Annotated in this window: 58 protein-coding genes and 2 pseudogenes (2 of these 60 running past the window's edge); 29 read left to right on the top strand and 31 right to left on the bottom strand. The window is 38.2% G+C overall.

Annotated features, from left to right (window positions below):
• On the top strand, positions 1 to 1,154 hold the 3' portion of the coding sequence (locus tag AC1TO5_RS15835; protein WP_482063802.1) for a protein adenylyltransferase SelO. 322 nt of this gene lie to the left of the window's left edge; only the last 1,154 of its 1,476 coding nucleotides appear in the window; its start codon lies beyond the left edge, outside the window; the stop codon is at positions 1,152 to 1,154.
• 81 nt (positions 1,155 to 1,235) lie between these two features.
• Positions 1,236 to 1,577 (top strand): zinc ribbon domain-containing protein YjdM, encoded by a 342-nt coding sequence (locus AC1TO5_RS15830; protein ID WP_482063801.1) that lies wholly within the window; start codon positions 1,236 to 1,238, stop codon positions 1,575 to 1,577.
• Between the two features lie 133 nt (positions 1,578 to 1,710).
• Here the strand turns inward: AC1TO5_RS15830 and AC1TO5_RS15825 are convergent, their stop codons facing one another.
• The 7 genes and pseudogenes from AC1TO5_RS15825 to nrdD all read right to left on the bottom strand — a co-directional run.
• Complete coding sequence (locus AC1TO5_RS15825) at positions 1,711 to 2,022, bottom strand: hypothetical protein (protein ID WP_482063800.1); 312 nt, start codon at positions 2,020 to 2,022, stop codon at positions 1,711 to 1,713.
• 1 nt (position 2,023) lies between these two features.
• Positions 2,024 to 3,445, bottom strand: coding sequence for a radical SAM protein (locus tag AC1TO5_RS15820; protein WP_482063799.1), 1,422 nt, complete (start codon positions 3,443 to 3,445; stop codon positions 2,024 to 2,026).
• On the bottom strand, positions 3,429 to 4,244 hold the full coding sequence (locus AC1TO5_RS15815) for a prolipoprotein diacylglyceryl transferase (protein WP_482063798.1): 816 nt from the start codon (positions 4,242 to 4,244) through the stop codon (positions 3,429 to 3,431). Before AC1TO5_RS15815 ends, AC1TO5_RS15820 begins: the two co-directional genes overlap by 17 nt.
• Before the next feature lie 175 nt (positions 4,245 to 4,419).
• A complete protein-coding gene (locus tag AC1TO5_RS15810) occupies positions 4,420 to 5,328 on the bottom strand; it encodes a DUF4097 family beta strand repeat-containing protein (RefSeq protein ID WP_482063797.1) in 909 nt (302 codons plus the stop codon).
• A 1-nt stretch (position 5,329) separates the two neighbouring features.
• Positions 5,330 to 5,881: an HAAS signaling domain-containing protein gene (locus AC1TO5_RS15805; protein ID WP_482063796.1), complete on the bottom strand. Its 552-nt coding sequence runs from the start codon at positions 5,879 to 5,881 to the stop codon at positions 5,330 to 5,332.
• A complete protein-coding gene (locus AC1TO5_RS15800) occupies positions 5,874 to 6,203 on the bottom strand; it encodes a PadR family transcriptional regulator (RefSeq protein WP_482063795.1) in 330 nt (109 codons plus the stop codon). The genes AC1TO5_RS15805 and AC1TO5_RS15800 overlap by 8 nt, the downstream gene beginning before the upstream one ends.
• Positions 6,204 to 6,478: 275 nt before the next feature.
• Positions 6,479 to 7,753, bottom strand: a pseudogene (gene nrdD, locus AC1TO5_RS15795) (anaerobic ribonucleoside-triphosphate reductase); the annotation flags it as partial.
• Positions 7,754 to 8,062: 309 nt separating this feature from the next.
• Here nrdD and AC1TO5_RS15790 point away from each other — a divergent pair.
• The gene (locus AC1TO5_RS15790; protein ID WP_482063794.1) at positions 8,063 to 8,335 is read left to right on the top strand and encodes a hypothetical protein; all 273 of its coding nucleotides are present in this window, start codon (positions 8,063 to 8,065) and stop codon (positions 8,333 to 8,335) included.
• Positions 8,336 to 8,513: 178 nt separating this feature from the next.
• Here AC1TO5_RS15790 and AC1TO5_RS15785 read toward each other — a convergent pair whose 3' ends face one another.
• Entirely contained in the window at positions 8,514 to 8,897 is a 384-nt protein-coding gene (locus AC1TO5_RS15785) for an S-Ena type endospore appendage (RefSeq protein ID WP_482063793.1), read from the bottom strand.
• A 219-nt stretch (positions 8,898 to 9,116) separates the two neighbouring features.
• On the opposite strand from AC1TO5_RS15785, the gene AC1TO5_RS15780 reads away from it, so the two are divergent.
• From AC1TO5_RS15780 to AC1TO5_RS15760, 5 genes are all read left to right on the top strand, one after another.
• Positions 9,117 to 9,455 carry a winged helix-turn-helix transcriptional regulator gene (locus tag AC1TO5_RS15780; protein WP_482063792.1) on the top strand — a complete coding sequence of 113 codons (339 nt, stop codon included), beginning with the start codon at positions 9,117 to 9,119 and terminating at the stop codon, positions 9,453 to 9,455.
• Positions 9,456 to 9,579: 124 nt separating this feature from the next.
• A complete protein-coding gene (gene hxlA, locus AC1TO5_RS15775) occupies positions 9,580 to 10,212 on the top strand; it encodes a 3-hexulose-6-phosphate synthase (protein WP_482063791.1) in 633 nt (210 codons plus the stop codon).
• Positions 10,213 to 10,220: 8 nt separating this feature from the next.
• Complete coding sequence (gene hxlB, locus AC1TO5_RS15770; RefSeq protein ID WP_482063790.1) at positions 10,221 to 10,775, top strand: 6-phospho-3-hexuloisomerase; 555 nt, start codon at positions 10,221 to 10,223, stop codon at positions 10,773 to 10,775.
• Between the two features lie 255 nt (positions 10,776 to 11,030).
• Complete coding sequence (locus tag AC1TO5_RS15765; RefSeq protein WP_482063789.1) at positions 11,031 to 11,594, top strand: LemA family protein; 564 nt, start codon at positions 11,031 to 11,033, stop codon at positions 11,592 to 11,594.
• A 6-nt stretch (positions 11,595 to 11,600) separates the two neighbouring features.
• The gene (locus tag AC1TO5_RS15760) at positions 11,601 to 12,641 is read left to right on the top strand and encodes a DUF3137 domain-containing protein (protein WP_482063788.1); all 1,041 of its coding nucleotides are present in this window, start codon (positions 11,601 to 11,603) and stop codon (positions 12,639 to 12,641) included.
• Positions 12,642 to 12,793: 152 nt separating this feature from the next.
• Here AC1TO5_RS15760 and AC1TO5_RS15755 read toward each other — a convergent pair whose 3' ends face one another.
• The 4 genes from AC1TO5_RS15755 to AC1TO5_RS15740 form a co-directional block, all read right to left on the bottom strand.
• Positions 12,794 to 13,468, bottom strand: a complete 675-nt coding sequence (locus AC1TO5_RS15755; RefSeq protein ID WP_482063787.1) for an ABC transporter ATP-binding protein — start codon at positions 13,466 to 13,468, stop codon at positions 12,794 to 12,796.
• Position 13,469: 1 nt separating this feature from the next.
• A complete protein-coding gene (locus AC1TO5_RS15750; RefSeq protein ID WP_482063786.1) occupies positions 13,470 to 14,501 on the bottom strand; it encodes an FtsX-like permease family protein in 1,032 nt (343 codons plus the stop codon).
• Positions 14,467 to 14,736: a hypothetical protein gene (locus tag AC1TO5_RS15745; RefSeq protein ID WP_482063785.1), complete on the bottom strand. Its 270-nt coding sequence runs from the start codon at positions 14,734 to 14,736 to the stop codon at positions 14,467 to 14,469. Before AC1TO5_RS15745 ends, AC1TO5_RS15750 begins: the two co-directional genes overlap by 35 nt.
• A gap of 316 nt (positions 14,737 to 15,052) precedes the next feature.
• Positions 15,053 to 16,036, bottom strand: coding sequence for an aldo/keto reductase (locus tag AC1TO5_RS15740; protein WP_482063784.1), 984 nt, complete (start codon positions 16,034 to 16,036; stop codon positions 15,053 to 15,055).
• Between the two features lie 407 nt (positions 16,037 to 16,443).
• Here AC1TO5_RS15740 and AC1TO5_RS15735 point away from each other — a divergent pair, with 407 nt between their 5' ends.
• Both AC1TO5_RS15735 and AC1TO5_RS15730 read left to right on the top strand, forming a co-directional pair.
• Positions 16,444 to 16,923, top strand: a complete 480-nt coding sequence (locus tag AC1TO5_RS15735; protein WP_482063783.1) for a DUF6530 family protein — start codon at positions 16,444 to 16,446, stop codon at positions 16,921 to 16,923.
• Positions 16,924 to 17,007: 84 nt separating this feature from the next.
• Positions 17,008 to 17,628 (top strand): DUF3298 and DUF4163 domain-containing protein, encoded by a 621-nt coding sequence (locus tag AC1TO5_RS15730; protein ID WP_482063782.1) that lies wholly within the window; start codon positions 17,008 to 17,010, stop codon positions 17,626 to 17,628.
• A 147-nt stretch (positions 17,629 to 17,775) separates the two neighbouring features.
• On the opposite strand, the gene rsiV is transcribed toward AC1TO5_RS15730, so the two are convergent.
• Both rsiV and AC1TO5_RS15720 read right to left on the bottom strand, forming a co-directional pair.
• Positions 17,776 to 18,663, bottom strand: a complete 888-nt coding sequence (gene rsiV, locus AC1TO5_RS15725) for an anti-sigma-V factor RsiV (RefSeq protein ID WP_482063781.1) — start codon at positions 18,661 to 18,663, stop codon at positions 17,776 to 17,778.
• On the bottom strand, positions 18,656 to 19,162 hold the full coding sequence (locus AC1TO5_RS15720) for an RNA polymerase sigma factor (protein ID WP_482063780.1): 507 nt from the start codon (positions 19,160 to 19,162) through the stop codon (positions 18,656 to 18,658). The genes rsiV and AC1TO5_RS15720 overlap by 8 nt, the downstream gene beginning before the upstream one ends.
• Positions 19,163 to 19,483: 321 nt before the next feature.
• Here AC1TO5_RS15720 and AC1TO5_RS15715 point away from each other — a divergent pair, with 321 nt between their 5' ends.
• Entirely contained in the window at positions 19,484 to 20,536 is a 1,053-nt protein-coding gene (locus AC1TO5_RS15715; protein WP_482063779.1) for an NAD(P)-dependent alcohol dehydrogenase, read from the top strand.
• Between the two features lie 590 nt (positions 20,537 to 21,126).
• Here the strand turns inward: AC1TO5_RS15715 and AC1TO5_RS15710 are convergent.
• The gene (locus AC1TO5_RS15710) at positions 21,127 to 22,425 is read right to left on the bottom strand and encodes a DUF3238 domain-containing protein (protein ID WP_482063778.1); all 1,299 of its coding nucleotides are present in this window, start codon (positions 22,423 to 22,425) and stop codon (positions 21,127 to 21,129) included.
• Positions 22,426 to 23,251: 826 nt separating this feature from the next.
• On the opposite strand from AC1TO5_RS15710, the gene AC1TO5_RS15705 reads away from it, so the two are divergent.
• The 4 genes from AC1TO5_RS15705 to AC1TO5_RS15690 all read left to right on the top strand — a co-directional run bounded on the left by AC1TO5_RS15705 (position 23,252) and on the right by AC1TO5_RS15690 (position 28,260).
• Positions 23,252 to 23,821: a TetR/AcrR family transcriptional regulator gene (locus AC1TO5_RS15705; RefSeq protein ID WP_482063777.1), complete on the top strand. Its 570-nt coding sequence runs from the start codon at positions 23,252 to 23,254 to the stop codon at positions 23,819 to 23,821.
• A gap of 271 nt (positions 23,822 to 24,092) precedes the next feature.
• Complete coding sequence (locus AC1TO5_RS15700; RefSeq protein WP_482063776.1) at positions 24,093 to 27,203, top strand: MMPL family transporter; 3,111 nt, start codon at positions 24,093 to 24,095, stop codon at positions 27,201 to 27,203.
• Between the two features lies 1 nt (position 27,204).
• Positions 27,205 to 27,639, top strand: coding sequence for a hypothetical protein (locus AC1TO5_RS15695; protein ID WP_482063775.1), 435 nt, complete (start codon positions 27,205 to 27,207; stop codon positions 27,637 to 27,639).
• A 33-nt stretch (positions 27,640 to 27,672) separates the two neighbouring features.
• Complete coding sequence (locus AC1TO5_RS15690; RefSeq protein ID WP_482063774.1) at positions 27,673 to 28,260, top strand: hypothetical protein; 588 nt, start codon at positions 27,673 to 27,675, stop codon at positions 28,258 to 28,260.
• A gap of 111 nt (positions 28,261 to 28,371) precedes the next feature.
• Here AC1TO5_RS15690 and AC1TO5_RS15685 read toward each other — a convergent pair.
• Positions 28,372 to 28,580: pseudogene (locus tag AC1TO5_RS15685) on the bottom strand (hypothetical protein).
• A 498-nt stretch (positions 28,581 to 29,078) separates the two neighbouring features.
• The gene (locus AC1TO5_RS15680; protein WP_482063773.1) at positions 29,079 to 29,933 is read right to left on the bottom strand and encodes an arginase family protein; all 855 of its coding nucleotides are present in this window, start codon (positions 29,931 to 29,933) and stop codon (positions 29,079 to 29,081) included.
• Positions 29,934 to 30,039: 106 nt separating this feature from the next.
• Between AC1TO5_RS15680 and AC1TO5_RS15675 the strand changes: the two genes are divergently transcribed.
• Positions 30,040 to 30,378, top strand: coding sequence for a winged helix-turn-helix transcriptional regulator (locus AC1TO5_RS15675; protein WP_482063772.1), 339 nt, complete (start codon positions 30,040 to 30,042; stop codon positions 30,376 to 30,378).
• Between the two features lie 119 nt (positions 30,379 to 30,497).
• On the opposite strand, the gene AC1TO5_RS15670 is transcribed toward AC1TO5_RS15675, so the two are convergent.
• Positions 30,498 to 31,148 carry a nitroreductase family protein gene (locus AC1TO5_RS15670; RefSeq protein WP_482063771.1) on the bottom strand — a complete coding sequence of 217 codons (651 nt, stop codon included), beginning with the start codon at positions 31,146 to 31,148 and terminating at the stop codon, positions 30,498 to 30,500.
• A 118-nt stretch (positions 31,149 to 31,266) separates the two neighbouring features.
• Here AC1TO5_RS15670 and AC1TO5_RS15665 point away from each other — a divergent pair, with 118 nt between their 5' ends.
• Entirely contained in the window at positions 31,267 to 31,635 is a 369-nt protein-coding gene (locus AC1TO5_RS15665) for a helix-turn-helix domain-containing protein (protein ID WP_482063770.1), read from the top strand.
• A gap of 219 nt (positions 31,636 to 31,854) precedes the next feature.
• On the top strand, positions 31,855 to 32,160 hold the full coding sequence (locus AC1TO5_RS15660) for a DUF3889 domain-containing protein (RefSeq protein WP_482063769.1): 306 nt from the start codon (positions 31,855 to 31,857) through the stop codon (positions 32,158 to 32,160).
• A gap of 38 nt (positions 32,161 to 32,198) precedes the next feature.
• Here AC1TO5_RS15660 and AC1TO5_RS15655 read toward each other — a convergent pair whose 3' ends face one another.
• Together AC1TO5_RS15655 and AC1TO5_RS15650 are read right to left on the bottom strand one after the other, a co-directional pair.
• Positions 32,199 to 32,429, bottom strand: coding sequence for a hypothetical protein (locus AC1TO5_RS15655; protein WP_482063768.1), 231 nt, complete (start codon positions 32,427 to 32,429; stop codon positions 32,199 to 32,201).
• A 62-nt stretch (positions 32,430 to 32,491) separates the two neighbouring features.
• Complete coding sequence (locus AC1TO5_RS15650; protein ID WP_482063767.1) at positions 32,492 to 32,761, bottom strand: hypothetical protein; 270 nt, start codon at positions 32,759 to 32,761, stop codon at positions 32,492 to 32,494.
• Between the two features lie 249 nt (positions 32,762 to 33,010).
• Between AC1TO5_RS15650 and AC1TO5_RS15645 the strand changes: the two genes are divergently transcribed.
• Positions 33,011 to 33,652, top strand: a complete 642-nt coding sequence (locus tag AC1TO5_RS15645) for a DUF4004 family protein (RefSeq protein WP_482063766.1) — start codon at positions 33,011 to 33,013, stop codon at positions 33,650 to 33,652.
• A 3-nt stretch (positions 33,653 to 33,655) separates the two neighbouring features.
• On the top strand, positions 33,656 to 34,402 hold the full coding sequence (locus AC1TO5_RS15640; RefSeq protein ID WP_482063765.1) for a polymer-forming cytoskeletal protein: 747 nt from the start codon (positions 33,656 to 33,658) through the stop codon (positions 34,400 to 34,402).
• 116 nt (positions 34,403 to 34,518) lie between these two features.
• On the opposite strand, the gene AC1TO5_RS15635 is transcribed toward AC1TO5_RS15640, so the two are convergent.
• The 4 genes from AC1TO5_RS15635 to AC1TO5_RS15620 all read right to left on the bottom strand — a co-directional run bounded on the left by AC1TO5_RS15635 (position 34,519) and on the right by AC1TO5_RS15620 (position 38,664).
• The gene (locus AC1TO5_RS15635) at positions 34,519 to 35,715 is read right to left on the bottom strand and encodes a polysaccharide deacetylase family protein (protein ID WP_482063764.1); all 1,197 of its coding nucleotides are present in this window, start codon (positions 35,713 to 35,715) and stop codon (positions 34,519 to 34,521) included.
• A 91-nt stretch (positions 35,716 to 35,806) separates the two neighbouring features.
• Positions 35,807 to 36,556: a hypothetical protein gene (locus AC1TO5_RS15630; protein ID WP_482063763.1), complete on the bottom strand. Its 750-nt coding sequence runs from the start codon at positions 36,554 to 36,556 to the stop codon at positions 35,807 to 35,809.
• A gap of 323 nt (positions 36,557 to 36,879) precedes the next feature.
• Positions 36,880 to 37,797 (bottom strand): aldo/keto reductase, encoded by a 918-nt coding sequence (locus tag AC1TO5_RS15625; RefSeq protein ID WP_482063762.1) that lies wholly within the window; start codon positions 37,795 to 37,797, stop codon positions 36,880 to 36,882.
• Between the two features lie 240 nt (positions 37,798 to 38,037).
• Positions 38,038 to 38,664, bottom strand: a complete 627-nt coding sequence (locus AC1TO5_RS15620) for a TetR/AcrR family transcriptional regulator (protein ID WP_482063761.1) — start codon at positions 38,662 to 38,664, stop codon at positions 38,038 to 38,040.
• Positions 38,665 to 38,818: 154 nt separating this feature from the next.
• Here AC1TO5_RS15620 and AC1TO5_RS15615 point away from each other — a divergent pair, with 154 nt between their 5' ends.
• On the top strand, positions 38,819 to 39,994 hold the full coding sequence (locus AC1TO5_RS15615; RefSeq protein WP_482063760.1) for a YhgE/Pip domain-containing protein: 1,176 nt from the start codon (positions 38,819 to 38,821) through the stop codon (positions 39,992 to 39,994).
• A gap of 348 nt (positions 39,995 to 40,342) precedes the next feature.
• The gene (locus AC1TO5_RS15610; protein WP_482063759.1) at positions 40,343 to 41,962 is read left to right on the top strand and encodes a glycoside hydrolase family 9 protein; all 1,620 of its coding nucleotides are present in this window, start codon (positions 40,343 to 40,345) and stop codon (positions 41,960 to 41,962) included.
• A 97-nt stretch (positions 41,963 to 42,059) separates the two neighbouring features.
• On the opposite strand, the gene AC1TO5_RS15605 is transcribed toward AC1TO5_RS15610, so the two are convergent.
• The gene (locus AC1TO5_RS15605; protein WP_482063758.1) at positions 42,060 to 43,019 is read right to left on the bottom strand and encodes an SDR family NAD(P)-dependent oxidoreductase; all 960 of its coding nucleotides are present in this window, start codon (positions 43,017 to 43,019) and stop codon (positions 42,060 to 42,062) included.
• Between the two features lie 125 nt (positions 43,020 to 43,144).
• Between AC1TO5_RS15605 and AC1TO5_RS15600 the strand changes: the two genes are divergently transcribed.
• Positions 43,145 to 43,396: a hypothetical protein gene (locus AC1TO5_RS15600; protein WP_482063757.1), complete on the top strand. Its 252-nt coding sequence runs from the start codon at positions 43,145 to 43,147 to the stop codon at positions 43,394 to 43,396.
• An 86-nt stretch (positions 43,397 to 43,482) separates the two neighbouring features.
• On the opposite strand, the gene AC1TO5_RS15595 is transcribed toward AC1TO5_RS15600, so the two are convergent.
• Positions 43,483 to 45,045 (bottom strand): catalase, encoded by a 1,563-nt coding sequence (locus tag AC1TO5_RS15595; RefSeq protein ID WP_482063974.1) that lies wholly within the window; start codon positions 45,043 to 45,045, stop codon positions 43,483 to 43,485.
• Positions 45,046 to 45,265: 220 nt separating this feature from the next.
• Positions 45,266 to 45,577, bottom strand: coding sequence for a YbjQ family protein (locus AC1TO5_RS15590; RefSeq protein WP_482063756.1), 312 nt, complete (start codon positions 45,575 to 45,577; stop codon positions 45,266 to 45,268).
• Between the two features lie 739 nt (positions 45,578 to 46,316).
• Between AC1TO5_RS15590 and AC1TO5_RS15585 the strand changes: the two genes are divergently transcribed.
• The 5 genes from AC1TO5_RS15585 (at position 46,317) to AC1TO5_RS15565 (ending at position 50,906) form a co-directional block, all read left to right on the top strand.
• Entirely contained in the window at positions 46,317 to 47,003 is a 687-nt protein-coding gene (locus AC1TO5_RS15585) for a sensor histidine kinase (RefSeq protein ID WP_482063755.1), read from the top strand.
• 422 nt (positions 47,004 to 47,425) lie between these two features.
• Positions 47,426 to 48,379, top strand: coding sequence for a metal ABC transporter solute-binding protein, Zn/Mn family (locus AC1TO5_RS15580; RefSeq protein WP_482063754.1), 954 nt, complete (start codon positions 47,426 to 47,428; stop codon positions 48,377 to 48,379).
• 1 nt (position 48,380) lies between these two features.
• Complete coding sequence (locus AC1TO5_RS15575) at positions 48,381 to 49,118, top strand: metal ABC transporter ATP-binding protein (protein ID WP_482063973.1); 738 nt, start codon at positions 48,381 to 48,383, stop codon at positions 49,116 to 49,118.
• Positions 49,115 to 50,029, top strand: coding sequence for a metal ABC transporter permease (locus AC1TO5_RS15570; RefSeq protein WP_482063753.1), 915 nt, complete (start codon positions 49,115 to 49,117; stop codon positions 50,027 to 50,029). The genes AC1TO5_RS15575 and AC1TO5_RS15570 overlap by 4 nt, the downstream gene beginning before the upstream one ends.
• 1 nt (position 50,030) lies before the next feature.
• Complete coding sequence (locus AC1TO5_RS15565; protein ID WP_482063752.1) at positions 50,031 to 50,906, top strand: metal ABC transporter permease; 876 nt, start codon at positions 50,031 to 50,033, stop codon at positions 50,904 to 50,906.
• A 261-nt stretch (positions 50,907 to 51,167) separates the two neighbouring features.
• Here AC1TO5_RS15565 and AC1TO5_RS15560 read toward each other — a convergent pair whose 3' ends face one another.
• From AC1TO5_RS15560 to AC1TO5_RS15545, 4 genes are all read right to left on the bottom strand, one after another.
• On the bottom strand, positions 51,168 to 52,547 hold the full coding sequence (locus tag AC1TO5_RS15560; RefSeq protein WP_482063751.1) for a sugar porter family MFS transporter: 1,380 nt from the start codon (positions 52,545 to 52,547) through the stop codon (positions 51,168 to 51,170).
• 198 nt (positions 52,548 to 52,745) lie between these two features.
• Positions 52,746 to 54,068: an AraC family transcriptional regulator gene (locus tag AC1TO5_RS15555; RefSeq protein WP_482063750.1), complete on the bottom strand. Its 1,323-nt coding sequence runs from the start codon at positions 54,066 to 54,068 to the stop codon at positions 52,746 to 52,748.
• Between the two features lie 78 nt (positions 54,069 to 54,146).
• Positions 54,147 to 55,574, bottom strand: coding sequence for a sensor histidine kinase (locus tag AC1TO5_RS15550; protein ID WP_482063749.1), 1,428 nt, complete (start codon positions 55,572 to 55,574; stop codon positions 54,147 to 54,149).
• A gap of 14 nt (positions 55,575 to 55,588) precedes the next feature.
• Complete coding sequence (locus tag AC1TO5_RS15545) at positions 55,589 to 56,539, bottom strand: substrate-binding domain-containing protein (protein ID WP_482063748.1); 951 nt, start codon at positions 56,537 to 56,539, stop codon at positions 55,589 to 55,591.
• Positions 56,540 to 56,916: 377 nt separating this feature from the next.
• Between AC1TO5_RS15545 and AC1TO5_RS15540 the strand changes: the two genes are divergently transcribed.
• Positions 56,917 to 57,671, top strand: the 5' portion of a protein-coding gene (locus AC1TO5_RS15540; RefSeq protein WP_482063747.1) for an HAD-IIA family hydrolase. 79 nt of this gene lie beyond the right edge of the window; only the first 755 of its 834 coding nucleotides appear in the window; it begins with the start codon at positions 56,917 to 56,919; its stop codon lies beyond the right edge, outside the window.

The raw sequence follows: 57,671 nt of genomic DNA, 5'->3' as shown, positions 1-57,671 counted from the left end.
AAGGTGAACGTGTAGATATACAGCTTAAAGGTTCGGGTCCAACTCCCTATTCACGCCGAGGTGATGGCAGAGCAGCACTAGGTCCGATGCTCCGGGAATATATCATTAGTGAGGCGATGCATGGATTGGGCATTGCTACTACTCGTAGCTTAGCTGTAGTGGCGACTGGGGAAACGATTGTTCGTGAAACGAATTTACCAGGTGCTGTTCTTACTCGTGTAGCAGCTAGTCATCTGCGAGTCGGTACGTTTGAATATGTATCTCAATGGGGTAATGATGACGAGCTTAGGCAATTGGCGGACTACACGATTGAGCGTCATTATGCTTATATTGCTGCTGATGATAATCGTTATCTTCATTTGCTTGAAGAAGTTATTAAGCGTCAAGCTCATCTTATTGCAAGCTGGCAATTGGTAGGCTTTATTCATGGTGTGATGAATACGGATAATATGGCCATTAGCGGCGAAACGATTGATTATGGTCCATGTGCATTTATGGATAGTTATGACCCTGCAACGGTATTTAGCTCCATTGATCGAGAGGGACGCTATGCTTACGGTAATCAACCGTATATTGGTAGTTGGAATTTGTCACGGTTTGCAGAAACACTTCTACCATTGCTTCATGACAATCATGCTGAAGCGGTTGAATTGGCGCAGGCTGCATTATCAAACTATGCAACGGAGTATTATGCTCGTTGGCTGGCTGGAATGAGAGCGAAGTTAGGATTGTATAACGAAGAGGAACAAGACGAAGCGCTTATTAAAGATTTACTTGGTATGATGCACCAATATGGAGCGGATTACACGAATACATTTATTATGTTGACGTTCAATCAACTGGAAAACTCCGCATTAGCAGCTACAGAAGAGTTTAAGTTATGGTATACGCAGTGGCAAAATAGATTAGAGCGACAATCACAATCAACAGAGCTAGCGCAGCAATTAATGCGTAATAGCAATCCAGCGATTATTGCACGTAATCATCGAGTGGAGGCAGCATTAGAAGCTGCAACTAAGCATGGCGATTATACCGTAATGGTTCAACTATTGGCATTGCTATCTAATCCTTACGAGCATTCAGCCGAACAATCGGTATTTGCTACTTTACCTGATGAGGAAACAGGACCCTATCGAACATTTTGTGGAACATAGTTCACAATGATAAAACAGGAGTCAGGCATACTGATGGCGAAGTAGTGTAGTACAACATTAACGAATGGAGAATATGAAATTATGTCTAGTTTGCCAAACTGCCCTAAATGTAATTCAGAATACACATACGAGGATGGAAGTCTGTTAGTTTGTCCAGAATGTGCTCATGAATGGACATTGGAATCGGAAAGCGACAATACGTTGGGTACCGAGATTGTGAAGGATGGAAACGGAAATGTTTTGAATGATGGTGATAGCATTACTATTATGAAAGATCTTAAAGTAAAAGGAAGCTCTTCCGTATTGAAGATAGGTACGAAAGTGAAAAATATACGTTTGATCGATGGAGATCACAATATCGACTGCAAAATTGATGGCTTTGGAGCTATGAAATTAAAGTCGGAGTTTGTGAAGAAACTGTAATAGTGAAAGTTCAAAGTCCGCTTTTTGTATAACCTTTAATAAGTTGAGCGCTGAGGCTATCACAAGTAAGATCGTTATCGATCGTACTTGCGATAGCCTTTTTTGATAGCTATTGCAAGTGGTGGACAAGTCATTAATAAAGAACGCCACTTACGAAAAGTCCAAAGCAAGCGGCATTTAATAAGAAAGTAATACCGGCTCCAATCAATAGTCCTTGCACAATACCAGGATATTTACTAAAAATGAGTGTAGCTGGAAATAAATAAGCGATTTGTACTACACCAATAAAGAAAAATCCTATAGGAAACAGGAATAGTATGAGGTGTAGTACTGCTAATAATCCAATGCCTAACCATACATGTTTGAGATTGTAAGATTTCTTTTCCTTTGAGGTTAGGTTAGTGATTTCAGAGTCTTGCAAATCTTGATTTTCATCATCATTCATACTAATCACCTCTTGATCTTAGTTCAAATTCACGTTGCAGCTCAACTAATTTCTCCTCTTTATCTCCACGATAGAACATATTATATGTATCGAAGGGGATAATACGACCATCTGGATGTACAATATGGACACATGATTTTTTGACTGAACGAACATCGAAGTTATAGGGATCCAAAAATTGCATAATAATGACACGGAATACATTATCGTAATTAATATCTTGAGGAACAGATACCATCGGTAAGCAGCATAATAGATTTTTGAGTGAAAGTGCTGATGAACTTGGTGAATGAGCGGTGGAAAATAGATCAAAAATTTTAGCTTTCAAATTAATATCCTGCTCGAAGACGATCGTATTTCTGCCGCCCTCTAATAAAATTGCGGGGTCCATCATGCCCGTTAGTGGAATAACTTCATCACCTAGCTTCAGAGCATATCCCATAGCTAGACAATCTGGATGACATGGCACGGGGATAATATCTTCAGGTAGGAAAAGGTCAGATTGATCGATAATGCCTTGACGTACTTCACTAAGTGTAAGTCGCTCCTTGGCAGGATCGTATTCCTCGAGTCTACCAGCAGCTTGAATTGGCTGGAATGTTACGCCTCGAACAGCACGTTGTTTCAATCCGAATTGAATAATATCACCAATTTCATGATCATTGAGTCCCTTTTTGAGTGTTACAACTAATGTCGTAGAAATATTGTAGTCGTTAAGATTAGCTAATGCTTTACGACGAACCTCGCGTAGATCTACCCCTCGCAATTCACGTAGTGTAGCTTCTTCAAAGCTATCAAATTGCAAATAAATTTCAAAGCCTGGCATATAGGATGCCAATCGCTCGGCAAACTTGCGATCTTGAGCAATCTTCAATCCATTTGTATTGACCATAATATGCTTGATAGGCTTACTTTTGACGAGATCAAGAATTTCAAAAAACTGCGGATGAATCGTTGGTTCACCACCGCTAATTTGCACAATGTCTGGTTCTTCTTCATTACGGACGATAGCATCAAGCATCTTTTCTATTTGCTCTAATGAGCGAAATGATCCGTGCTGGGGAGAAGATTCCGCATAACATATTGGGCATTGTAGATTGCAGCGTTCCGTTATTTCAAGCAAGGTTAGACAGCTATGCTGCTCATGGTCTGGGCATAATCCACAATCATAGGGACAGCCGTAACGAATGGGCGTATTCCAATGTTGGGGCATTTCTGCAGGTTTGAGAAACTCCCTACACTTCTTGTAATATTCAACATCGGTTGAAATTAATACTTTTTCTCGCCCATGATGGCCACAATATTTAAGTAGAAATACTTGATCGTCTTCGATAATGACTTTTGCTTCTACTTTACGTAGACACTGGGAGCATATACTATTCGTTAACTCGTAGAAAATATAGGGTCTATTTTTGGTTGGCATAATTAGTATCCTCCGAATAAGGTTGATGTGGTTTTCCAATCCATTGATACAAGAGCGATCCGTAGTAAATTAATGCTACTAAGCAAGCAATCTGCATATTGTTCAGTCCAAAGTACGGATGAGGGGTTGGCTTAATAAAATCAATCGCAAATCTGAAAGTAAGATAACTAGTCATAAATAGTTGGAAGATAGCGCCGTTAGGTAGAGTCTTGGGTGAGGTCGTTGCTAGAGATTGCCGTTTACGTAATTGATGTTTGTAGCTTAGAAGTAGGGTAGCGAGTAGAAGTAAGAATAATATTTCATATAATTGTGTAGGGTGACGTGGAATCCCATCGCCAAAATCGATAGCAGTAATCCATGTCGTTGGTGTGCCATACGTATGGTCATCAAGACCAGTTAAGAAGCAGCCAATACGTCCAATCGCAATTCCCATGATTAGAGGTAGCGTCATATCATCGCCAGTGGAGCGGGTAATACCCATTCTTTTCTTCATTAATTCAACGCCTATAAGCCCACCGAGCAGTCCACCTACAATGGTTTTCCCACTCATAAGGTATACATAGTCGTTCCACTTCTGCAGTAATTGAAAAGGGTCTTCAAACCAGAACAGTACTTTAGAGCCGATTGCCGCACCGATAATAGCTCCAACAATAATCCACATTCCCTGATCGATCCGAAGAGCACCTTTTGTTCGTGTGTACAAATATACACGGAAGCTTAAGAAATAGGCTAATGCTTCGAATACGGTATGTGGATGCAATGTAATGAATCCAAGATTAATCCATACAGGGAAAGTCATTGATGCCTCCTTTTGGAATGAGTTTAACGATATATTAACTATTCTGTTACCGTACGTAAATCCCTTCCAATTGTTAAATAAGAAAAAATAGGTGTGCCTCTCCAAGTTGCTTGGAATAGACACACCTACAGTTTTAGTTCAAAGAATCTATCTCTTGAACTAGAAACGAATTAGATTACTTGACTTTAATATTGCCTGACTTTGTATTAATTTTGATCATATCTGATGAAGTTCCAATAGAATCTGGTGCTTTAATAGTTCCTGAATTAGAACGTAGTTCATAAAACCCACTAAACCCTTCAGCAACGGTAAAGGTTACATTTCCTGATGAAGCACTAACATCAGCACCATGTACTGTAGATTGTGAAATAGTTATATTACCCGAACTACTTTCTGCAGTAACTTGACCGGAAACATTAGTAAGTTTCATATTACCTGAGTTAATAGATGCTTGCAGATTACCAGTTATATTATCGGCAATCAGATTACCAGATTTCGTTGTTAGCAATACATTTTCAGCTTGTATCTCTTCTGCCTTAAGATTGCCTGAATTCGTAGTTATCGTTGCTTGTTCTGCTAGTATGGCTACAACATTAAGATTACCTGACTTTGTAGTTATCGTTGCCTGTTGTGCTAGTACGTGTTCAGCGTTAAGGTTCCCGGAATTCGTACCTATATCTACAGTTTCTAGAACATGATCCTTAGGCAAACTTACAGTGATGTGGATTTTTTCACTCTCAAAACTAAAATCCAAAGAGAAAATTTGTAGTTTGAACTTAGTCGTTAGATCAAGCTCGTATTTGCTATTTACAATGGAAGCCTTATTAATTTGATCAATAGTCGCCTGTTCGGTCTTTCCTTCAACTAATATGGAACCTGTATCACTGTCATTATTAACGAATGTCACTTTCACATCATTAGATGTACCAATAACGGTAACGTTATTTAATGTTTGTGGATCGAAGGTCCATGTCTTCTCAACGCTTTTTAAATTTCCGTTCCCCAATTGGAACTTATTAAACGATAAACCTGTGATACCAATGACAATAAGAATGATGGCGGTAAGAATCCAACGCTTTCTCATATTATTTCCCTCCTTTAATGACGCGAACATTCCAATAATAGTAAGACTTCGTAACCTTCAGAAGCATTGTACCTAGATATTTACATGCGATACCGAATAAGATCCCTATCCCAGAAATCGCAATGGTAGCAAAAAGTTTACCAAGAATGAATTCGCCATTGATTATAAAATCGACCAATACTAACAGAGGTGCAATAATCATAACACCTGCACTTACCATTAAACTGAACCAAGTAGCCCAGATTGCTATCCCGATTGGAACGACCGCAAGTATAAAGTTGAGGGAGAACAATCCGATTACAGCAAAGACTGTTCTGGACATCGACTCCGACTTTTTAATTGTAGCAGGGGAATTTTTTAAATAATCCTCCATAGCTACCTGCGCTAACTCTAAAGGATCGCCAAGCTCAAGTGAAATCTCATCCTCCGTTTTACCCGCTTGTTCTCCAAATGCAAAATGTGTTTCATAATCTTCTAATAATTCATTCTGCTCCTTCAGGGGCATTGCATTAATACCTTTTCGAAATTGCTTCAGAAATAGCGTTTTACTCATGTTCTGCACCGTCCTCCAATAAACTAGAAACATCCTTCACAAATTGATTCCATTCCTTCAACATTTCCTCCATATATTGCTCCCCATTAGCTGTGAGCTTATAGTATTTCCTGGGTGGTCCTTCGTTCGATTCCTGTAAATACGTTGTACAGTGTCCCTCGGTAACTAATCTTCTTAGCAAAGGATAGAGTGCTCCTTCCGCAACCTGTACATAGTTAGAAACCTGCTGAACTAGTTCAAAGCCATAGCGCTCTTTTCTATGAATAAGCACTAATACACAAAGCTCTAATACACCTTTCTTGAACTGCACATTAATGTTCAAATCCTTCCACCACCGATCAATTATAAATTATAGAGTTGGTATATCGTATGATTCAGTACTGTTCATTAATCACTACTTAATTATGATTATAACTTGAGCTACTGAATAATGCAAGGTACCACTGTAAATATTATGCTATTCATCTATTTAAGTATGCTCGTGAATTTTTCTATCCGATAAAAAGTTGCAAAAAACCGCCATAATGTATAACCCATCATGACGGTTTCAATTAAAATGGAATTACAGATGTAATGGCGTGGCGAGTGTAGCTTCATTCGATCCAATAATTGTTCGATGACCAGCTTAATCTGTTGATCTAATGCTTCAAAAAATTGTTGCAGCATCGGTTCAGAGTGAGAAATAATACCATGCTTAATTCCGAGTCGTGGGAGATTGATCGTAGTGAAGGATAGATTACCTCTTCCGCTAACAATTTCCTCCCCATATACGTTACCTAGCACTCTTGTTCTACAACCCATATAAGTTGCTTCCGTTTCTGGTCTACCTGCAACATAATGTTTAGCATTGAACGGAGCATCTAGAAAGCTGAAGTTAGGAAATAAGCGTTTCGCCGACACGCGACAACTAAGCTGAAATAGGTCATAGTTGGGATCACCAGCATTATAGTTAATTCCTTCTTTTACTTTGAAAATGAGAATTGGAAATATCGCTGTTTCACCGTTTCCTAAACCTTGTTCAACAGAGAGAAGGAGATTTTCAGATACCATTCTGCCCTCTGCTGATATATCTGTACCAAAGTTAATGCTGGAAAAGGGAACTTGAGCCCCGGCACGAGAATGCATCGTATTTAGATTATGAATAAAAGCTTCCATCGCTTGATACGTTTTACGATTTGTTTCACGATAAGCTTCCGTGTAAGCGAATTGTTGAATTTTGTTCGCAGTCGATTCATTAATGGAATACAGATGAGTAAGTTGTTTCAGCTCGTATCCTTTATATTGCGTAATCATATCAATTTGTAATGTATGTTTACTTTCTGACTCCATCTTGTGAACCCACTTGTTCATCTGTAATAACGGTTCATCTTCAAGTTCAAGGAGAAGCTGTAATCCTTGTCGTAAGTAATTAGCGTAGCTTTTCTTAAATGTTTTCCTAATACCATCAGATAGTCCATAGTCGAAAAATGGAATGCTTTGTCCACCATGCTGATCATTTTGATTACTTTGAATAGCGATTGCAGCTAATGCTGCATAACTTATAATGTCGTTCGGTTCACGTAAAAACCCGTGACCAGTGGAAAAGCCATTTGCAAATAGTTTATGTAAATCAATCTGACAACAAGTTAATGTACCCATATTCATAAAATCCATATCATGAATATGAATATCCCCAACATCGTGAGCGAGAGCATGATGTGGTTGTAATACGTGAGTTTTACAAAAATGTTTGGATACGACACTACCATATTGAAGCATAGTTCCCATTGCAGTGTTTCCATCAATATTGGCGTTTTCGCGCTTACTATTTGTTGTCTCTGCATCAGAAAAAGTAATTTCAGCAATGATTTCCATCAATTTGCTATCGGTATTAATCAAGTGATGACCTCCCTAAATGGTGAAAACAGCTTGTAACCCTCATCAGAAAATGTTATTCAGAGCGAACAAGTTTAGTCGAAAACAATAAAAAAACACTATATATAGTTGTTGTGATTGGATCTTCATACTATATGTATTATAGCTTATAATTTTTGAAAGTTAAGTCCAATTAGACTAAAATAATGATGATTCGGTATTTTGACACATGAAGCGCGAGAAAGTAGTTAGTTGTAGAGAAATGTTCAAACATTTCATATAAATAAGTTAAGTATGTGAACATGGATTTAGGAGAGGATGAAAAAGATGGAACAACCGATGATGGTCGCTAGAAACGGTGTCATTACTAGTATTAGAAAGATTGGTAAGTATAAGTCGATCCAAATAGATGGAATAGGTGTGAATGGTGTCGTTCTCAATGTTGATGAGAACACAATTATTCGGAATCAAGCTGGTGAAGTAATTGGGCTTGATGAGTTAGCAATGGGAATGGTTATTCATATTGAGCATAGCATGGCGATGACGATGAGCCTACCACCACAAACGTATGCTTACAGCATAACGGTGCAAGCTTCATGAATAAAGCTTACGTGAAATAAGCTATGTACTCAGCGTATGGATATTGGGCGAGTGATGCTACAATATCCATAAAGAAAGGGCTAGGAAGGTGAGCGTTAACACTCACCTTCCTAGCCCTTTTACAACGAAACTATATCAATCTAGTAAATATCAATGGCGTCTATTAAGTAGTGAAAGATTATACTTTTGGAATATACGAAACTTGATATTTAAATGTTCCAAAGTATGGTTCGATAGGAGAAAAACCAGTTAAGGAAATTTCACGGATATCGTTATACAAAAACGTAATGCTGTCGCCTGCTACAAGTGTAAATGTTCTACTTGGTCCACTATTGAAGATTAAGTTAACATTGAAACCAATCGAGCCAATGTTTACAAAAGATGCAGCTAGCGTTGATACAAAACTAGAATCAACAGAATATACAACATTGTTATTCGTATTACTAGTGTCTGATACGGCAATAGTATTTTCGAACGTTACAATTACCGGTCTACGATGAATTGGTTTGGGGGGATATGGCGAAATACCGTTAAGATAAGGTCTAAGTGATTTACGAGTCATTCTATCATCACCTCTTTCCTTTTGATAGTTTCATAGTATGTATTCATAGAGTAATTGCTTGGACAGGTTGATGGATTTTCGAAAATATCGTTATGCAGCTATATAATGGTATGATATATCTATGAGTGCAAGTTCAAAAATTGGGCTTTATATTCGATGCCGATTAAGTGATCTCTCAATATAGAGGTCGAATTATGATAAAGTAAGGAGTCATGAAACTTGGGTGATCTACATTTTAAAGAGACAGTTGAATTAACGTTGAAGGTTATAGGCGGAAAGTGGAAGCCTGTTATTCTTTGTCATTTGACAGAAGGTACACATCGATTCGGTGAATTGAAGCGAGAGATGCCTCAAATCACTCAGAAGATGCTAACACAACAGCTACGTGAACTAGAAGAAGATTCTATTATAGAGCGTAAAGTATATGTGCAAGCTCCACCGAAAGTAGAATACTCTTTAACGGAGTATGGTTTGACGGTAAAACAACTGCTGAATGTACTATCAGAATGGGGAGATAAGCATCTTTCCATGGAAGCAGATTCTCCCAAAAATGAGTGAATATCTACTTGATAGTTACCAAATGGGTACTACGTTACATTAAAGTGCGTACTGTTCAAACAGAACATTAAACTCTAGAATTGGTTTTGTAACATAAACCAAACAATAGAGGAGTAGATCATATATGAAATTACAATTAGCGTTAGATCTTGTTGATATCCCAGGGGCAATTGAAGTTGTGAAGCAGGTAGAATCTTATGTTGACGTTGTTGAGATTGGAACACCAATTATTATTAATGAAGGATTACATGCAGTTAAAGCTCTCAAAGAAGCTTTTCCTAACTTAACCGTTCTTGCAGACTTGAAAATTATGGATGCAGGTGGCTATGAAGTTATGAAAGCATCTGAAGCAGGTGCTGATATCGTTACAATTCTTGGTGTTGCAGAAGATGCTAGCATTCAAGGTGCTGTTGCAGAAGCTCGAAAACAAGGGAAACAAATTTTGGTTGATATGATTGCGGTGAAAAACTTAGCGGAGCGTGCAACGCAAGTAGATGCATTGGGCGTAGATTATATTTGTGTTCATACAGGCTATGATCTTCAAGCCGCTGGCCAAAATTCATTTGAAGATCTTCGTACGATCAAATCTGTTGTGAAAAATGCAAAAATTGCAGTAGCAGGTGGCATTAAGCTAGATACATTACCTGAAGTAATTGCAGCTGGGCCTGATCTTATTATTGTTGGTGGCGGCATTACAGGGCATGCAGATATTCAAGCGGCAGCTGCTCAAATGCAACAATTGATTCAACAAGGATAGTGGCTGATATGACGAATAACTATAATATTCATTCCATTATGGCCGAACTTCATGCAGCAGCTGATCAAGTGGCTGATGAGCAGTTAGATCAATTAGCGGAGGCTATTACAAACTCTGGGCGTGTTTTTGTAGCAGGTGCAGGTCGTTCTGGATTAATGATGCGGGCGTTTGCAATGAGGTTGATGCATCTTGGACTTGATGTATACGTTGTTGGTGAAACAGTGACACGTAGTATTGCAAAGGGAGATCTATTGTTAATAGGTACGGGTTCAGGAGAGACGAAATCGCTTATACCGATGGCAGAGAAAGCAAGAAGTCTAGAAGCTACAGTAGCGACAATGACTTTATCTGCGTCTTCTACTATAGGGAGACTAGCACATCTCATCGTTCAACTGCCAGGAGTACCGAAAAATCAGTTAGATGAAGAAGCCTCAATACAACCAATGGGTTCTTTATTTGAACAAGTATTATTGCTAGTGTGCGATGCTGTTATCTTGAAAATGATGCAAAAGCAGCGTAGCAGCGGTAGAGTAATGTACGGCAATCATGCGAATTTAGAATAGATAATATAAAATTACAATATAAAAGCTTCTCTTGATAGTTGGACCGTAATGTACCAATAATCAAGGGGAGCTTTTTTTGTATGTCCTAATGTTGTAAGAAACATTATGGCCCCCTTTTGTGAACTATTTTGATCAGTAGCAGAATATGAATAGAATAAAGATTCGGTAATCAAGCAGTAAAATTATTACATAAAAGCTACAATTTCTCGATAAATATGATAATCTAATAGTATTAAACTCGATGAGGTGATGACAATGGTAGGCTTTGGTATATTGCTTGGTATCATTGTAATTGTAGGTATTTTCTTAATTGCTACATACAATGGTCTAGTTAGTAGACGTAATCGCATTAAAGAAGCTTTAGTTGCTATTGATGTTTATTTGCAAAATCGTTATGACGCATTGACACAAATTGCGGAAGTAGTTGTTTCTTATGCAACACATGAACGTGAGACACTTGCGCAAGTTACGAGCTTGCGTGCGGGATTGCGCAATCAAGCGCCTTCAGCGGAGAAAATGAAGCAATACGAGGAAGTAGATAGAGCACTTTCTTCAATTAATTTTCAAGCAGAAGCGTATCCTGAAATAAAAGCGAATGAAAACTATTTGCATCTACAACGGACGATCAATGAGCTAGAAGAGAAGCTATCAGCTAGTCGTCGTAGCTATAATTCCAATGTTGCGGGCTACAATACAGCGATTCAATCTGTGCCGACGAATATGGTCGCCGGGATGTTTGGATTCCGTGAAGAAAGCCTGCTAGAAATTGCCCAAGAGAAAAAGGCTGAAGTAGATCTAAGAAATATATTAGGGAGGTAACGGGGGATGTTACCAACTTATGGGGAAGTAAATGCGCGGCTTACGGTTCCACTTGAAGCATTGGATCAAATAAGAGAGCTTGCGCAGCAAAAGCGTGCGAAGTATAATCGCGTATTGGCGATACTTTTTGTTGTGAATGTTATAAGTACATTGGTTAGTTTAAGTTATCAGTCGTATTATTTTATTATTGGTTGGATTATTTTCATTATTATTTGGTTAATATCTTTATACGCCAAGCGCAAAAGCGCAGAGCAATATCGAACGATGTTTAAAAGAGAAGTGATTGCACCGTTTGCCTCCAAAACAGTGGAGCTATGTGCAACACTAACGGATAGCGAAAAACATACCTACTACTGCAATTACTATCCTGAGGATCGAATGGATGATCATTGGATTCAGCGCTGTAAATTGTTCGATTTTACAATTGATCGTACAACGGGAGAAGATTTGCTTATTGGGCAATTAGGTCTGACTGAATTTCGCTTCTCGGAGCTAACATTAGTTGAAATTACTCGTACTAGAGACTCTAAAGGGAATACAACAACGACAGAGCATACAAGATTTTCAGGAGTGTTATTTGTAGCTGATTTCAAAAAAAACTTCTCGGGTATTACAATATTACAATCGCGTAAGGTCGTGCCGCCTGATAGTGGATTTTTCAAGAAAATGTTTGGCTCATTCAAGCAATATTCGATGGTCGGCTCAAGTCGAGCAGCAAAAATCAATATTGAGCTTGAAAGCGAAGAGTTCAATGAACATTTTAATGTAAGAACCTCCAATGATATTGAGGCGAGATATTTATTATCCCCGAATTTAATGGAACAAATATTACAATTCAAAAAAACGCATAATGAACAAATCGATATTTCTTTTGTTGATTCCTATATGTGTATTGCGATAGCCTCTGACAATAATTACTTCGAAGAGCCAATGCATAAGGAGCACAGTGCAGGATATCGGATGAAGGCCGTCTATGAAGATCTAAAGTTTTTCTTCGGTCTTATTGAAGAATTTGATCTGAATACAAGAATATGGAGTAAGAAATAATAATAATGATAATAAAACGAAGAAGCAGATCCAAAGTAGTTTGAACTACTTGGATCTGCTTCTTTTCTTTTTCCTAGTCAATATCGAAAATCGCATATATCTTTTGCATACAGCATTACTTGAACGCTTTTTAAGCGAGAGTAGCTGCGATATTACAGAATGACACCGTCACGCATTATAATGATACGGTCTGCGAAAGGCAGCATTTCTTCATCATGGGTAACGAGCAGTGTTGCAATATTAAGCTTTTTCGTAATGGTTTGAATAAGCGTCATAACATCCTTCGAGCGGCTAGAATCTAAGCTTGCAGTCGGCTCATCGGCAAACAATATTTGTGGCTGATGTATGATCGCTCGCGCAATGGCAACACGTTGTTTCTCACCACCGGATAATGAAGATGGATATGCATGCTGACGATGTTCCATCCCGACGAGCTCTAGCATATTGGTAACTTCTTTTTTGCGATCTTGCTTACTAAGCTTGTTCTCCGCTACATCGAGCATCAGTAATAGCTGGTCCTCTACTGTTAGAAAGGGCACAAGATGTGAGGATTGAAAGATGAAGCCGAACTGCGTTGCACGTAGCTGGCGAATTCCCTCTTGCGACATCGTTATGAGATCGTTGCCCTGAAATACAATCTTTCCACTTGATGCACGTTGTAGTCCAGCAGCAATCGTTAGCAACGTACTCTTTCCAGAACCGGATGCTCCGACAAGCGCCGTCACTTCACCATTATTTACTTCAAGATTGATACCCTTCAATATTTGTTCACTCACTTCACCATTACTAAATGTTTTAGTGAGATTCGATATCGTTAATGTACTCATTTTACATCTCTCCTTGCTGAATAGCTTGTAGTGGCTCAACTTTTTTGATCTGAATACCAGATAATGTTGCACCAAGGAAACCAATAATAAGGAATAGAATGGATAGCATAATCGTTGCACCAAAGCTTAGGTGAAAGGGCATGCCGGCAGGAGCGACAGCATTGAATAATTGACTAGCGGCAATCGATAATATAAGTGCAATAACAGTTATAACAATCATTTGCGTCCACATCATGCGGAATAATGTACTTGTTTTTACACCGATCGCTTTCAAGATGCCATACAAACCGATTTTTTGAACGTTCATCATATAGAAGAAGATCGCGAACAATAATCCGCTAATCCCGATAAGGAACCATATAATCATATTTAAAGTCATTTGCTCTGCACTATAGCTAGGTATCGTATTCAAAAATTGTTTGTTAGAGAAGGACACCAATCCATCAATGGCTGGTGCATCATCACCTGGGATGAACAGCAATTGCATAGACATTGTACGATACATTTCCTTGTAATTGAGTTCATGAATGAAGGCAACATCAGCATGACTGAACTTTTGCTCGTTGGCGAAGTCTACAACCGATAGCTGACCGCTGAATTGATTGTTCGTCAGCTGTGAATGCAACGAAATTCCATCTGCCTCAACATCCGAGTTCAATACAACTTCGCCTTGTTGAACGGTTGGGAACAGTTCAGATTCGGTTGCGGCAACGAATGCAACACTATGCTGCTTATCGTTTTCATCATTTACAAATCCCATTTGAATAGAAAGAGCGGAGGCGTCAGGATACTGACTTAATAACTCAGCTTGCTGCTCACTATCTATTCTGGATAAATTGTAAGTGTCGTTCGCATCGCTGTTCATATAGAAATGTCCTTTGGGCATACCTTTAATCAGTGCTGAATTATCTTGTGATAACCCATTTGCTAATCCGGAAATAATAAATGTTAAAAAACTAATTAGAAAAATGATAGAACCGACAATAACAAATTTCGCCTTACTTTTCTTTATTTCTTTCCAAGCCATATTCATAATTAATCATCCCTTTCTTTGCTACTCCTCTATAGTAAGCAATGACTATGAACGCAGTATGAACAGACGATGGCGAAATTAAGACTAATGTAGTTTGCTCCGAGAACGAATTGCTGTTCCGATCAGGGTCGCTCCAAAAACCAATTGCTGTTCCGATCGCCGTTGCCCTCGGATTTATTGTAATAGGAATAGCGGTATAAATCCGAGGACAAAAACGACCGCATACCACTAGCAATTAGTTCTCTCCGCTGGAGCATAGGAGAATGATTAGTACTCTCCGCTTTGGCATAGGTGAAGGGATGAAGAACGAGGTTAGTTTTTGCTTTGTTTCGCTTCGTAGCATGGGTTGAGGTGTGAACAAAGTAACTTTTTCTTCAGTTAGCACGTTAGTGCGGCGGCGATTGTTATGCGAATATAAGTATAGTTCAAGCAAAATTTCCCTAATACTCGTCTGTGATTACAAAAAAAGGAAGCCCATCATAAGATGAACTTCCTTTCCGCCATTTCACATTCAATTAGCGACATGTTAGATCAAGAAAATTTTGCATGTATTAATAAGAGCCACGAATATGATCGTGTACATTTTCTTTGTACCATTGCTCTAAACGCATCATTTCATCCTGGGAGAAGGATGGTACATCTAATGCACCAAGATTATCGAGCACCTGCTGCGAGTTTTTGAAGCCAGGAATAACAGTGCTTACTGCTTCATGATCGAGTATCCAGCGCAATGCTGCTCGAGTCATATTATCTTTGCCTTCTGCGATCCAGCCTAGCTCACGACTAAGCTCCTGACCTTTAGCAAGCGGAAGTCCAGCGAACGTTTCACCAACATTGAATGCTTCTCCATTGCTATTATAGCTGCGATGGTCACTCGATTCGAATGAAGCTTGCTGATTGAATTTACCTGTAAGTAAGCCACTAGCTAGTGGTACACGTGCAAGAATTCCCACACCCTTCGCCTGTGCAACAGGAAGAAGCTGCTGTGATATCTTTTGGCGGAAAAGATTGAAGATGACTTGTAGCGCACTGACGTTAGACTGCTCCATGCAGAATAATCCTTCTTCCACACTTTCAACGCTAACGCCGTAATAACGGATTTTCCCTTCTGCTTTCAGCTTATCAAGCACATCAAAGACTAAGCCTTGCTTGAGAATATCATAAGAAGGGCAATGAATTTGATACAAGTCAATTTGCTCGCGCTTCAGACGTCGTAGACTTGCTTCGCAATAGGCACGTACCGCTTCCTCTGTATAGTTGGCAGGATCATTAACATTCCCTTGGCGACAAAACTTTGTAGCAATGTGAATGTCAGATTCACGACCTGCTGTAGCTTTTGCAAGTAGCTCCTCGCTATGTCCATTGCCATATACATCAGCGGTATCGAAGAAATTAACACCTTGTTCGATAGCTGTATGTAATGCTTGTAAGGAGACCTCATCGGAAACTGTACCCCAGTCCCCGCCAATTCCCCATGTTCCAAAGCTCACTTCACTTATACGTAATTCAGTATTACCTAATTGTCTATATCGCATTGTCATTGACTCCCTTCAAATTAGAATGATAGAACACGGTGGTCATGCTGTGTTCACTCATATTGATACTCGGTTAAGTTGGTATCAATAGAAGTATAAGACCATTCCAACAGAAAAGGAATGGTCTTATGTTAGTCTTGTTCGATGATGTGCACTGAAAGGTGGTTTTGAAATTGCAGATATTCACACTATAGGTATAGCTGCATATTTACGAATACAAAGGTTGTAAATGTGCAAAAAATGTCGAATGATAATAGGCTGGAACAACCGTATTTTATCTAATCTCAACTTCTGATTGACTTTAATTGAATAACGCAGTATTATATTTTGTAGTTAGTGATTTAGTAAATTACTAAATCACTAACTTAGTAAATAAGAATGAAACGCAAACTTAAGGAGGATTATATATGAAAATTCCAACAACGTTAAAACATAAACCAGTTATTGTATGCGAAAATTATGAGAATGTAGATGGTAAGTACGCTTATAATAGCGATGCGAAGGGAATTTCGTTAGGACTGGCACAGTGGAATGATCGCGGGAAACTTGATATTTCTGCAAAAGTATGGAGACATACAGGAGGCAAGTGGTCAAGACAATCGGAAGAGCTACCATTGCATCGTGTTATCGATCTTGCCATTATGGTTTGCCAAGCAAAGCTACACTTTCAGGAGGCTTATCGTTATGAGAAGCTATACGATCCGGAAAACCCAGTTATTGAAAGAGTTGGCTTACAAGGTGATGCTATGACGATTAGCATATGTGACAACAATGAGAAAATTGATGAAGACATAAAGCTATTCAACCAAGCATTAAGTGATGATGGAGAATTGGTCGGAGAAAGATTGCGTACATTATCACGTATGCTGAAGGAAATGGGATACTGAACCTACTCAAAAGCATAGTAACCAGCTCTCACGACACAAGCCCACTCGGAATAAGATAGAAAAAAAGTTAGTGGGTGAGTGACGATGTCAGAGATGTTTCCAGTATGTGTACAAACTAATATTGTATCCAATGGCCCTGAAAAGATCGTTTATTATCCAGAGATTGTAGGGGTAACTAATAAAAAGTGGCAGCGCGAAGTAAATAATAAATTAGCAGAGCAGACGCAGCAGCTTATCCATATGCTCGTTGGCGATGCACCAGAAACGTTAACTATTATGATGGGATCTTATGAAGTGAAAAATAATCAGCGTAATATATTAAGCATTACGCAATCGAATTCTGCATATCATTATCACGCTGCACATGGAATGAGATATTTGAAATCATTAACGTTCGATATGGGCAAAGAAAAGCAATATTCGTTATCGGAATTGTTCATTCCTGGCAGCGACTATGTAAGTCGTCTATCTAAGCTAGTCGCCCAGCAAATTAAGCAACGCGGAATTGAGACCTTTGAGCCATTTACGAGTATTGATGCGGAACAATCCTTCTATATTGCTGATAAAACGTTAGTGCTCTACTATCAGCTATATGATATTACACCGTATGTCTTCGGCTTTCCGATATTTCCGATTTCCGTGTATGATATCGCAGATATCGTCGTCGATGATGGTCCACTTGGCGTGATGGCTGTGAATGATTAATAATCAGGAAGAAAGCGACTACACATGAGTATGCATAGTCGCTTTTTATACGGTGTCTTCCCAGAAAGACTTCCCCTTCAGATGCGATGTCGAATAACCTTCGAAGCAAATCTTCGTTATCAAAGTCTGCTCTTTGAACTTCCCCTACTAGTGGATATATTGATCACTAACAAGTACATCTGCCAGCAACTCACTCGGAATTTCAAATGTCGGATTGCCCATATATCCAGGTGCTACATCATATTTATCAAATGCAATGACTAGCTTACCGTCTTTCGTAATATAGAAGCCTTGTTCGGGATCAATAGTAGTGAATAAATCAACGAGTGCTTCATCAGCAATGCCTGCATCAGCAACCCAATACGTTTTATCCGAATTTGTCTCGATAATTTGTTGTTTCATCTGTTCTTTCACATTATCGCTAATAATCTGAATGTATTGGTCATTTTTGAACAGACTAGGTAGCGTCAGCAACAATTCATTCTGTTTATCGATCGTATCATACTTGATAACCGTTGAAGATGAACCTACCGTATTCACTGTGTAACGACTAATCGTCAATAATTGATCGTTATCAGTAATGATTTCATAACCACTATCTACGCCAAGATGACCTCCCCCATTGTCATCCATATATTTCATATCTTTCACAAACTGATCATACAGTGCTTGAGCTTCTTGTTTGTATTTCTCATTTAACAAAGAGGAAATTTGATCAGATCCACTGTTTTCAATTTCAGGGACGTCAATATTTGCAGAATATTTATCCTTATCTACCGTATATGTCTTCCAAATTAGCACACTCACAACATTGCCGAGCACTGGAATATCCGATAGCGACTTCGCCATCACTGGACTTACATTGAGACAAGCGGTAAATAAGAGGGCAGCTGCGACAGATCCGAAGCCCCACTTACGCCCAATAATTTTTTTTCTTCTATGCTGAGCAATCGTTGAACGTACCGTAACATCTAATTGCTCAGGAATCTGTACAGATTCATACTGCTTCTCTAGTTGCTCTAAATGTTTATCCATTGCGATTCTCTCCTTCTTCGTCCTGCAATTCAATCTTAAGAATTTTCAATGCTTTATACAGTCTAGCTTTGACCGTATTAATATTGCTATTAAGTACATGGGCGATATCTTCAATCTTCATATCTTCAAAAAAGCGTAAAATAATAATCTCACGATAAATCGTTGGTAGTTGATGAAGTGCCACCTGCAAATCGAGGTCGGCGTAAGTATCGATTTGCTGCGAGAGCAACGATTCCAATACTGGATCTTCAACAACGGAAGTTCGCTTATGTTTGCGCAAGAAGTCGATAGATGTACGAACAACAATTTGATAGAACCAGCTTTTCATTTGCGGTTCGCCATGAAGAGTATTCAGATGTTCTAATGCTTTGCGAATACTCTCTTGCACAATATCAAGCGCATCTTGTTCTTGATGGGTATAGCTATATGCAAGCAAATAAAATCGTTTTTTATTATCCATAATAAAGTCGATTAATCTGCCCTCCAAATTTGGCTTCATTAATAGGATCCTTCTTTCAAGTAATAAATACGTATATAATATAGACGGCTTGAGTAATAGAAAAAGTTGAAGACTTGCCAAAAAAATGATTCCAAATGGCTATTGTTATCAATGTTTTCCATATATAACGGTAATTACTCATGCAAATGAGTGTAATAACGGCAAATCTACATTAGGGGTATCATGTAACGTTATCGTGATAAGACAATGATCCAATCCAAGGGAAATGTGTTACTATTATGCCAAGGGATCGTGGCATTTACGATGGCTGATTAATCAGCAAAACTTATACTATTTTGTCTATCGAAAGAAGGAATAATAATGACTACCCAATTAATGACTGCTGCAGTGTTGAACAAGCCATTAGAGATGGAAATGAAACAAATTCCTATTCCAGTTCCAAAGGCTGATGAAGCGTTAATTAAAGTGTATTGCATCGGTGTATGCGGTTCTGATGTGCATTATTATGAGCATGGTCGCATTGGTCGCTATGTCGTAGAACAGCCAATTATTTTGGGGCATGAGCTAGCTGGAGAAGTTGTTGAGATTGGTTCTGCTGTACAAAATGTTGCAGTAGGTGATCGCGTAGCGGTTGAACCAGGGGTAACATGTGGTCGTTGTGAATATTGCAAATCAGGTCGCTATAATCTTTGTCCTGATGTCGTATTTATGGCAACTCCACCTGTAGATGGCGCATGGGCTGAATATGTAACCGTTCGCAGCGATTTCTTATTCAAGCTTCCAGAAGGGATTAGCTATGAGCAAGGTGCACTACTTGAGCCACTATCTGTAGGTATTCATGCGATGAATCGCGCACAAGTAACTCCGGCTGACCGTGTACTTGTCACGGGGTTAGGACCGATCGGTTTGCTAGCTATTCAAGCTGCCAAAATGTACGGTGTTAGTGAAATTTACGCGACAGATATCGTTCCATTCAGACAAGAGCTAGCTAAGGAAATGGGCGTTACGGCTGTTATTAACCCAATGGAAGTTAATGTTAAGGACGCGCTTGAAGAGCTTACTGGTGGTCGCGGTGTGACTGTAGTTGTAGAGTCATCTGGTAATGGTCGTGCCATTGGAGATGCTATTAAGGCAGTCAAACGTGGTGGGCGTATCGTTCTAGTTGGAATGCCTGCAGCCGATGAAATTCCAGTGGAAATTAATACGATTATTGACTCAGAGCTTAATGTATATGGATTATTCCGTTATGCAAACACTTACCCAGGAGCGATTGCTGCACTTACAAGTGGAAGTGTAGATATCGAAAAAGTCATTACCCATAAATATAGTCTAAATGAGACAAAAGCAGCTGTTGAAATGGCAAGAACGCAAAAGGATACAAGTATTAAAGTTATGATCTATCCAGGACAATAAAAAACAGTAGAGTCTGCTTCCGCGACGGGAGTAGACTCTAAAGCGAAATATTATAAAAAGCAAGCCAAAATTGAAGTAGGTGAAATTTTTTATAAACGTTTTAATTTCTTAGAAATGAAGAGTAAAGTAAATTGACATAAAGCGAAAATAAATCCAGCAAGCGAAAATTGGAGGATCAACATGATTCCCCCCGTTACACTAGCGGAAGGATTAATAATTAGAAAAATAACACCTAACAGAACTCCAAGTAATGAATAAGCTATAAGTTGATTCATTTCATAATTTTTCTTGGAAATAAATTTATCAACATAAATTGTTAATGGAATACCGATAAAAAAATAGATAAAGAACAATAGTAAAAATCCAACTCCGAACTTAGTAATATATGAATAATATAATACTAAATCGTTGTTTTTATTATGTTCACTTACGGCTGTATAGATTACACTGAGGATAACGGCAGAAATAATTGATGAAAATATTTTGTTAATAATAACTCCTCCCCTATATTATTATAATCTAATAAATACAAGATTCAAAGTATAACAAATAACCCGATATCATATCTAAAAGATATCGGGTTATTCTAACTAATTAGATACGGAGAATGTTTTTGCTAAGGTACTAGGTGCACCTAAATATTCAAATCCTTCATGACCATTTATATAAATGCCTATAGAAGCACCATTACTTACCTTTAGATATAACTCATGGGCTGGTGCGCGATCATGTATTCCTTGAAAACTATATGTTCCATTCTTTTGAGTAACAACGTTCAAAGTATAATCAATTTCATTTCCTGCAACTGAGTATGGATTTCCAGATTTGTGATATACAGTTACATCTACCTTTGAAGAGGTCTTGCTATTTACTATTCGATTGATATTATTACCAGAATCAGTTTTATTACTGACTGCCTTATAATTTTTATCATAAGCATAAGTTGTACTTACATTTTTGTAGAATGCTTCACTAGCTATAGTTGTATCTGTATAAAAAATGCTATCTCCAAGTGTTTTAGTTCTGTAGGCTTCAGATGTGATGCTAAATCCGCGATTATCACCTTTGAAATACTTAATGTTATCTCCCCAAGTTGCAAAGTTATACCATGGATCTTCTGCATAATCAAAAGGTATAAAAGTTTTGTATGTCCACTTAAAAGAGTTATTGATGGCATAAGTTGTTAGTAAAGTAGGCTCAGCGATCTTAATAATACTATAAGGTTTAAAAGCTAGATTCTCAAGATCAGTTTCACTAAGAGGCTTTCCTAATTTATTATAAAATAACGCTAATTCATCTTTTTCAGTCTCTGACATGGACAACTCGAACTGTATTTCATATGAAGTATATAAATCACTCGAAGGTTCTAAATCAGTAAATGATGGTACAGTCGTTGCTCCGATAAGTGTATTATTCTTTAGAATCTTATACGATTCTACTCCTGGAACTTTCTCCCAAACTAATTTGGTATAGTTTTTAGAAACAATCAAATCTGCATTTAAATTGATATCTAATTGTTGTTTTGTTACTTTATTATTGGTAGTTTTAGTGGAAATATAAAATTCATCAATAGTATTATCTTTCTCATCAAAGAATGACATAAGATATCTATATGAGCTATCAGATTCTAGTCCTTTAATTCTTACAGTTGGTTCATTACCTTTATAAAGATCCTCATTAGCATCGTCATTTAAATCCGTAATAATGAAATAGTCTGCTTTTGTATCAATTGAAAAGTCAATGTAATGATTTGAAGGTGTAGTATTTAAGTTGATTGCCTTGGCTTGTATAGCTGAATCTGTTTTTTCTGCGGACGTGTACAATGGAGTAATAAATGTAAAAATAAGTGTAAGTGCTACCAAAAGTTTAATAGTTTTTAATGTTTTCATTATTGCACTCCTTATCCAATTTAATTAGTTATTCTATTCTTCCAACCCACCTTTCAAATCAGAATGTTATAATAAAAACTTACTACACTTACTTTAGTATGTTTATATTTCTTTTTTTTCCATGTGCAAAAAGAACTAATTTGGTATTATTATCACTACTTTAGTATTTTTTTGGAATATAATTAAACTAGGACAAGTATATTGTTGGGGATTAATGGATTCGAACGAATCTATGCTTTGTTAAACCGGCTAGGGGTCATACTGAGATTAGCTATCCATATGACTTGTGAAGCGGTACGCTCCTACGTCTAGATAAATGTAGATCAGCTCAATCCCTTTTTGGTGATTTATGCAAACCTGGCAACGAGTTTTAAAGAGTCTGAGAACGAATACGACGTAGGTGCAACTTTCATTACTTGTTTTTTCTTTATTGTGTTACCATAATGCATAAGCTAATTTCAAGCTGCAAAGAAAATATATGGTTTGTGAATTGTTATTCATTACTGTATGTTTTAAATATAGGCACTAGAGTATGATGCATAATAGGTTTCTTTCTAATACGATATAGTGCATTAACAACGGACTTCTCTGTGATGCTTATTCGAATAGATATATTGATATAGGAATTTTCTTGTTGTGAAATTGTGTAAAAAAATCCGAACTAGAGTCATCATCCTTGTAATCTAAGGGATATGAAATATTTAGAAAAGTATGTTTTTTTACGTAAGGATTGCTTTGATAACACTATACTGTTCAAAGTTGCAAAGCAAAATCAATTGCTATAAAATAATGAATGAATATTCATTCCGCATATAAGGAGAAAGATATGGCTAACAATAAGCGTGAAGATATACTTAGCGCAGCGCTGCAATTATTTGCAGATCGAGGATATGATGGAACAACGGTACCGATGATTGCTGAACAAGCTAATGTAGGCGCAGGAACGATATATCGTTATTTTGAAAGTAAAGAACAGTTAGTCAATGTACTATTCCAGCAATGGGTTGAAACTTTAGCTAATAGTATCGTGATGGGTGATGATGAGGCCCGAATGCCACTGAGAGAGCAATTCAGCTGGATATTCAAGAAACTAATTACTTTTTCTAATGATCATCTACATGCCATCTTATTTATTGATTCACATTGTGGTGGTCTGTACTTAGATGAAAAAAGTTCACAGCAATTTAACACAATGCTTAACGTATTTCGTGAAGTGCTCGAATATGGTAAGAAAGAGGGAATCATCAAAAACTTTAATGTGAACGCATTAATTGGCATGGTATGGGGGGCATTTGTGCAGCTATTCAAACTTATTCGCAACGGTATATTAGAAAACAATGATGAGCTGTTCTACCATGCAGAAGTCAGCTGCTGGGATGCTCTCAAAAAAGCGTAATAAGACTATGAACCTACTACTATAGGTTCTACTTTGGATTAGGAATGAACGTTCATTCCTAATAAGTGATTTATGCTTGTCATATGAATTTTTGTTTGCAGGAGGCTAGTTGTGAAGTTACAAAAAGTTTGGTCCATGCTTCCGATGTAACTTTTCATTTGCGAGAAGTTAGTCCGAGAAGACAATGAAAAGTTAGTCAATGCTTTCGTAGCTACTTTTTGTTACTAAGAAGCAGTTCAGGAAGTTACAAAAAGTTTTAGGAGGAGTTAAAGTGAAGAAGTGGTTGAATATTAGATCGATAAGTTTAGTAAGTTGGATTGTTATAACGATTGTTATACTCGTGATGATGCCGAATATGGATCAGCTTGTCCGAGAGAAAGGTCAAATAACGATACCAGACTCGGCACAGAGTGAAATAGCAGCGCAGCTAATGAATGAGATGCAAAATAAAGATAAGTCGACCTATGATATTATCGCTGTATTCCATAGTGGTAGTAATGAAGTTTTATCAACAGCGCAATATGCTCAAATTGAAAATATCATGGAGCAGTTAAAGGCAGAAAGTAGTACGTTAGGCATATTGGAGATGACTACGCATCTTGACCATGAAGCTGCGGAGAAGCAATTGGCATCAGAGGATGGAACTACAATCTTAATGCAATTATCGGTCAGTCAGGACAGTGGTACGATTACGGAAATAGCCGATCGTTTGAATATTATCGTTGATCAAGAGGGAATCGAGACCTATTTAACAGGGACGGGATTAGTACTAGAGGATTTTGTACAATCGTCGCAGGCAGGTATTCAGCGAACAGAAGTTATTGCTATCGTATTTATACTTATAGTTCTTATTATTGTGTTCCGTTCGCCAATTGTTCCACTTATTTCATTGCTATCGGTAGGTGTATCTTATCTTGTATCGATGGGTATTGTTGCACAGTTAGTCGATCACTATAATTATCCATTTTCTAATTTTACACAAGTATTTTTAGTCGTTATTTTGTTTGGAATAGGTACGGACTACAATATACTATTATTTACACGATTCAAAGAAGAACTCAGTCGTTCGAGCAATGTTCTGGAAGCCATTAAAGCTACGTATCAATCAGCTGGGAAAACGGTTGTATATAGCGGATTAGCTGTATTTATCGGCTTTATTACACTGCTATTTGCGGAATTCCAAGTTTATCGCTCAAGTTCTGCAGTAGCAATTGGTGTTGCTGTACTAATTCTCGTATTACTTACATTAAATCCATTCTTTATGGCGATTATGGGTAGAAAAATGTTCTGGCCTGTGAAAAAGTTCGAAGGGCATAGTGACAGTCGCTTATGGGCAAATTTATCGAAGTTTTCAGTAATGCGACCGATTATTACATTAGTAATTGTGCTAGCGCTATGTATTCCAATTGCGTTGTCCTATAGCAGAGTATTGAGTTATAACGATCTTATTGAAGTTGAAGATCACTATCGCTCGAAACAAGGGATTAATGTCATTGAAGAACATTATTCTGCAGGATTCTCATCACCGACAACGTTAGTCTTGAAGATGGATCGCGAGCTTGATAATACATTAGACTTACAGGCGATTGATGAGTTAACGGCTACTTTATTAAATGTAGATGGCGTATCGAGTATATACACCGTTACACGGCCTGAAGGTGAAAAGATCAAAGAATTATATATTAGTGATCAAACAGAAAATCTTAATTCAGGATTGAATGAAGTATCTGATGGTGTTAATACGATTAATGAAGGCTTCAAAGGTGTAGAGGAGCAGTTAAGTGGCCAGAGCACCAATGATCTAGATAGCATTCAACAATTAATTAACGGCACAAGTACAGTACAAGCAGGGGCAACGCAGTTAGGTAATGTACTCGTGCAATTGTCAGATGGAATTGCTAATGGTGCGACAGGTGCAGAGGAGCTTGAAGCGGGGCTGATCACATTACAGCAAAATATTACGGAGCTTTCTACCGGTGTATCTAGTTTGTACAGTGGATATTCCGAATTATATTCAGGGTTGAATTTGTATGGCAACCAATTTACAGCGATTAAGCTAGCAATCAATGGAGCTATTGAAGGTTATAAGCAAATCGAACAAAGTATGAACCTACTTATTGAAGAACAACCAGAGCTAGCGAATCATACGAGCATTCAGACGACATTGGAGGTAGCAGCTTCAGCACAGTCGCAATTGTCTGAATTAGTTACTGGTCTAGATCAATGGAGTACCCAGCATGAAACGGCGATGTCGGCACTCTTAACTGCGAATAAGTCATTGTTAACGGTGAGCGGTGTATTTGGATTAATGAATGATGGTGTTACCACACTTATTACAGGCTCAGACAGTCTAGGCAAAGGTTTACAAGAAGGCTCACAAGGCTCAGCCGAGCTCGCTGGGAAAAGCGGAGAGCTTGCAACGGGTATCAAGCAGATTAATGATGGGCAACGTGAAATCTTATCCAAATTAACGGGGCTTGTTACACAAATGACAAAGCTACAAAGTGGCTTAACCGAGAGTACGAATGGATTAGACCAGATCAGTGAAGGCTTAACGGAAGCTCAGAATTATTTGAATGGTTTAAGTGTTTCTTCAGCTGCTCAGAAGTTTTATATTCCTGACGATGTCATTATAAGCGATGAATTCCAGCAATCGATGAATATGTATATGTCAGATGATCGCAAATTTGTAACGATGAACATTGTACTTTCGGTCAATCCATACAGCAAAGAAGCTATTACAATCGTACAAAATGTGAATAAGCAGCTTCAAGCATCGATTGAAGGCAGTATCTTGCAAGAGGCACAGTATGCACTCGGCGGTAAGTCATCGCAAAATGTGGATCTTCAACAGATTTCAAGCTCAGATCTGAATCGAACAGCAATTATGATGCTAATTGGTATAGGTATTGTATTACTATTTATAACAAGATCACTGTGGAGCTCGTTCATTATTGTAGTATCTTTATTAATAACGTATCTCGTATCGCTTGGCCTGACAGAATTAGTCACTACAAAAATATTAAAAGTTGAAGCTATTGGTTGGAATGTACCATTTTTCGGATTCATTATGATCGTTGCGCTTGGCGTAGATTACAGTATCTTCCTGATGATGCGGTATCGCGAAGTACAGCATATTGAGAAAGATGCTATCCTCGTTGCTGCACGTAATATCGGAGGCGTCGTTATCTCGGCAGCGATTATACTTGGCGGAACATTTGCCGCGCTCATTCCATCCGGAATATATACATTAATTGAAGTAGCGATTATGGTTATTTTCGGATTAATGATATTGAGCCTAATTATGTTACCTACATTTATTCCTGCAATTATGTCTTTAATGGGAAAGGCAAGTAAGCGTCGAAGAAACGAGGAGGGATAGTTTGAGGAAATATCTGTTTTTGCTCATTTCACTCTGGCTGGCAAGCACTTTTATTACAGTAGGGTCAATTCATGCGGATTGGGCTCACAAATTTGTTGTAAACGACGGTAAATCCTATATCATTTCGGACACTCCAATTGAAATGGATCAAATCTGTTCAAAAATTGGCAAAGTTACATCATATTCAGACGAGGAAGGCACATACTGGGGTAATTTTTCGAATTACTATCCGAAAGGTACTGAATATTACATTATTAAAGACGTTGACATAAAAGAGGCGATTGCAATAAAGGTAGACGATGGATCATTTGTTAAAGCCGACTATAAGGGTGAATATGCAGGTGGATTATTTGATTGGAGCAAAGTTGTATGGTATATTGCCGGGGTATTCTTGCTATTTATTGTTATTATTTTGGTGAAAAACAACTGGAAGTGATTCAAATATAGAAAAGAAAGGCAGGTTACAGAAGTGAAACATTCTAAAATAAGAAATCTTCTTGTACTACTTTTAGTAATATCACTTGGGTATAATTTTCTAATGTTTTACGACCACCAGCATTCCATCAAACAAAAGCAACGTCACAATCAATCTGCTCTAAGGTTTATTTCTGTTTTAGGAGAGAATATAGCTGGAAGGTTAGAGGAATTTCTCGATCATTCTCATGGAGTGGAAAATGAAGAAGATAGAGAAATACTGTTTAATTCATGGAGAATTGTTCAAGGAGAAAGTCGAAGTGTCAATTCTGAATTGGCAAGAATGAGTCCATATGAAATGGGGGGATTTGAGACCAAGTGGAGCTTATTACAGTATAGCTTAATACGTATCGATTATTTTTTATACGGTCTAAATCTTGATTTTCTAGAAACACGTTCTTATTCTATCGATGATGAGGAAAGAGAAAAATTAAAAGCCATCATTACTGTATATCAAAAGATACACAAAGCAGTAAATTCAGAAAGTGTTAATTCAGTACTTGTAATTGACTCATTAACTGAAGAAATGAAGATTATAGATGAGTATTACGAAACAACTTTGGAGAGATTGAAACAAGATTAAAACTCCCATTATCAACAAAATAAAATAAAAGTATCGAAGCCTGGATATATGTGAAAAAATAGCACCAATTCCTCTGTAAAAGAAATTAGTACTTCATTTGTTGACTATACGTTATCGTGCCTCTTTTGGCGGTTGGCACACCTGACATTTACGTTGGTTTTTGTTGTTAAACTTCGTAAATGTTTTTCAAAATTGCTACCACATGCACATTTAAATAATAACTTTTGAGAAAAACCATGATATTCCGTCGTTAACAACTTACTTTCCGAATTGTTCTCAACAAATTTTTTAATCTCAGCGACTGTCCATCGTTTTTGCATTCGCATACACCTCTGTAATTCATCTGTTTAATTATGAGTAAAAACCGTGGTTATCTTAAGCTACTTATTATAGTATGGCTTGTACACATGTGAAATAGAAAAAAACACTTATGGGTCCATGATGATTGCATAAGTGTTTGTAGATAGTTCCGCTCATTTTGGATTTTCTCTGGTTTGACGAAATCCTCACGTTTTTCATTCAATTTTCAGAATGCATTATACTAATATTATCACTGCAAACATTAAAAGGCTAAAAAGAAGGCCTCTCAACAATTCAACGAATTGATGAAAGACCCTCATAATTAAAGTGATTTTGTGGAACTTATACGTTCTAGACCTTGATTTACCAAGGGTTTAGAGTTTTCTTTACCCGAAAGAGAGGAAGGTCGATCAACTATGGTGTATAGAGTCGATGGGTTAATTTGACCTCAAATAACCAACGATCGGGGTGCATCTACACCCTCCCAAAAGTTGTGGAAGTATTTGTTTGTGGCTTTACTAATTTAAAATAGGTATTTCTCCAAGAAATTTCTTCATGTTAATAGCATCCCAAGGCAAATGTTCCGTTATACCAAAACCTACTACGTCTGTTAGTTCAGAAAGTTCTTTCACTATATGAAGTAATTGAGTCATCTGCATAGTTCCAGCAGCAGAAAAATCATAAGAAGCTTCGGGGTTGGCAAATAATAACGAACGAAATGCCTTTGGGTCAAGCACATCTAAATCAATGTGGATGGCTAGATGTTTAATATCACTTTGTTTAATCCAATTCTTAATAGATTCAGTACTGTTCTTTAACTGTTTAGTTCCAGCAGTTTTAATACCTAGTCTCTGAATAATTTCTGTATCTTGTTCTGTAGGAGTATCTAATCCTGCGAGAAATACATTTTCTGGTTTTAGAGGGATATTCACAAGTTTTGAAAACTCTTTATCTCCTTCTCCTAAAAGATTCCCCAGCGGTAATGTATGTCCATAGTCATATCCAATAATTCTATCTAAATCAGTGTGAGCATCGATCCAAATTAAACCTAATTCCCCTCCGTAAAGTTCATTTAAATAAGCAAATGGGGCTTGTTCGACTAAGCAGTCACCACCAAACATGACAATACGATCTGGTTTATGAGCTTTTATGATATGTTGAGCAGCTTCTAATTGTTCAATTAGTTGTTTTCTCCCGTAAATACCGTTTTCATGTTCAAGAGGTGTTCCATCATAAGCTTTAACTGGTACATGAACAAGAGGGTGATCACTATCTGGAGCAAGCCAAGCAAGCAATTCAGCTCCAAAAGAGTAGTTAGGGTTGTTCCCTCCTTGCCATTGTGGCATTAACATGCGTATTGTTTTTTTATTCATTTTCGACTCTCCTTTACTTCAATGTAAGTTTAGAATATACTAAGTCCAAATAAAAAAGTAGTACGCACTTTTATGATATGTACTACCCGAAAGGATAGTGTAAACTATGAGTATGACTGAATATAAAGGTAGAGTTAAAGATATTAAAGATACCCCTTTTGGTTATGCAGTTTCGGTTATCGGTGGTAAATGGAAAATGGTTATTATTTTTCTCTTAGCAGAAAATCAAGTGGTTCGCTTTAATGATTTGAAAAGACAAATAGGAGCTATTACTTATAAAACATTAAGTTCACAACTAAAAGAATTAGAAGCAGATGGTTTGGTGATACGAAAAGAGTATCCCCAGGTTCCTCCTAAAGTCGAGTACAGTCTCACAGATAAAGCGAAAACATTATTACCAATTTTGGAAGATTTGTGTGAGTGGGGAGTAAACAACCAAAATTAATTAAATTTTAATTTGTGTAACTCCAGAAAAGGCGACCATAACTGTATCAAAAAAAATGGTCGTATCCACTGGGTACGACCATTACCGATCTTTTTTTCTTAGCTTGGTGTAACGATTGATTATGCCCAGGTTGTAGTTGTTTCAACTGGCAGTCGGTAAGAAGGAAAGCCCTCTTGGGCTGCTTTTCCCATTGAGATCAACATGACCGGTTGGAACCGCTCTTTGTCCAGTCCAAAAGCTTCCGCAATCTGATCTTTATCATAACCGGCCATCGGGTTGGTGTCATATCCGTGAGCACGGGCTACAAGCATCAGCTGCATCGAAAAGAGACCCGAGTCAATGAGGTTCACGTCACGTAAGTCGGATGCAGCCAAGCTAGCATAATAAGGTTTCGCTTGTTGCAATTGCATATCCTTGATGTCCCCTGGCATGTATCCAAGTTCCACAGCTTTGCCGTAAATTTCATCCATATATTCAACGTTGTTTGCATCGTAAAATACCGCAATGACAGCCGAAGAAGTCAGAACTTTCGTCTGATTGAAGGTGGCTAGCAATGCCAATTTTTCTTTGCCTTCAGTGCTGTCGATGACAAGGAAACGCCATGGTTGCATGTTAATGGCAGAAGGGGCCCGGGAAGCTATCGTCAAAATTTCGCTCATTTCCTCTCGACTGATTTTTACTTCAGGGTTGTAAATTTTAACAGAACGGCGCTCCAAGACGATTTTATTAAAATCGTTTGTCTTCTGGACTTCACTGGTGATTGTGCTCATATAGATTTCTCTCCTTTTTTATATTTGTGAGATCGTGTTAGATGTCACTTTTCCTTACTATTAGGATTGTAAACTATGAAGTATACTTTATAGCAACAGAAAAAAAGAGGTGATGAATATGAAGATTAGTGAAGTAGCAAAAAATGTTGACCTTCCGATATCAACCATCCGTTTTTATGAGAAAATAGGCATTATTCCTGATGAGTATGTACAGAGAGACCAGAATAATTATCGAGACTATGCTATAGAAATCATCCATCATCTAAATATAGTTAAGAATTGTTTAGATGTTGGTTTTTCAATTCATGATATAAAATCCATGATCTCAAAAAATGGAATATCAAAAGATGAACAAACACATATTCTCAAAGAAAAAATAACACAAATTAAAAATGCTCAAAAAAAATTAGATGCGTCCAAACAATCTCTTTACGATATTCTTGAAATGGATATTGTGTGTGAGGATGGGTTCGGGAAAGTTAAATGAATGACATAATTCGTATAATGATCACTCCAAAGATCAACAATGAAATTAAACGACCACCTGCAGTGGGATCTATTATTATCTTGGCGATCCTGTTGATGGTGAAAAAGAAAGTTACGTTTCACCATATAAATTAATATTGAACTAAAAGGAAGTTTTTTAAGAATACATCTAGATAAAATAGGAGATATTACTGAAAACTTCACCAGATGGGCGGTCACTATGAAAAGATTGATATTATCACTATTAACTATACTAATTATGTCCGCCATTTCAGTCGAAGCTGCGCCTGAATACGCAAAATGGGGTAAAATTGCAGTAGAGGAAACAGAGAAACGATACAGAGCAGACATTATTGATTATAAGCACATCGGTCGTACTGATCTAACAACAAAAAAGTCTGAAGAGAAATTCAAACTATGGATTAGAAGTAAAGAGGGGAACGAGTTTGGGATTTATGTATCCATCGAATTTGACCCGTTAACCGAAATGATCCACTCCATTCAGTTTTCTGAAGCTAATCGTTAGCTTATAGCAAAGAAGCCTTGAACTCGAATGGTTCAAGGCTAAAGTGGTTGAAGCGGCTTTGATGAACGACGTTCCCGAATCAACACGGTAGAAATTATAGTAATTGAAATAAATACCAATACAATAGGAATGATGAATATGGATGGATCACAACCTTCGATGAATAGTGGTAACAAATATCCGATCAATGATGCCGTTAGGGAAATGAACACATACAAACTCGCGCCGAATCCGGCCCGACCTGCAAACATGCGCTGTACATACCCCATCGCCACTCCGTACAAGATAGACACAAAGAAAGAATAAACCGGCTGAATGAGGAAAAAAACGATCAGTGGAGAGTGCGGAGCATATACCAAATATGTAAGCAGTGCACCAAATCCGCCGAGTAATATAATCTTTTTGCCCCCATATTGAGCAGTAGCGACACAATGAAAATCGATACGACTTCACCCTTTGACAATCCGATGCTCTCGCTTAAATAGATGGCGTTCATCGGAGCTAAAATACCCATGCCAATACCATAGCAAAATAGCGTAAACAGCATCCTACCTGCACCATCGACCTGCAAAAAACGTTTCATATCTGCAACAATCTGCATCTACATTCTGCTCCATCCATCTTGAAATATATACAAATTATAACAAAGTGTAGCCCGCTTTCCTCGTATTGTCTAGAGCATACCTTCTTTATTTTACTCAGCCTAATCAATCCAACACTAGCAAATAAGGAACTTATACCTTTTTATGTACATAATAACATTCACTATTTACAAATAAAACAATGTTATGTTACGATACAATCAAAATAAAGCGTAACATTGTTACGAAGGTGAAACGAGGGAAATCTGATGCATAATCAGGAGGAATTGATTTCTAAGAAGGATCTACTATTGAAGACAGATATTTCTTATGGGCAATTGTACCGTTGGAAACGACAAGGTCTAATCCCTGATGAATGGTTTAGGAAGCAATCGGCTTATACCGGTCAAGAGACTTTTTTTCCTAGGCGGAGGATGGTGGAACGAATTCATGCGATTTTAGCGATGAAGGATACTCATTCATTAGACGATATGGCTGAGCTTTTCTCGCCAATTAGCGCTAATAGGATATATTTGCTACTAGATATTATAGAGGCTATTGATATAAAGGCTGACGTTGCTAATCTATGCATCCAGCTTTGGGGGAAGCACCGCTTCACTTTTCAAGAGATATTATTGATTGAGCTATTCGATACGATGAAGCAGGATATTAGCTTGTCTGAGGAAGAGAGCGAGGAATGGCTGGTCACTGCGAGGCAGTGGGCGCAGCATCTAACAGGAACGGATATGCAAGTTATCGTCTACAGGAGGGGATTAATACTTCAATATATGATGATAGACAATCCCGGCAGATTCTATCTTGATCATTACTCTCAATTCGTACAAAAGTATGATTTATCAGAACGGTCGAACAATTTAATCGAGAAATTACAAAAGGTGATGGAGGGATAGTTAATGAAACAATCGCGACAAGGGAACGCAGTCATTAGCGGCAGCGGGCAATTAGCAGGTGGTTTGTATGAAAATATCACTATTTCTGGATCTAGCAATATTAATGGTGATATTAATGCATTAGATGTAAAAGTTTCTGGATCGGCGCATTTTTATGGAAATGTGTCATCCGAATCCGTAACAGTAAACGGCTCAGCAAAGTTTGATGGAGATATTAACGTCAATAGGTATGTATCATCAGGTTCTACTATGATTAATGGACATCTGCATGGTCGGGTAGTTACTTCTAACGGATCAATGAGCTGTAAACAAGATATACGAGCAGAAGAAATTAAGAATAACGGCAATTTACGTGTTCATGGTGATATCGAGGCTGAATCATTCAATAGTTCTGGTGGTTTCCACGTAAAGGGTTTGTTAAATGCTAGCGAAATTAAGGTTAATATGAGTGGGAGATGCTTTGTCCATGAGATTGGTGGTGACCAAATTATTGTTAAATATAGTCGATTAAATATTATATCGACCCTTTTCCGATCGTTATTTGAACAATTTGGTTACGGTGATATTTGGAGATTGCAATCCGAACAAATTGAAGCTACAGATGTATCTCTTGAATGGAGTAAAGTAGGAACAGTCAGGGGAAATAGAGTGAATATTGGTCCTGGCTGCAAAATTGGGCTAGTTGAATATACAGAAACAGTTGAGATACATCCAAAGGCTAAAGTGGATCATGTAAAGAGAATTATGTAGGTATAGTTTAAGTAGAATACGCTCAAGAACCTCGAACTACTTATCGAGATTCTACTATAGCAAAACGATAGTTGAATCTCGATTGCTATGTCATTAGGGTTTAATTATTCTCAAGTTTAATATAAATTAACAATTTTTAAATTTCGTTCTTGTAAATTCTCGATTATTTTTGGTAAAGCATCAATAACAGATTGAGATTCATGAAAAATGATGACCGATCCGGATACATCAGTGTCCCGTACATAATTGAATATTTTCTCGGAATTATTGGCTTTCCAATCTTCGGAATCCCTATTCCAAAGTACTATTTTGAAATTATTGTTATATACTACAGATTTTACTTGTTCATTTACGTCTCCATAGGGTGGTCTGAAGAGGACTACTTTTACCTTCGTAATATCCTCTATTATTTTAGCAGATTGTAATAGTTCATCTTCTTGTTCTTCAATGGAGAGCTCTGTCATGATAGAATGGCTCATGGAATGGCTACCGATTGAATGTCCATTTGATTGAACATATTGAACATAGTCCGGATATTTCTTGGCGTTAATCCCCAAAAAGAAAAAAGTACCACCAACCTCATAATTCTTTAATATATCGGTAATCGCCATTGTATACTTAGAAGGACCATCATCGAATGTAAGTGCGACGTAACCTTCTGGAATGCTGTAAGTTAAGGAATCATCTATTTCTATATAAGGAAGACTAAATGGATTAGTATCAACACTTTCTATTTTAGTAGAGGAGATAACATTATTTTTTTCTATTATTGTATGGACAGCATTTATTTTAATATCTGAATTGGAAATAACCGCAGCTGCAGTATTAATTGTAGTATTATTTAACTGATGATTTATGTATACGAATATTATGACAACTATAACGCTAACCATTGCGGTTAACCATTTTAAGGAACTATTATGGTGTTTTAGGGTAGATAATCTATTGCTTTTGCTGGTGCTACCAATCTTTATCTCTTCATTTACTGATAGATCCATAGATATAAATGGTAGTTTATATAAGTCAGTAATACTTTGGCTGTTTCTAATAAGATCTAAACAGTTTTTGTAATCAACGGAACAAGTGAAATATATTCGTTCACTTATATCTCGGTATGTTTTTGTAAGTGAACTAATAAATTGGTTTATAGAGGTGTCAAATGATGTATGTAACGATAATCTATATTTGTGATTACGGTCAAATTCATATATGTTTTTGAAATTTTCAATAGTTTCGCAGTCAATTTCCCAGAAAATCTCAAATTCTTGCTCACAGGTTAATTTTATACGCAAATATGACTTTTCATTATTCATTTCTATAGCTACTAGTTCGAGTAATTTTAAGTGATTTACTAACATCTTTGTCCCTTTCTCTAGTAGCAGAAGCAATTATTTCACAAAGCATTTACTCTGATTGTGATGGATTAGAGGTGGAAGTCTTCGCTGAGAAAGAGAAAGACATTCTCTCGGTAAAATCATTAATGGTGTTCATTAATTCTGCTTTTTCATTAACAATTTTCTGATGTTGTTCAGAGTATTTTTGATTTTCGATTTCTAAGCTTCTAATTTTATCTTCAAGCTCATTGACTTTTAACATGCTCTGATATTGATTTTTTGAGGTTTCCTCGTAATGCTTATTGTATTTAGATACTTCGATTTCAAGTTGATTTGAAATCTTTTCGTATTCCACGTTTGATTCAAGTTGGTATTCCTTATAATCTTCAAGGAGCTGATCATAGCTCATTTGTTTATTTGTCAGGTTATTTTCTAAATCACGAATTTCCTTGTTTTTTTCTTGGAGAAGTTGATCTTTTTTAATTTGATCGTGTTTAAGACGATTGATCGTTTCATTTGTTGCATTTAATTGTTCCTCAAGCCCTTTGTTTTTATAAGATAGTAATTGTCGTTCCTTTAGCATGTTTTCTATTGAAACCATAACATCCAATACTATTTTATCTTGGTTATTTTTTGTGGAAAATTGTTTGTTGATATCTGTAATTGGTTGCTCAGACTCTTCCATTGTTTTAGAAGGTTCGTCGAAAACAAATTCAGTTATAAGTTCTTGCTTTTCTGCAGAACTCTTTTCCAATTGATTTTGGTTTGATAGGACACTCTTAAACCAATTCTTTCCCTTTTTTTCTATTTCACTAGACAAGTTTATCATCTCCTATTGATACTTATAAGTTTAGGGTTTTTCCCTATATAAGTATATCGTTTTATTAAATCCCTAATTTTATTGTATATGGACCTCGAGGATTGTCAACTATTGTCGTAATTTATAATGATAAGTGGCAATATAATTACAAAATAAGGAAATGGCATTCCGGGACGTTAACTTAATACGTCCTAGAATGCCGCTTTTATCTTAGTATAATAGTTTTTTACATCGCCTACTACATTTTTGCTTTATGAAACGATTCATGTACTTGGTGTTTTTACGTTGTCTTCAGCAACGGTGGTATCGCTAATCAAATTTACTTAAGGTAAAACATTGCCCGCTGCTAGGAAGATGGCATACCATTCCTCGCGTGTTAGCTTAATGTCGCTTGCTTTAGCGCAATCGCTTAGTCGCTCAAGATTCATTGTACCTGTTACTGGCTGCATATTAGCTGGGTGACGAAGCAACCAAGCCATTGCAATGGTTGTATTGCTGACATTGTACTTAGCAGCAATTTCGTCGATTTTTGCATTCAATTCAGGGAATTTTTCATTGCCAAGGAACACGCCTTCAAAGAATCCATATTGGAATGGAGACCATGGCTGAATCGTAATATCATTCAAGCGACAGAAGTCCAGAATGCCGCCATCACGATCGACTGCGGAGCTGTTTGCCATATTCACATTAAAGCCATTAGCAATCATTGTTGCGTTGGTAATACTAAGTTGTAGTTGATTCGCAACAAGCGGTTGTTTCACAGACTTTTTCAATAATTGAATTTGCATTGGCGTTTGATTAGATACGCCGAAGTGACGAACTTTACCGCTACTTTCAAGCTTATCAAAAGCTTCTGCAACTTCATCTGGTTCTACTAATGTATCTGGACGATGTAATAGCAGTACATCTAAATAATCTGTTCTAAGACGTTGTAAGATTTGATCAACAGAATCTAGAATATGCTCTTTCGAGAAGTCGAACATCCCTTTACGAATACCGCATTTAGATTGCAAGATGATCTTCTCACGAACATTATCACTCATATGTATCGCATCTGCAAAAATTTCTTCGCATTGACCGCCACCATAAATATCAGCATGGTCAAAGAAATTTGCACCTAGTTCTAACGATCCTTGTACGAAGCGCTCAGCTTGAGTTTTATCGAGTGAATTGATGCGCATACAACCTACAGCAATTACAGGTACTTCTAATGTAGATGTTCCTAGCTTCATCGTTCTCATCGTTACATTCCTCCTAAAATTTTTCTGTGCTTCTTAGCTTTGCTTCCCAGTACAGAAAAATACTTCGGGAGCATAATCAAATAGATATCGATAGAATTACATTGATCGAGTTGTCGGCTTATTAATATAGCAACTCTTCTCATACGTATTGTTACATATTTCTAGGTGCATATTCAATGGTATAAGCATTGTTTTTATACTCTCTATTAGTACAAGGTAATTTATACGACAGCGGATGTATTAGAGCTTGTTGTTTTGTGGTTTTTCTCGAAGCCCAGCGGACACAATTAGTCCATGATTGGCTATATTCATAATCATTGCACCAATCTCACTAGCAGTTTCTGGGAGATCATTCTCAAGCCAATACATAATCAAACCTACCGCTGCAGAAGTCATATAAGCAAGTAAATAATGTGTTGGTACAGGTGCAGATGCTGTGCCGGGAACATGTAGCTCGAATTTATTATATAGAGCGTCAGTTAATATCTTTTTAACATGCAATATATGCGACGGATCACCTTTAGGTCCTAATATAGTCGTATAAAAAAGGCGATCGCTACTCAGCTCTTCTAGTATAGCAACGATTTTGGGATAAGGCAGATCTCGATCAGCGTATTGACCATGCTCATAGGGATCGACTTGCGAAATAAGTTCTGTTAACATATCGATCTTCTCATTCATAATCTGTTGTACCATATGACGAACATCTTGATAGTGTAGATAAAATGTACCCCGATTCAAATCAGCTGCATTAGCAATGTCCGTGACTGTCACATGATCCAGACCTTTTTGTTCTATACAAGTTAATAATGCTAGCAACAGTTGCTGCTTCGTTTTCAGCTGTCTCCGATCATACTTAATAGTCATTTATTCACTCCTTATTGAACAGTAGACCTGTCCACTGTTGATTAGTTAACAGTTAGCGCAACATTGATTATTGTGATTACAACTACCTCTTATTATAATTGACAACATAATCACTAATCAACACGACGTTCATTAAAATAAGGAGTGTTTAAGTATGAAATTGAGTAAATATAAAGGTTATATTATAGCGATTCTAGCAGTTTTTGGCGTTACAATTATTTTCGGGGTAGCGATGTTCGGTTCTATTGCGGGTGCAAAGCCACAACAGCTTCCAGTGGCACTAATTGTCCTAGATGAAGGCGTAACTATGCCTGATGGAAGTAGCTACAATGCGGGAGCTATGATCGCGCAGCAGTTGCTAGCTAATAATCAATTACCTTTCAAGTGGGAACAGATGACATCTGAAGATGAACTACAGCTACAATTGGATAATCAAGCGGTGTATGGAGCGATCGTATTACCGAAGGAGTTAAGTGCGAGCTTGTTATCCTTAGCAACGCCTACTCCAGGGCAAGCTAGTATGAAAGCAATCTACAATGAAGGAATGAATTCGCAAGCTACAAGCGTTATTAAGCAAGTGATACACAATGTACTGGTCGTGATGAATGAGCAACTATCACAACAATTACTAAGTCAGATGAGTGCGCAAACGGGTGGTGTGATTCCGGCAACGATTGCAGCAGAGCTGATCTCACCAATTGAGTTGGAAGAGCAAATTGTTCATCCGATTGGCGAGCGCCAGGCAATGGGTAATGCGCCTGGATTATTAACGCAAATGCTATGGATCAGTAACTTAATAACTGCATTAGCACTATTTTTCTTGGTACGAAAAATGAACACCAACATCATCCATCCTTTGAAGAATAGATTAGAGCAAGCCGCTGCAGGATTAATATTACCGCTATTATCATCGGCATTGGTGGTATGGATGGCTTCATCTTGGTACGGTATGGAGCTTGCATCTGCGGCTGAGATATGGATATGGTTAACTGTTGTATCCTACAGCTTCTTCTACATGCAGTCAGCGTTGTTAAATTGGATTGGTCTACCCGCAATGGGGTTACTCGTCCTACTAATGTTCTTCTCCATGCCAATTATGAATCTTGCACCTCAGTTTCTGTCTGATATGACTGTAACCTATCTGTATAACTGGACTCCACTGCGAATTGCGGCATCAAGTATCCGCGAAGTCCTCTATTTCGGCGGGCTACAGTTCAATACCGAAGTAGCGATTACAGTAATTATTATTGCGGTCGTTTCATTCGCATTACTGATAACTTCTAGTGTTACAGAAAAACGTAATAATAATGCGCAACAAATTAGATCGTAGTCATAGTCGAATGATTATTATATTGCTGGAATAAGATCTAGTTGCAGATAGAAGGAGCGCTCCGTAAAGTGAGTAGCTCTTTCTATTTTCTATGGAAATGATTGCAAGAAATAGTGTATGTGCTACAATGAAAATAATGTGATATAGATGTGCCAACAGCATGAGAATCGACAGGGGTAAGTATAAATAAAGATTTTTATGAAAACGCGTTCATAAGATAATTTAATGTAATCATCCAATTCAAAGTAAAGAAGTTAACAAAAAGTTTCAGACTATGCTTACGAAGTAACTTTTCGTTAACTGAGTAGTGTATTACGAAGTAAACAAAAAGTTTTAGGAGGACATCATATGATATCTATGCATTCTATTATTGCAATTAACCAGTTGGGTTATCGAGAAACGGATCTTAAGAAAGCGGTTATTACAGGGCTGGAAGGTAATTTCTACGTAGTAGATTTTTATAGTAATGAGAAGGTATTCCAAAGTACAACGACAGCAGCTAATTATGATGAAGCATCAGGAGCAATAGTAAGTACTGCGGATTTCTCATCTTATCGTACACCAGGAACTTATTATATAGCACTTGAGAATGGGGACAAATCATACCCATTTATCATTGGTAATGAAGTGTATCGTGATGCCCAGCGAGCTCTATTGAAAGCATTTTACTACTTGCGCTGTGGCGTTGAGTTAGAGGATCAGTATGCAGGAGAATGGAGTCATGGTGCATGCCATACCTCTCTTGTACATGTACATGGAGCTCCAGAGCATCAATTCGATGGATGTGGAGGTTGGCATGATGCGGGAGACTATGGTAAATACATTGTTGCAGCAGGAAAAGCAGTAGCTGATCTATTGCTAGCCTATGAATGGTATCCACAAGCATTTGTGAACCCGATTCCATTGCCAGAAACTAATGAGCGCATGGCTGACGTACTGCATGAATGCAAAGTAGAGCTCGATTGGATGATGCGTATGCAGGACCAGGCATCAGGTGGTGTCTACCACAAATTAACGACATTGCAGTTTCCACCATTCGATATGATGCCAGAAGATGATCTTGCTCCGTTATTTGCATCCCCGATATCGGCAACGGCAACGGCAAGTTTCGCAGCAACATTAGCATTAGCAGCGCGTATTTATCAACCGATAGATGAAGTTTACGCTGCATATTGCTTGCAGCAGGCGAAGCTAGCTTGGGGATGGATTGAATACCATCCAACCTATCCAGATTTCCACAACCCAACTGATGTTGGAACAGGTGAATATGGAGATCCAGTAGATCGCGATGAGCGATATTGGGCAGCAGCTGAATTATACCGTACAACAGGCGAAGCGAAATACCATGAAGTATTTCTAAAGCTAGTTGCTGGGCGAGGTTTTGATCTATATAGTCTTGGTTGGGCAGATATGGGTGGATACGGGACAATATGCTACTTGCTTACTGAACATAGTCAAGATGTAGAGACTGTTTCATTACTCCGTAACGGATTACAGCAACGTGCAACAGAATTAGTAGAGATTAGTGAGCAGGATGGCTATGGTATTTCTATGCTGCCAGAACATTATGGATGGGGCAGCAATATGAATATTATGAACAATGCCATGTTGCTACTAGTAGCAGATCAGCTGTTATCAACATCCCAGTATGAAGATGTTGTTGTACAGCATGTTCATTATATCTTTGGCATGAACATTATGGGCACAAGCTATGTATCGGGTTATGGTTCTAAGCCGATAATGAATCCACATCATCGTCCATCGATTGGCGATAAGGTTATAGATCCTGTACCGGGCATGTTATCTGGCGGTCCCAACAAAAATCTGCAAGATGAAATTGCAGTTGCACAACTACAAGGAACTGCTCCAGCTGCAGCGTTTATCGATCATGCAGAAAGCTATGCTACGAACGAAATTACAATTTACTGGAATTCACCTGCACTCTTTGTTCTATCTCATTTTGTATAAAAAATCTCTATTTACATGACATAACAAGCAGCCTGCCCTAAGAAATGATTAGAAGATCATCGTCATTTATGGCAGGCTGTTTATTGTAGCTGAGAAATTATATCTGGTTGGATAATACGGTTTCCGTTGCTTGCTCGCAGAAATCCCAAATCTGATTCATGTATGTCTGATTGGTCGCATATGCGGGATAGTAATGGTCGCTAGTAAGGTATCGCATAAGTTGGAAAGGGTGAGGTTTCTCGCTTATTGCAGCCTTTATAACGACTCCATGATGGTTAATGAGCGCTCCAGTGATGTCTGTATAGTTAGTAGAAGTACAGATATCGTAATAAAGGTCCGCCATACTACTAGGTGGTTGCGAGGTAGGGTTTTGTAACCTTGCCAGAAAGCGATAACCAGAACTGAGGTTGGCTATCGTTTCAGGAGATAGCTTAACCCGATTAATTTGCAATGCATTGACCCGAATTGCTTGTTCCTTCAATTGTTCGGCTAGCTTAATCGTTAATAGAAACAACGCCATTTTCGAATCCCCGTACAATTTATAGCTATTGAACGGTCGTTCCTTAGCATACTCACCACGCATATTATCAAATTCAATTTGTCGTTTGGGATCGAAGAAATGTTTAATATTTGTAGTACATGCATGTAGAATAGCGGGTTGCTTCGCATTAATGAGTTGCGGTAACAATAGCTGCGTTAATAGATAAGGTCCTACAACATTGGTCGCAAAAGAAAGCTCAATACCGTCTTCGCTTAGTAAATACCGTGGCTCACCATGCTTCAAGTAAGCGGCATTATGAATAAGTAGATCAAGCCTGTCAAATCTATTATTAAATTGCTGAACGAATTGCTGAATGGAAGCAAATGAAGATACATCGAGTTGAAACAGCTCAATGTCACTGTTACCAGTAAGTGAAATTAACTCTTGTTGAACGTTATAGCTTCGTTCTATATTTCTGCAAGCCATTATGACATGGTCACCCTCGGTGGCAAATTTCATTACGGCAGCTTTGCCAATTCCTGAATTAGCACCAGTTATAATAACGACTCGATTCATCGTAATACCTCCATCTAGCGAATTGTATTTTAACATATATTACCACGACCAACTCTGGTTGTCTGTAATGAAATATGTGGCAGTAATATAGAGTGTTAGCGATAGTTACCAAGGAGGCGGCGAACATGGCAAGAACGTATAAGTCTGAAGGCAGAAGAATAACCAATGCTTTACAAGCGATATTTGGCTTTCTAAGTTGTTTTATCTACTTCTATGTATTTGTGGGCTTACATTGGAGCTTTCTTATTATGTTTTTATTAGTAGGAGCTATTATTGCCGAGCTTGCTGGTCAGAAATGGACAAACATGCGTCGACAATCTGCAAAGAGTAATAGGAATAGTCATACTACTAGACGAAGTCAAAATAGAAAAAGATAGAAAGGTGAAGAAAAAGGAGAGGGGAAGTCACGTAATAAAAAGCCGTACCATTGTAAGAATAACGAATGGTACGGCTTTTATAGTTGTTAATACGGATCAGATGATTGGCTATATTGCTCCGCAGCCTCGACAGCATGATCTTCTTTCGTTGTTTGTTCGCTTATTGCAGTTTTTACACCGTCCGCTACTCGTCGACCATAGTCAGCATCACTTTGTGTAATGTTATGAATCATTAGATCTTGAATTTCTTTGCGACAAGTAACAAGAATTCCAACGAGATTGGAGATAAGTTCATCCTTTTCCCAGTCGCTTAGACGGCGATACGTTTCACCTGCTTGGCCAAAATTGTTCTCGCGATCAATCTTTTCACGAACAAGATGGCCCTCGATCAATGGTGTATGTTCTTTACCATCATTGACGGCTTCCTTCAATCCACCCATAAGGGAAGGCTCATAGTTTACATGTGGATTTTTATATTGCCCAAAGTTTTGACGAACATCCATTTGCCCTGCTTCTTGATTGGTCGCCACAACTTTGTTCGGTTTATTAATCGGCACTTGCAAATAATTGGTGCCTACTCGGTGACGTTGTGTATCTGAATAAGAGAATGTTCTTCCTTGTAAAAGTTTGTCATCAGAAAAATCTAAGCCATCAACAAGAACCCCCGTACCAAATGCTACCTGTTCAACTTCAGTAAAGTAGTTTTCAGGATTACGATTCAATACCATCTTACCAACTTTATGCCACGGAACTTGATCCTTATACCATAGCTTTGTTGGATCAAGCGGATCAAAATCTAACTCTGGATGGTCATGATCGTCAAGAATTTGCACAAATAATTCCCACTCAGGGTAGTTGCCCTCCTCAATCGCTTGATACAAGTCGCGAGTAGCATGATCATAGCTTAATTTTTGAATCTCATCGGCTTCTTGCTGCGTGAGATTACGGATTCCTTGCACCGGTTCCCAATGATATTTCACGAGTACAGCTTTTCCTTCTGCATTAACCCAGCGATATGCATGAACTCCTGATCCTTGCATTTGGCGATAGTTAGCAGGTATTCCCCAAGGAGAGAAGAGGAAGGTAAACATATGCGTTGACTCAGGACTATTACAAAGGAAATCGAACATTCTTTCCATATCATTGGTGTTCGTAACTGGATCTGGCTTGAACGCATGTACCATATCAGGAAACTTGAGTGGATCACGAATAAAGAAGATTTTTAAGTTGTTGCCGACAAGATCCCAGTTACCATCCTCAGTGTAAAACTTCACAGCGAAGCCACGAGGATCACGTAGTGTTTCAGGAGATTGTCCACCGTGAACTACGGTAGAGAAACGAACAAAGACGGGGGTTTGCACTTCTGTATTCGTAAATACTTTTGCGCGTGTATATGTAGAGATAGGTTGACCATCTACCGTACCATAAGATTGGAAATAACCATGTGCTCCAGCACCACGTGCATGAACAACACGCTCAGGAATACGTTCACGGTCGAAGTGACTAACTTTTTCAAGGAAATCATAATTTTCCATAGTCATTGGCCCGCGATTGCCAACGGTTCTAACGCTTTGATTGTTTGTCACAGGATGACCTTGTCGATTCGTTAAGGTCTGGTCATTAGATCGTTGTTGATCACTCACATGAATAGCCTCCCTAAAGTTCTCATTCGCTGCTCGGCATGGTTGTTATGTGAAAAACATATTGAGCACATTATGAATAGTGGTAATGCAGTTAAGTATTTCCACGAGTAGAGAGAAATATGTAAAGTAACTGAGTTAATATTTTCATTAATAACCACACGGACAAAGAAAAAGAAGAGATCAAGCTGCCTGAGCAGCTCGCATCTCTTCCATGAGTAAGGTCGACTTAAATAATAACAGCTGTGCCGCTTACCGCAACCATCAGCATACCTTCACGAATGACTTCATAATCGATATCGACTCCGATAATAGCATTCGCACCTAAGTGATGGGCTTTTTCCTGCATTTCAGCCATAGCAGCATGTCGCGCTTCCTCTAGCTTGCTTTCATAAGCGTTAGAACGACCGCCGACAATATCAGTAATTGAAGCTAGAAAATCACGAACAACATTAGCCCCCATAATAACCTCGCCAGTAGTAAGCCCTAAATACTGTCTAACCGGATGTCCTTCGATGGTTGGTGTAGTAGTAATAATCATATTAATTCCTCCTAAACTTTTTGTAGCTTCCTGAACTGCTTCTTAGTAGCAAAAAGTAGCATCGGAAGCATAAACTAACTTTTTGTGGCTTCCCGAAATACTTCTTAGTAGCAAAAAGTAGCATCGGAAGCATAAACTAACTTTTTGTGGCTTCCCGAAATACTTCTTAGTGACAAAAAGTAGCATCGGAAGCATCACCGTTAATCACGATGCTTAAGCTGTAAATATTATGTAAGTCTAGTACGCGTGCTGACGTAAAAGGTTATCTACTTCTTATCGTAGTCTAATGCAGCCTCATTTATTCCACTTCAAAACTTTTTGAACATTTGTTCTGAGATGCTAGCACTGATAGCTTTATAGATTCATATACATAGAAATAGCTACTAATATAGTTATCATTATGACGCGTGAATTGAAAATATAGTTAGGTGGGTGAATACATGTCACTAGAGCTTGAACAGTTCATTGAATTTAAAATGGATAGTATAATCGGATTATTGTCGATGCGGTGCAAAGGGTAGCCTCGTTTTCTAAGATCCAATCCCCGCCTGATAAAGTAGGTCATATAATGTAATGATATAAGGCTTGGTTCTTTTCAAGGGAACTGAGCCTATTGTATTTTATTAGTTGAAATGACGATCTATTTAACAGAATGATAGTCATGTATTGTCGAATATACGCCCATCTAAGCTATTAAATGATATTATATATAGAAGAACTTTAGTTGTATTAGGGGGGAATGATAATAAACTCGATCAATAATCAAATCATGCTTTCAGATCGTGAAATGTTTCTCTGGCATGAGAAAGAGAAGTATTTATACACTCAAGAACTGCACGATACAGTCTTACAAGAACAGATTGTTTTTGCGAGAGCCTTTGAAAGCCTGATGAAAGATTACGCCGCAATGCCGAGTGAGGATATCGTTGTTCAATTGGAGAAGTTACATCTGCATCAGCAAGATATTATTTATAGTATAAGACAATATTGTTTACAGCTACGCTCTCCTGCATTAAGTGGTGAAGATTTTTCGGATGCCATAACGCGGCTTATTGACGGCGTTCATCTCCAATCTAATATTGAGGTGAGTTCTCATATTACTGCTAATTTTCGTAGTTCTTCAGAAATTGAAGGTCATCTTTTTCGTATCATACAGGAGCTATTGCGTAATGCTATGAAACATTCTGAAGCTACGAAAGTGAGCATTAATGTTCGAGATGATTATAAACATATAGATATTGAATATTATGATAATGGAGTTGGGATGGAATTTACCCCGGAGTTTATACAGAAGCGGGCGGGGCATATGGGATTAAGCGGATTATGTTATCGTACCGAGACATTAGGTGGGACAATCTCTATCGAGAGTAAACGGAATGAAGGTGTGAAAGTTACGATCCAGATTCCGCATTCACTGAGCGAGTAATGAAGTTTAATGACGAGAGCTAGCCATTGATGAGGCTAGCTTTTTTTTGATTGTAGTTTTAATTAAGATGAATAGTAGCCTATTAAACGATGAATGCATATACTGAATTGCTTGAAGCATAAGTTAGAATGTTTACTTTACGTAGAGTACTGATATGACTATTAAATTGCCTTGGACTATAACTATTGCTAATAGCTATAAGTGTTGTGTTATGACACAAGTATTGCCCTTATAAAATAAAGTTGCACAAGGGAAAGATTCGGCGTATACTATAAAAAAATAAGATACAGTCTTACGAAGCGACTTTTCGTTGTAAAAAAGACTTTCAGGAAGCTACAAAAAGTTTAGTTTATGCTTCCGTAGCTACTTTTTGTTACCAAGAAGTATTTCAGAAAGCTACAAAAAGTTTAGGAGGAAATAATATGAAGCTACAAAGAGCGGGAATTCAACGACTGATGCTTGTCGGTATGGTGTTACTTTTAAGTTGGGGTGCAATAGCATGCTCCAATCAAGCCTTGAATACAGAAGAAGATGATATTATTCATATTGTGACGACGATCGCTCAAATTGCTGATCCAATAGCGGAAATTGGTGGCGAGCATGTTAAGGTAACAAGTCTAATGGGTTCGGGTGTTGATCCCCATCTATATCAGGCAACAACGGGGGATATTTCTAAGTTAGATCGAAGTGATGTGATTCTTTATAGCGGTCTACATTTAGAAGCGAATATGATCAAAGTATTTGACCAAATGAGTAAGACCAAACCTGTTATTGCAATCGGAGAAAGTATTGCTAAAGATGAGCTGCTGCGTGATGTGAACGGAGCAATTGACCCGCATATTTGGTTTGATATTGATCTATGGAAGCAAGCATTAACAGCTGCGACAGAGCAATTAATCGAGATGAAGCCGCAATATAAGGATAATTTTATAGCTAATCAGGAGCAATATTTTGCTAAGCTTGAGAGCTTGAAGCAGCAAAGTGTAACGAAGCTCAGTGAAATTCCGCAGGAGCAACGAATATTAGTAACAGCACATGATGCCTTTGGCTATTTTGGCAGAATGAATGACATTAAAGTTATCGGCCTGCAAGGATTAAGTACGGAAGCAGAAATCGGACTTACTGATATTGAGGAAACGATTGATATTTTAATGGAGCATAAAGTGCCAGCAGTATTTATCGAAAGCAGTATTAATCCAGCCTCAATTCAAGCAGTAATCGAAGGGGCACGAAAAAGTGGCATCGATGTTCAATTAGGTGGATCGTTATATTCTGATGCGATGGGTGCAGAAGGAACGGATGAAGGCACATACATTGGCATGTATAAGCATAATGTAACTACGATTTATGAGGCGTTAATGGGGAAGGGTGAGTAAGATGCTACCTGTTATTAGTGTAAATAATTTATCAGCAGCCTATCGTAAAAATCAAGTGCTTCAAGAGGTGGACTTTCAAGTAGAAGCTGGAACGTTAACGAGTATTGTCGGTCCGAATGGTGCTGGGAAATCAACATTAATTAAAGTTATGCTTAATCTACATCCACGTTTGTCAGGTGATGTTTCTTTCATGGAAATGCCCTATAACAAAGCGAAGAAACATATCGGCTATGTGCCACAAAGAGGGTCTGTGGACTGGGATTTTCCAACGAATGCACTTGATGTTGTGCTTATGGGCTTATACGGAACGGTTGGTTGGTTCAAATGGCCTCAGAAAAAACATCGTGAACTAGCAATGCAAGCTTTGTCTGAAATGGGTATGGCGGATTATAGTAATCGACAAATTAGTCAATTGTCAGGCGGACAGCAGCAGCGTGTATTTCTAGCTAGAGCATTAGTGCAGGACGCAGATATTTACTTTCTTGATGAACCATTAGCAGGTGTTGATGCGGCGACAGAGCGTGTCATTATGGATACATTACACCAATTGAAAAGTCGTGGACGCACCGTCATGGTCGTCCATCATGATCTACAGACGGTAGAGGATTATTTCGATCATGTGCTACTGCTTAACCGGACAGTTATTGCTCATGGTGCAACAGCAAAAGTATTCACGAATGACCATCTCTATGCTACCTATGGCGGTACGCTACGCTGGATGGGGGAGCGGGCGAGATGATCGGATTTTTATCGTATAACGCACAGTGGGTACTGCTTAGTACATTGCTCTTAGGGATGGCTTCGGGCTTAATCGGAACGCTTTCTTATTGGAAACGTCAAAGCTTAATGAGTGATACCTTATCTCATGCAGCGTTGCCAGGTGTTATTTTTGGATTTTTGGTTGCAGGCAGTAAAAATATGCCGTTAATGTTAATAGGAGCAGCCATTAGCGCGCTATTAGGAGCATGGTTAATTAGCTGGATAACTTCTTCTACACGGGTGAAAGAAGATGCCGCAATGGGTATTATTCTGTCCGTATTTTTTGGACTCGGCATTATGCTTCTTACGTATGTAAATAGAATGCCAGGTGGCGGGCAAAGTGGACTGGATAATTTCATATTTGGGCAGGCAGCATCGATGGTATCTAGTGATGTGTTGTGGCTATGTGTATTAGCTATAGTCGTCATATGTGTCGTTGGCTTGCTATATAAGGAATGGAAGCTGTTTCTATTTGATAGTGCATTTGCGCAAGGTCTTGGACTTTCGGTTCGCTCGATGAATGCGATCTATACAGCGGTATTAGTACTTGTTATCGTCATTGGTATTCAAGCGGTAGGTGTTATTCTAATGGCAGCATTACTCATTATTCCAGCAGTTAGTGCAAGATATTGGGCGCAATCGTTTCACTTAGTTCTCGTGCTGTCAGCTGCTATCGGTGGTCTATCGGGGATGCTAGGAACATTTATTAGTACGCTTGGCTCAGGCTGGCCGACAGGTCCATTTATCGTCATTGCAGCATCGAGTATTTTCATCGTGTCATTGACATTTGGTACGAGTAAAGGGCTACTTGTTGTCTATATCCAGCGTCAACAGCAACGTAAGCAAGTGACTATAGCAGCTCAGCAGCGGCGCGTAGAAAGGGGACAATAAGATGAGTTATACAGGTTGGATACTTCTAACCGCATCTTTAGTTGGTCTTTCATGCGGCTTAGTAGGTGTATTGCTTATATTACGACGGATGGCCATGATGGCAGATGCAATCAGTCATACCGTATTACTAGGTATTGTTGTTGCCTATCTAGTTACGCAGCAATTAAGCGGCGTGCATATGTTAATTGGCGCGACGGTAGCGGGACTAATTACTGCATTTCTTATTCAATGGTTTCATCAAGTGGGTGTCCAGCAGGAAGCGTCGATTGGTATCGTATTTACAACATTATTTGCGATCGGGGTTATTCTTATTGCAACGAAAGTAGGCAATGCGCATCTTGATGTGAAGCATACGCTGATGGGCGAGATTACATTTATCCCGTGGGAAAAAGTTCATGTTCCGTTATTAGGAGAAATTCCAGAGGCGGTTGTTATTTTATTATTCGTATTGCTAGTCGTCTTATTTTTCGTGGTCGCGTTCTATAAGGAATGGAAGTTAACTTCATTCGATCCGATCTTTGCAGCGAGTATTGGTATTCCTGTTACGTTAATGCATTATGTATTTATGTCACTTGTATCATTAACAAGTGTGGCAGCATTCGATGCGGTTGGAGCGATTATGGTTATTGCCATGCTTATTACACCAGCTGCTGCTGCGTATTTATGGACGGATAAATTGTATTTGATGCTTATATTGAGTAGTCTGTTCGGTGTAATGTCGGCGTTTATCGGTTATTTTGGAGCGGTATGGCTCGATACGTCCATCTCAGGCGCCATGGCATTTGCAACGGGTATTATTTTTGCAATTAGCTTCTTCATTGCACCACGCTATGGCATTATTGCTAAGCGCAGACAGATGCGAGTAGCTCAAGATTAAGACTGATCTGTTCTTGAATACGTTTATTATAAAAACATTAGATGAAATATTTAAGCAAAACATTAGAACCCACTGTAGAATTGGAACTTGGTATGCAAGTTAAAATAACGTATCTAAGTAATGCTCAACAGGATACTATTCATCCTACAAGGTTTGCAAAAGAGATTGAGATCGTTAAGTGAAACGCAACATAAACGAAGGGCTACTTCCATTATCATTATTATGATAGCGAATGTAGCCCTTACTATATAAGATTACAAGTTAGTTTTTACTCCATAGTGTTTCAATACGCTCTAATGGAACATCTTTCGTCTCAGGTATCTTTTTCAAAGTGAAGAAGAAGGTAAAGATTGAAAGTACTGCAAAAATTCCGAATGTTATTGCAGGTCCAGCGGATGAAAGCAACGGTGGGAACGATTGTGAAACAACATAATCAGCGATCCATAACGACATAGAAGCTATTGCAGTTGCTATACCACGAACATGGTTAGGGAATATTTCTGAGATAATTACCCATACAACAGGTCCAAGAGAAACTGCGAATGAAGCAACATAGAACAGAATGAATATTAATAATAAGTAGCCATCTGTATTTCCTGATTGGAAGCACCATGAAATGGCGATTAAGCTAAACGCCATACCAGCAGAACCTACAAGTAGTAATTGTTTACGACCAACCCTATCAATTAACCAAATCGCAAGTATGGTGAAAGCGAAATTGATAAAACCTACAAGAATCGTTTGAATCAGTGCAGCGTTCGTACCAGCACCAGCTGCTTTGAAGATTTCGGGTGCATAATACATTACGGCATTAATACCTGTTACTTGTTGCATAACAGCGAGGACAACACCAACGAAAAGTGCCGCTCTTAGTGTAGGACTTTGTAGTAATTCTTTGAAGGTACCTTGTTTCTTTTTGAACGATTGCTGAATATCAGCTAGTTCTTCTTGTGCTAGTGTAGCACCATGAATTTTATTCAAAATGACAGAAGCTTCTTCACTACGGTTTTTCTTAATTAGCCATCTTGGACTTTCCGGAACAAAGAACAGAGCAATTAAGAAGATTACGCCAGGAATAACACCGACTCCAAACATCCATCTCCATGCGCTATCTATTTGCCAAGTGTGATCGCCACTTGAAGAAATCCATAAGTTAACGAAGTAGACAAGAAAAATACCCGTAACTGTTGCAAGCTGATTCAATGCGACGAGACGACCACGATATTTCGTAGGCGCAATTTCAGCGTTATATAATGGACAGATTGTGGAAGTAAGACCGATACCAAGTCCACCAATTATGCGAGCAATAATGTACATATCGAAAGTTTCAGGTATCGCAGATCCGATTGAACCGATAATGAATAGAATAGCGGCAGCAATAAGTGTTTTTTTACGACCGAATTTATCACTGAGAATACCGGAGAATCCTGCCCCGACAATACAGCCGACAATTAAGCTAGAAACTGCCCAACCCACTTGAAAGTCGGTTAAAGAAAAACGCACCTCCATAAAGCCAATAGCTCCTGATACTACAGCGGTATCGAAACCAAATAGTAACCCGCCGATGGCAGCTACAATAGAAATTAGTGTAACAAACTTCAAACTAGATGTTTCGTGTTGTGTCTGTTGTTGTGTGCTCATATACGATCCCCTCTAGCATGCAATCGATGCTATAACTTAATGTAATGAATCTGTAAGTTATTGTAGCATGTTCATCATCGTTGATTTTCATGTGATACCTTCAATTATTTGTGCAATAGTAGCACATTTTTAAGTTCATACTATAAATTCAACTTTTAGAGGAAGATTTGAGCTTACACTAATACTTGAATATCGATTTCAAACGGTTGAACGGTATTCGGAAGGAGTTTGACCAACCACTTTTTTGAATACTCTACTGAAATAATTAGGGTCATTGTAGCCTACCAAGTAGCATATTTCCTTTAAGCTTATCTCTTTGTTATGCATCCATTGTTTGGCATGATGAATTCGAATATTTGTAACGTAGTCAATAAATGTTTCACCCGTTTGCTGCTTAAATACTTTGCTAAAGTAATACGGGTTTAGATGAACATGCTCAGCAGTCTCTTCCAACGATAGCTCACGCTCATAATTCTTTTCGATATAATGCGTAGCACGATCAATCATATTAAACGTCTGATGCTCTCGCTCTTGACGAATTTGTTGGATGGCTACGTGAACATAGCTCATATGTTCCGAGGAAGATAGCATTAAAGGCTGAGTACCTTGATGTTCCATATCCTGAAACATACATAATGGTTTGTCTACATTTGCATTAGTGGAAGCGAAGACGGCTTCAAAATATGAGCGTCTGGCTCCCGGTACGCCATGATGGATATTCCCAACGCCTATCGCAATATTTACATTATACCCAGTGACGACCATATCAATGTTCAATAGTACTTGGCATATCGCTTCCATATGTGTTCGCATCGTATGTAAAGAATTATCCGCCATAATAAAAATGGCGATATGATCATTGAAAACTGTACTCGCTACATATTGATAGATGTCTGGTAAATGTTTTTGCAGTTGCAGAGTGTAAACTTCATACAGCTCTTTTCGAAGTGGATCAGATTGTGGCAATGCGATAACGATAGCGCAACATTGTTCGATATGCAGCTGTAAACTATCGGTAAGACTGTTAATATCCTCATCAGTTATCGTATTACTCATCAATCCGAGGGCCAGTTCTGTCTTAACCACTGGAATTAATTCTGAAAGCTGTTGATCCTTTAGTTGTTGAAGTTGAAGATCTTCTTGCTCCTCTGCAATTTCATTAATTAATGATTGCAAAAGTTTTACAATATCATCGCGCTTTGCTGGCTTAACGAAATAATCTCTAACCCCCATTTTAAGTGCTTCTTTCGCATATTCGAAATATTCATATGCGGTTAGTAGTACCATTCGAGTATGAGGTAACGCACTAATAATGCTTTTCAATGCAGTCAGTCCGTCGATTCCTGGCATCCGAATATCCATCACAATAATATGCGGTTTATAAATAAGTGCCTTTTGAATCGCATCTCGACCATTCTCTGCTTGAATAACTTCAAATTGACCAGGCATCATATTATTAATAATCCATTCCATACCTTCACGTTCTAATGCTTCATCATCCGCTATTAGTATCCGATACATATACAACCTCCTAAAACTTTTCATGTACTACTTGTAATAACTACTTGCTCATGAAAAGTTACTTCGTAAGCATTAATTTTATTGTTTGGGAATACGTAGCTTAATCGTTGTACCTACCCCAAGCGTACTGTCAATCTCGACCGCATGCTGCTGGCCATATAGTAACTGTAATCTTCTGAACACATTGCGACTTCCGATACCGGTAGATCCTGTACTTTGCTGTGGTGTCAACGACTCTTCTGAAGGAGAATCATAATTAAGTAAGTTCAATCTGGTTTTCTCATCCATTCCAGCGCCATTGTCTGATATTTCAATCCAGGTGTAGGTGTTATCACCGTATATATGCAAAGTAATTGTAGCACCAGATTCTATGCCTTCAATGCCATGCATAAAGATATTTTCTAATATCGGTTGCAATGTTAACACAGGCACATGTGTCGTTAATTGTTCATCATCGATATCCATTATAAACTGAATTCGATCACGGAACCGAGTTTGTTGAATATGGAAATAATCTTCTGCATGCTTAACTTCATCACGCAAAGGTACAGGCTTGTCCATTTGTCGCAAGTGATATCGGAGTAAATTAGACATCGTTACGATAAGGTCACTCGTTTGTTCTGCTCCTTCTATAAGAGCAAGCTTTGATAATACATTTAAGGAATTGAATAAGAAATGAGGATTGATCTGATTTTGTAGTACGGCGATTTCGAACTCGCGTAACTGCTTATCCTTTTGCAAAGCTTCTTTATCAGATTCCATAATCTTCTGTAAATTAATTTTCATTTGTTCTAACGCATCACTTAAAATGTAGAATTCGCTGTTTGGTGAGTAACTAGGAAGTGTGATCGTCAGCTCACCATGAGAGATTTTCTCAGCAACGGTAACAAGTTGTTTTATCGGTCGTGTTATTAGAGAGGATATCCAATAAGCAAGTAAAAGACTCAACATAGTAGATGCTGTAAGCAAATAAATACCGGATTGTTTCATACGAGTAATTTCCAACATAATGGTTTGGTACAATCCTGTGTATACTGATAATTCTTTACTTATTAAGTTATAGCTCTCATCAGAAATAAAAGTGGAGAACTGCTTAATTTCGTTATAAAAATCAGCATAAACAAGAGAATCTTCTTGTTCTAACATCGGAAGCAGCGTTTGCTCGCTATTCATATACGATTGTAAAAGATTACGGTAGCTCGTTACTTCTAGTAACAAGTTAGAATCAACTATTTGCAACTGTAACTGATTTTGTAGGGTTATAAGATGTTCGGTATTGTGCAACTGTAATAATAATGAAGAATCTTTTTGATCGATATATTGTGAGATGAGCGTTACATTTCTTTGAACTTGTTCATCAACTTGTTGATATAACAACACTCGGGTTAGCATCGTATTGTAGCTTTCGTTAATGCGGTAACTGCTCTGAAATAATACATATGAAATGATACTATTTAGTAATAATAGTAAAGGGAACGCGATTAATAATATTTTTCTTGTGCTCATTGGGCATACTCCAATCACTTGGTTACAATGGTAGTTTTAATATACTGTTTTTTCTGAACATTACCTTGCTTAAAGTATTGGTTCAACGTCTCGATTGCTTGAATGCCAATTTGTGCGGGTTGTTGGACGATAGAAGCGTGAATTAATCCTTGAGACAGTAATTGTTCTGTATTGGACAAGTTATCGAAACCGTATACAGCGACATTGTTGTTCTCCATCGATTGTAGTCCTTCGACAATGCCGATCGCATCTAAGCCGCTAAAACCAACGATAATTTTAATGTTGGGATTTTTCTTCATCATATCAACGGTTTGCTTCGCTGCTTCTAATTTAGAAATATTAGATGATCGAATATCAACAATGTTAATGAGGGATTGTACAGCTACTTTTTCTTGAAATGCCTCCAAACGCATCGTTTGATTGCTAGCTTGCTCACTTCCGATAATAACGCCAATTTCGGTGTTGCTACTAACTTGTTGAAGGACGAGTTCGCCCATCTGTTGACCAGCTAATTGATGATCAGTTCCAATATAAGCAATACGATCACTCTCCGGGGCATCCATATCTACGGTTACGATAGGTATTTGCTTCGCGGAGGCATGAGCAATCAGGTCGAGATATTCGGGTTCGTCTATCCCCTGGGCAATAATCCCATCAGGTGCCGATGCAATAGATTTCTGTAACAGCTGTATCTGCTCTTGTATATTATTGGTACTAGGTCCGATATATTGAATATCGATATTCAAATTGTTCGCACTATCTTTCGCACCTTGCTCCATTTGTTTCCAAAATGGATTGTCAACTTGTTGTGCAATGAAAATGATATGTTTTCGGTCTAGTTGATTGTTATATGTTCCATCTAGTTGTGAAATATAGCTATCAGTTTGAACAACGGATGCAACGAATCGAGTAAGAAAGACCGCAACTATCGCAATTAATACAATAATAAATATTCGTTTGACCATGATAACACTTCCTTACTGTAATGATAGGGGTCAGCTTATCGCGAAAATAGCTGTAATATGAATATTATAACTGGTTTATGTTAGTTATATGTGAGTAGTGGAAATTTATCATCTTAAACTTTTTGTAGCTTCCTGTAATACTTCCAGTAACAAAAAGTAACATCGGAAGCATAAGCCATTTGTAGCTTCCTGTAATACTTCTAGTAACAAAAAGTAACATCGGAAGCATAAGCCATAGCTCCGCATTGCGTATATAGTTTTTAGAAGTTTATCTGTTGCTGCTAGCGACTCCGTTGTATGATAGAAAGAACGTGGTTAAATCTATCGTGGTAGATCGCGTTCATCAAGCTTATTAGGACACTAGGGGGAGATGCACTATGGCGAGCGAACATATTAAAGGGTTTATTATTGATTTGGATGGAACGGTATATACGGGGCAACAGGATATTCCGGGTGCAATTAATGGACTACGTAAGCTGCAGCAGCATGGTATTCCTTTTCTTTTTCTTAGTAATCGTGGAAATTATTCGCGGGCAATGTGTAAGGACAAGCTTGCAATTATGGGGATTGAAGTAGCTGCCGAGCAAATTGTATTAAGCTCAACCGTTACTGCAAGGTACTTGCGAGATCATTATCCGCAAGATGCGATATGGACGCTTGGTGATCCTGGCTTAGCGGAGGAATTACGTTCACATGGGCTAATTATTGCGGATAAGCCAGAGCAAGCCAAATGGCTAGTTATTACGTTACATGAATCATTGACATATGAAGATTTGAATAAGGCGTTTCGTGCTGTACGAGCTGGAGCGCAAATTATTGCTACGAATGAAGATCGCATGTTTCCAACGGAAGCGGGCGATTGCATTGATGTAGCGGGAATGATTGGTGCGATTGTCTATGCAACAGGAGTTGAAGTGACTAAAGTAATGGGCAAGCCGTCACAGATTATGGCGGATACAGCTTTATCTATTCTTGGTTTGCCAGCAGCCGAATGTATGGTGGTAGGCGATAGTCTTGCTTCTGACGTGATGCTTGGTAAGCTTCACGGAATGTCGACAGCACTTGTATTGACAGGATCAGCTACTAAGGAAGATGTAGAGCGTAGTGAGATTAGGCCAGATATTGTTGTAGA

The sequence above is a fragment of the Paenibacillus sp. Y930 genome, from assembly GCF_056786375.1.
The sequence above is the reverse complement of the archived record's forward strand: the minus strand, read 5'-3'. Positions and strand labels throughout refer to the sequence as shown.

What these genes read in the sequence shown, in the direction of transcription:
- AC1TO5_RS15830 (WP_482063801.1), top strand. Translation starts at nt 1,236, where the DNA reads ATGTCTAGTTTGCCAAACTGCCCTAAATGTAATTCAGAATACACATAC.
- AC1TO5_RS15825 (WP_482063800.1), bottom strand. Translation starts at nt 2,022, where the DNA reads ATGAATGATGATGAAAATCAAGATTTGCAAGACTCTGAAATCACTAAC.
- AC1TO5_RS15820 (WP_482063799.1), bottom strand. Translation starts at nt 3,445, where the DNA reads ATGCCAACCAAAAATAGACCCTATATTTTCTACGAGTTAACGAATAGT.
- AC1TO5_RS15815 (WP_482063798.1), bottom strand. Translation starts at nt 4,244, where the DNA reads ATGACTTTCCCTGTATGGATTAATCTTGGATTCATTACATTGCATCCA.
- AC1TO5_RS15810 (WP_482063797.1), bottom strand. Translation starts at nt 5,328, where the DNA reads ATGAGAAAGCGTTGGATTCTTACCGCCATCATTCTTATTGTCATTGGT.
- AC1TO5_RS15805 (WP_482063796.1), bottom strand. Translation starts at nt 5,881, where the DNA reads ATGAGTAAAACGCTATTTCTGAAGCAATTTCGAAAAGGTATTAATGCA.
- AC1TO5_RS15790 (WP_482063794.1), top strand. Translation starts at nt 8,063, where the DNA reads ATGGAACAACCGATGATGGTCGCTAGAAACGGTGTCATTACTAGTATT.
- AC1TO5_RS15785 (WP_482063793.1), bottom strand. Translation starts at nt 8,897, where the DNA reads ATGACTCGTAAATCACTTAGACCTTATCTTAACGGTATTTCGCCATAT.
- hxlA (WP_482063791.1), top strand. Translation starts at nt 9,580, where the DNA reads ATGAAATTACAATTAGCGTTAGATCTTGTTGATATCCCAGGGGCAATT.
- hxlB (WP_482063790.1), top strand. Translation starts at nt 10,221, where the DNA reads ATGACGAATAACTATAATATTCATTCCATTATGGCCGAACTTCATGCA.
- AC1TO5_RS15765 (WP_482063789.1), top strand. Translation starts at nt 11,031, where the DNA reads ATGGTAGGCTTTGGTATATTGCTTGGTATCATTGTAATTGTAGGTATT.
- AC1TO5_RS15760 (WP_482063788.1), top strand. Translation starts at nt 11,601, where the DNA reads ATGTTACCAACTTATGGGGAAGTAAATGCGCGGCTTACGGTTCCACTT.
- AC1TO5_RS15755 (WP_482063787.1), bottom strand. Translation starts at nt 13,468, where the DNA reads ATGAGTACATTAACGATATCGAATCTCACTAAAACATTTAGTAATGGT.
- AC1TO5_RS15750 (WP_482063786.1), bottom strand. Translation starts at nt 14,501, where the DNA reads ATGAATATGGCTTGGAAAGAAATAAAGAAAAGTAAGGCGAAATTTGTT.
- AC1TO5_RS15740 (WP_482063784.1), bottom strand. Translation starts at nt 16,036, where the DNA reads ATGCGATATAGACAATTAGGTAATACTGAATTACGTATAAGTGAAGTG.
- AC1TO5_RS15735 (WP_482063783.1), top strand. Translation starts at nt 16,444, where the DNA reads ATGAAAATTCCAACAACGTTAAAACATAAACCAGTTATTGTATGCGAA.
- AC1TO5_RS15730 (WP_482063782.1), top strand. Translation starts at nt 17,008, where the DNA reads ATGTCAGAGATGTTTCCAGTATGTGTACAAACTAATATTGTATCCAAT.
- rsiV (WP_482063781.1), bottom strand. Translation starts at nt 18,663, where the DNA reads ATGGATAAACATTTAGAGCAACTAGAGAAGCAGTATGAATCTGTACAG.
- AC1TO5_RS15720 (WP_482063780.1), bottom strand. Translation starts at nt 19,162, where the DNA reads ATGAAGCCAAATTTGGAGGGCAGATTAATCGACTTTATTATGGATAAT.
- AC1TO5_RS15715 (WP_482063779.1), top strand. Translation starts at nt 19,484, where the DNA reads ATGACTACCCAATTAATGACTGCTGCAGTGTTGAACAAGCCATTAGAG.
- AC1TO5_RS15710 (WP_482063778.1), bottom strand. Translation starts at nt 22,425, where the DNA reads ATGAAAACATTAAAAACTATTAAACTTTTGGTAGCACTTACACTTATT.
- AC1TO5_RS15705 (WP_482063777.1), top strand. Translation starts at nt 23,252, where the DNA reads ATGGCTAACAATAAGCGTGAAGATATACTTAGCGCAGCGCTGCAATTA.
- AC1TO5_RS15680 (WP_482063773.1), bottom strand. Translation starts at nt 29,933, where the DNA reads ATGAATAAAAAAACAATACGCATGTTAATGCCACAATGGCAAGGAGGG.
- AC1TO5_RS15675 (WP_482063772.1), top strand. Translation starts at nt 30,040, where the DNA reads ATGAGTATGACTGAATATAAAGGTAGAGTTAAAGATATTAAAGATACC.
- AC1TO5_RS15670 (WP_482063771.1), bottom strand. Translation starts at nt 31,148, where the DNA reads ATGAGCACAATCACCAGTGAAGTCCAGAAGACAAACGATTTTAATAAA.
- AC1TO5_RS15665 (WP_482063770.1), top strand. Translation starts at nt 31,267, where the DNA reads ATGAAGATTAGTGAAGTAGCAAAAAATGTTGACCTTCCGATATCAACC.
- AC1TO5_RS15660 (WP_482063769.1), top strand. Translation starts at nt 31,855, where the DNA reads ATGAAAAGATTGATATTATCACTATTAACTATACTAATTATGTCCGCC.
- AC1TO5_RS15655 (WP_482063768.1), bottom strand. Translation starts at nt 32,429, where the DNA reads ATGGGGTATGTACAGCGCATGTTTGCAGGTCGGGCCGGATTCGGCGCG.
- AC1TO5_RS15650 (WP_482063767.1), bottom strand. Translation starts at nt 32,761, where the DNA reads ATGCAGATTGTTGCAGATATGAAACGTTTTTTGCAGGTCGATGGTGCA.
- AC1TO5_RS15645 (WP_482063766.1), top strand. Translation starts at nt 33,011, where the DNA reads ATGCATAATCAGGAGGAATTGATTTCTAAGAAGGATCTACTATTGAAG.
- AC1TO5_RS15640 (WP_482063765.1), top strand. Translation starts at nt 33,656, where the DNA reads ATGAAACAATCGCGACAAGGGAACGCAGTCATTAGCGGCAGCGGGCAA.
- AC1TO5_RS15635 (WP_482063764.1), bottom strand. Translation starts at nt 35,715, where the DNA reads ATGAATAATGAAAAGTCATATTTGCGTATAAAATTAACCTGTGAGCAA.
- AC1TO5_RS15625 (WP_482063762.1), bottom strand. Translation starts at nt 37,797, where the DNA reads ATGAGAACGATGAAGCTAGGAACATCTACATTAGAAGTACCTGTAATT.
- AC1TO5_RS15620 (WP_482063761.1), bottom strand. Translation starts at nt 38,664, where the DNA reads ATGACTATTAAGTATGATCGGAGACAGCTGAAAACGAAGCAGCAACTG.
- AC1TO5_RS15615 (WP_482063760.1), top strand. Translation starts at nt 38,819, where the DNA reads ATGAAATTGAGTAAATATAAAGGTTATATTATAGCGATTCTAGCAGTT.
- AC1TO5_RS15610 (WP_482063759.1), top strand. Translation starts at nt 40,343, where the DNA reads ATGATATCTATGCATTCTATTATTGCAATTAACCAGTTGGGTTATCGA.
- AC1TO5_RS15605 (WP_482063758.1), bottom strand. Translation starts at nt 43,019, where the DNA reads ATGAATCGAGTCGTTATTATAACTGGTGCTAATTCAGGAATTGGCAAA.
- AC1TO5_RS15600 (WP_482063757.1), top strand. Translation starts at nt 43,145, where the DNA reads ATGGCAAGAACGTATAAGTCTGAAGGCAGAAGAATAACCAATGCTTTA.
- AC1TO5_RS15590 (WP_482063756.1), bottom strand. Translation starts at nt 45,577, where the DNA reads ATGATTATTACTACTACACCAACCATCGAAGGACATCCGGTTAGACAG.
- AC1TO5_RS15585 (WP_482063755.1), top strand. Translation starts at nt 46,317, where the DNA reads ATGATAATAAACTCGATCAATAATCAAATCATGCTTTCAGATCGTGAA.
- AC1TO5_RS15580 (WP_482063754.1), top strand. Translation starts at nt 47,426, where the DNA reads ATGAAGCTACAAAGAGCGGGAATTCAACGACTGATGCTTGTCGGTATG.
- AC1TO5_RS15575 (WP_482063973.1), top strand. Translation starts at nt 48,381, where the DNA reads ATGCTACCTGTTATTAGTGTAAATAATTTATCAGCAGCCTATCGTAAA.
- AC1TO5_RS15570 (WP_482063753.1), top strand. Translation starts at nt 49,115, where the DNA reads ATGATCGGATTTTTATCGTATAACGCACAGTGGGTACTGCTTAGTACA.
- AC1TO5_RS15565 (WP_482063752.1), top strand. Translation starts at nt 50,031, where the DNA reads ATGAGTTATACAGGTTGGATACTTCTAACCGCATCTTTAGTTGGTCTT.
- AC1TO5_RS15560 (WP_482063751.1), bottom strand. Translation starts at nt 52,547, where the DNA reads ATGAGCACACAACAACAGACACAACACGAAACATCTAGTTTGAAGTTT.
- AC1TO5_RS15555 (WP_482063750.1), bottom strand. Translation starts at nt 54,068, where the DNA reads ATGTATCGGATACTAATAGCGGATGATGAAGCATTAGAACGTGAAGGT.
- AC1TO5_RS15550 (WP_482063749.1), bottom strand. Translation starts at nt 55,574, where the DNA reads ATGAGCACAAGAAAAATATTATTAATCGCGTTCCCTTTACTATTATTA.
- AC1TO5_RS15545 (WP_482063748.1), bottom strand. Translation starts at nt 56,539, where the DNA reads ATGGTCAAACGAATATTTATTATTGTATTAATTGCGATAGTTGCGGTC.